This window comes from Enterococcus malodoratus ATCC 43197 (assembly GCF_000407185.1).
Lineage (GTDB): Bacteria > Bacillota > Bacilli > Lactobacillales > Enterococcaceae > Enterococcus_A > Enterococcus_A malodoratus.
Genome location: NZ_KE136484.1, coordinates 230,686 through 288,188, shown reverse-complemented (window position 1 = coordinate 288,188; position 57,503 = coordinate 230,686). Strand labels below are relative to the sequence as shown.

Sequence of the window (57,503 nt, the reverse complement as noted above, 5' to 3'; positions counted from 1 at the left end):
TCGTGTTCTTCATCGATGATGATCACGCCCAAATTTTCTAACGGAGCAAAAATTGCTGATCGAGCTCCCACAACCACATGTGCTTCTCCACGTTCTAACTTGCGCCATTCATCGTATTTTTCGCCTTGTGACAGACCACTATGCAAGACGGCCACTTCACTGCCAAAGCGCTCTTTGAAGCGTGTTGCCATTTGCGGCGTTAAAGAAATCTCAGGTACCAGCATCATGGCAGTTTGACCATTCGCCAGCACATCCTGGATAACTTGAAGATAAACTTCTGTCTTCCCGCTTCCTGTCACGCCCTCTAATAAGAAGACTTGGTGTTCATGAGCGGCACTCTTCTTGCTGATAGCTTCATAGGCCAATTTTTGTTCAGGATTTAGATCTAGTGCGGAAGTTTGTTTGATTTCTCTTTCAGCATAAGGATCACGATATTTTTCAATCGCTACAAACGCTAACCAGCCCTTTTTCTCTGCTTGATTCAAGTTGGCTAGAGAAAAATCTTCCGCCTTCATTTCTTTGACGGCGATCAGTTCTTCGTCAGAAAGTGCGGCTAAATAATCCAATAGCTGTTCTTGTTTATACGAATTTTTTCGTAAACCAGCTTTTAACTCACTTGCCTTTTCAGGAGAAAACATTCGTTTGATGTAGCGTTCTGTTTTTATTTTATTTTTGGTATGGACTTCATAGCGTAATTCAACGATGTTCTTGTCGCGAAGCACAGCCAATTCTTTCAACCAGCCTTGTGCTTCTGCTTCTTCCCAAGTAATCGACTCTGAATCTTTGAAATATTTAGCTTGAACCGCCGGATCCTCGGCAACGAGATACAATCGTTTTTGATAATCAGCCTTCATAACACTTGGCAGCATCGTTTGCAGACAAGTGACTTTAAAGGCAAACGTCGTCTCTTTCATATAGTCCGCTAAAGCTAATAACTCTTGATTTAAGACAGGAGCTAAATCCAACACACGAATAATCGGTTTCAAATTATCCGGCAAAGGTTCTGGAGCTGTTTCAAAACCAACCACAAATCCTTGGACATGTCGCGGACCAAAACCAACCTCCACACGCATCCCGACTTCTACCGCTAATTGAGGCGGGATTAAGTAACTAAATGGCTGATCCGTCTGCATCGCCGGCACATCTACAATCACCTGTGCTAATTTCATTTTTCCGCCTCCATTCCTAATTATTGTACTCGATTTTATCTGAGATCGCTTAAATTAAAGATACTATGTAAGAAAAGCTTCGTAAAATTACGCCTAGGCATAATTATTTATGTTAAAAATGCGAGTCTCTTAGACCACAAAAAGAAGGGACTGCGCCAAAAGTATTGGTACAATCCCATTTTACATCAGCAAAAAAATTCCTGTGCTTAGTTTTGTTCGTTGCGAATGCGTGCTTCTAAATCACGTTGATCACGTTCACGTTGTAAGTGACGTTCTTCTTCTTCCATTTTCAAACGTTCACGTTTGATTTCTGGATGTGGATCATTAATCACAGCACCTGCGTCGATTTCTTCTAACGCTTGGCCAACACTTTTTACAGAATCAAATGAATCCAGCGTTGGTTGTGCACCTGCATCTAATTCGTGGGCACGTTTACTGGCTAAGATTACTAAAGAATATTTTGAATTCACATGGTCTAACAACGTATCAATTGAAGGTTTTAACATCATAAGCTTATATCTCCTTTAACATTTTTATATATTTACCAATTACTCGGTCAACTCGGTAGTGTTCACTGACGATAATATCTTTTATACGATCAACAGCTTTAGGTACTTGATCATTGACGACAGCGTAATCATAGAGCGCCATCATTTCGATCTCTTGGCGTGCAACGAGCATGCGTTTTTCGATCACTTCAAGGCTATCGGTCCCCCGTCCAACGATCCGCGCTTTTAATTCCGCAAGATCTGGCGGTGTAAGAAAAATAAACACACCATCTGGCACTTTTTCTTTCACTTGTTGCGCACCTTGGACTTCGATCTCTAAAAAGACATCTTTCCCCTCGTCTAACGTTTTGTTTACATAAGTTAGCGGTGTTCCATAATAGTTTCCAACATACTCGGCATATTCCAACATATCGCCTGCTTCGATCATTGCTTCGAACTCTTCTTTCGTACGGAAATAATAATCGACGCCGTCAACTTCACCTTCTCGCATCGGACGAGTGGTCATTGAGACAGAGTATTGGAACTCATTATCGTCTCTTTCAAAAATGGCTTTTCTGACCGTTCCTTTTCCAACTCCGGAAGGTCCCGACAATACAATCAACAGTCCTCGTTCAGACATACTAACGCCCTTTCATGCTCTTTTTAGCTAACGCCTATTGTGCACTTTTTTTGTGAATATTTCAAGAGGCATCCGTAAGCTATCTGCTATTTATTATGGAAATTCACCTAACTATTCAACATTTTGGATCTGTTCACGAATTTTTTCTAAAATTGTTTTTAGTTGGACAACGATGTCTTTGATCTGAATTGGACTTGATTTTGATCCAATCGTATTGACTTCACGATTCATTTCCTGCAGTAAAAAATCCAACTCGCGGCCAACAGGTTCCGTCGTTTGCAAAAGTTTTCCTAATTTTTCTAAATGGATACTCAAACGGTCAAGCTCCTCATGGATATCACCGCGCTCCAATAGAATCGCCAATTCAGTCAGTAAGCGATCTTGGTCAACAGTATTTCCTAGATACTCTTCCAGCTTTGCTTGATACCGTTGTTGGAAATCAGCCTCATATTCAGTCACAAATCCCTGCAACTCATTTACTAGGTCTTGGACTTTTTCACTGTATTCAAGCATCACTTTTTGAATACCTATTCCCTCATGTTCACGACTGGCTGCTAACTGTGTAAAGGCCGCATCCGCAACCACTTGAACTAACTCCTCCAAGGTGTCTTCATCGGAGGGCTGATCAACCAGCGTTACAAAATCAGATTGCTCCATTGCTTTGACCAGCACTTGTTCTGCTGGAAAATCCACAATACCGAAATGTTCCTTTCCGCCATTTTGCAGTTCAGAAACTAGTTGCTGCAGCAGCTCCCAATCAACGGAAACTTTTTTATTGCCGCTTTTTAACGGTGTTAGATTAATAAAGACATCCACTCGTCCTCGTTGAATTTTTTCTTTCGCAATCTTACGGATCAGAGCTTCAAAAGGATTCAATTCTTTAGGCATGCGAATCTGCAAGTCTAAGAAACGATTGTTGACGCTTTTTAATTCAATGTTCAACTCGTAAGCTTCATTGGTTTGCGCCGCTTGGCCATAACCGGTCATACTTTTCATTTGATTTGTTCCCTTCTTTTATTAAATCGTGGACTACATATTGCTTAAAGCCTCTTTTAAAGCAGCAAATTCTTCATTACTCAACGTAACGCCTTTACCCATCTTCTCATGTTCTGGCGCCCAGTCCCGCAAATCAAATTTTGGTGGTCGCTCATTCCAGCTTACTAAGTTCAATTCTTTCCGCCAGCCTTTCGGATTTTCCGATAAAACAGCGATTTCTTCTACGATTTCATAATTAAATTCTGCCACGATACTTCCTCCTAGTTGCTCTTACTTTTGGTTAACTTCCAATAGTAAGATTGATATTTCGAATGTATTTAAAAAAGAGTGCCAGCAGCGTTGGAATCGGCCAACGTCGATAAAAGGTTTCTAGAGACCCTTCCTGCTGATAAATTTGCAAGACCTGATAATAATCAGAAAAAACATTATGGCTTTCAATAAAATCGCCAATTTGCTCTTGCACCGAAAATGTTGCGCTTAATTTGATCGGCATTTCAAACTGCCGCAAAATCGTTTCAATAAATTCCTGCGGTGTATACACTTGTACTGGTGAGACATTTACCCAGTAGGCAAAAAATTCCAAAAAGGCTAGGCTGAGCATTTCTGTCGGTACGTGTGCTCCAAAAAACTTTTGCAGTTCGGGATACAACGCTTCTTTTTTGAGAGTGATCTCTGTTTTTGCATAGCGTAAGAAATCTTTTGTGATCATTTCAAAATTAGAGTGGCAACTGAAAAAGTAGCGATAGCCTTGAAGTTCATCAAATGCCCGTTTTGTCTCTAAGTAGCCTAGATCGATATTTTCTGACGAGCGAGCACTTTGAAACAGCAGCAAATCACCCAATCCCCAAGGACTCGCCAACGCTAATTCAGCAACATTATCTGGTAAGCGATATTTTTTATCCAAACCAGGACCATGAACATCTACCACGATCAGTTCGGTGATCGGTTTTTGCAAGGCGATATCGACCGGCAAATTGTTGCGGTAGCCGCCATCTACATAATATTCATCCTTAATTTTTGCCATCGCCATCATTGGGAAAAAAGCAGCAGAGGCTAACAGCCAATCGATAATTTCTTCCGCCGGACATTCATTGAGTGAGACAATCACTTCTTGGAAAGCCGGTACTTTCGTCGTGACAACGTAAAAAGGACAGCCCGTTTGAATTTTTGGTTCATCTAATCGTTCTTCCAATAACCCTCTAAGCGGCTCTGAAGAAACACCCCGTTGCTGCAAAGAGACTTTAATAAACGTACGCAGTTGATCCACTTGAGCTGAAAAATCCAGCTCTTCCACTTCTTTGAAGGTGATATCCAAGACTTTATCGGTCTCGATTTCTTCCCACAATGCCCAGGCTTGATTGTAATCACCTTGTGCGATCAACGCGCCATTTAACCCGCCAACTGAGGTTCCTGTGATTACCTCGAATTGAATGTTTTTCTCCAGCAAAGCCTTCCAAACACCAATTTGATAAGCACCTCGAGCACCGCCGCCGCCTAAGACCAAACCTGTGTGGTAAACCAATTCTTTTTGCCAAAGTCCATCTAAGAGTTGATAGCCTTGGTCAATTAACCATTGCTGCAGAATCAAATTAGCCTCAATTTTCAAATATAATGCTCGTTTGAATTTTTGACGAGCAGCATTTTCTAACAATAAAAAGGCTGTCTGCCAGCCAAGATTCAGTGAGATCAGCAAATTATTAATTTGCCATGTATTATCCTTATCTATTTTATCTACTAACAGCCATTGGGATTTACGTTGCAGCCAAAATCCTTCTCCACGCTTAACCGCCGCTAAAAACTCTGAGCGAGCCTGTCCATGAGATGGATAGAAAGGAAACAGCAACTGTGTCTGTTGAAATTTTTTCCAAGACGCCAGCAAATCCGAGACAAAAATTCTTTTTAACTCCATCGCTTCCTCCCTTGATTTGTCCTCTATCAAATAAATTCAGCATGTTTGTTCCAGTATAGCAGAAATTTTCCCGCAACAAAAAACTCCAAGGCAGGCCTTGAAGTTTTTTGAGTAAAAGCAGGGCAGAAATGACTCGCCTCTGTCACCGCTAAAATTAATATGTTCGCTGTTCCATTTCAAAAGCCTTGCGCATAGTGTCTGTCGCGTTGTTGACAGAGGTCATAGCAACTAAATCCCCTTGCACGATAATCCGCGTCACACCTTCGATCTCGCCGCAAGTTATCAGAGTGACTTGCTGTTTGTCCGGATGGACATCTAAATACTTCACTTCTGTCGGTTGAACCCGAACCTTTAGCGTTGTTTTGTACGTATAGATATTATGCAGATCGGTCAGATAGATCAAATCGCCTTCTTTTACCCCTTCAAGCGGAGTAAATAAAAGTCCTGGACGATCGGCACGGTGACTTGCCAGAGCATAATTGCCTTCACCCATTTTTTGGTCTGGCGCCAAAGTGCCCGCACCATATAGAAGAACCTCATTAGATAGCCCTTTAAAAATCGGTAAATTTACTTCTACAGACGGAATCGCGATCCCGCCAATTACAGGTAAGCGTTTATTGTCTAACTGTGCTTGTAAAACTGCTTCCGTACTAGCCGGCTGCACCGCATCAAAATCAAAAGATGCGTCTTTTTGCAGATTTTTATCGATCTCCGTGCGATCCATTTTCGCTACGGCGTAACGATCACCATTATACTGCATCAAAAAATATTTGATTTGATTGTTAAAAATCAAAGCTAACCCTACTAATAGTAATAAGAAAAGAAAAATATTTATCAGCCAATTTCTTTTTTTCTTCATCCTAAACCTCCTGCGCTCTCGCATCAATCATATCATACTCTTTTCTATTAAGTGACACTACATTCACTTAATAGAAAAAAATTAAAAAAAGAAATAAATGCATTAAGAAGTCGTTATTTATTAAAATGATTTTAAATGTTAAAAAGGGCCTTCAATGTTGCAGTTTTTAAGGCATTTGTAATCTAATTTTAAAATAAAAGATACGAGCTTTTTTTTTATTATTGAGTTAAAATGATTGTGACGACTATTAGAAAGGGTGAAAATTTGTGCCAGATACGTTATTTGCATATATCGATTCCACAAGTAATGCGGTACTCTCAAAAGGTTTTTCACCCAACGATTTTGTTGACGGAATTGTCCATCACCCTAAACATTTGTTATTGCTAGACCCTGTCGCAGAAGCTGGAGAATATGAACCGCATACCGGCTTAAAGGTCGTAAATAGTCCTGAACAAGTCCAACAATTTTTTAACAACAAAGTCTTCACTCAGTCAAAAGGAACAAAGTGGATCGACTTTAATGATCTCGCGATGTTGAAAGAGTTAACACCATTAGAAATATCAGAATTGCTTTATTTTGGGCATATGCGGACGCATCTGCATTCTCCCTTTTTCTATAAATTACAAAACAACTTTGTCTATTTCAATTTAGGCAATGAAACTATGCGTGTTTATTATCGCTACTTGGATGAATTTTACCGCATCCTTGCCAGCAAGTTGACTCGCATCGTTCTGGAAAAAGTCAATGATCGCCGCTCGTTTTTCCGTAAAGGTTCTTCCGTTGCACCGCTTGACGGCGAACTGTTGAAGGAATTATATCCGATCTTGCAAGAGGGTGCAATCTTTTGCCTCGACCAGTCTGAACTAAAAAATAAAATCTACCACATCCCCATCTTTTTATCGGATGAAAAGGGATGGCGGCGCAGTCCGAAAAACTATAAGAAGGAACAACAGATCGCAGAGATCACTTACGACACATCCAAACAGCTTTGGTCTTTGGATGTGGAGAATGATGACCCTGTCTTCTCATTCCGTTAAAAAAAAGCATTTGTCCCGTTTGGGACAAATGCTTTTTCTTTATTGGTGACTTCGTTTTTGAATTAGATTGCCGTCCTTCGGCAAATACAATTGTGGTACCTTTTCAGCAACCAATACGGCGACAATCGCTGTCACAATTGCTGTTGCCAAACCGCTGGCACCGTTCATCACAAATGAAAAGATCCAAGGATTCATGCCCCACAATGCATAACTGCCCCAAAAAACGACCCCGGCGATAAAATGCCAAAAGAATTTGGCGCCCGTTCCAACAAAGGTCCCATAGACGATATTTTTTCGTGCGGCCTGCATGTCGTCGGCAAGTATTGCTTGCTGAACTTTTTTGGCATATACTCCGGCAAATCCAGCAAAGGTAAATGCGATCGGGTATTCAATCAATACTTGAATGACACTCAAAAAATAAACATCCCCCGCTGGAAAATGCAAGATTCCCCAGATAAAAGCCGATAGCAACGCTGGCTTTACTCCACGCCGCAATGCGAATAGGACCATCGGGATCATCCCTAATGATACCGTAAAGCTGCTGCCGATCGTTGTTGGGATCAATGAAAGCATGAAAGCCAATGCCGCCACGATTGTCCCTTCGATCATGATTCTTGTTTTGTTGGTTTTACTCATAAAAAAACTCCTCCTTTTGAACATACAGTCCACAAAGGAGAAGTAACTATCATTACTTCATCACAATTCCTACGCTCGAATAACCGAAACAGGTACTAGGGTTTAGAGTAATCTCAATCTCAGCCCGAGGGCTCCCCTTTGCGAAAGTATTATTCTATTTTTAGTACATTCAGAGTATACCAGATGTCTGATCACTCGTAAATGTATAAAGTACTTTTATCGTGAGATACTTTCCTGATCACCGCTTGGCGATAAGGTCGTCACCTTTTTGATCCGATCAATTGTCAACATGACCAGTTGATTTTCTTGGGTCCGAATAACGATAGAATCATTGGTCACTACTTTAGGCAGCCACCCTGAGATCGTTTGAAATTTTTCTTCATCTTTTTCGTCTTGCACTTGAATGACTACTAAACTATTTTGCAGAGCCGCCATCTTCAGTTTGAGAAAAATGTTCTCGTTAGCTTGCTCTTGGGCACGTTTTTCAGCAGAATCATTCAAAAAATCCGAGATGAAACGATACGATGAATTCGAAAACAGCTTAATTAAATTCTTTTTAGGCTTCTCGTTTTTAGTCATTCAGCTTCCTCCTATCAAGAGCATGGTTGCGTAGTTTGATTTTACTTAAATTTCTGGGAAAAAACAAGGAATCTAGTCCTTTTCCAGAAAAGTTAACCATTCGTTTAAACCTTTTTGAATTAAATCGTAGGTTTCTTCAAAATTACCGGTATACCATGGATCAGGGATACTTTCTCCCGTATGACCGGGAACAAGGTCTAAGTACAAATAGATTTTGTTCTCAGTGCCATCTGGGGCTATCGCTTGAAGATCGCTGACATTTTCTTGATCCATCCCGATGATAAAATCGGCATTATAAAAATCTTCGGTGGTCACTTGCCGGGCACGCATTCCTTTGGTCGAAATGTGATGCTGCGATAGCAGTTTCTGTGTTCCGCGATGGGGTGGATTTCCAACCTCCCAACGACTCGTGGCCGCTGAATCAACTTGAAAATTATCCTCCTGCCGCTTTTGGAAAGCATCCCGAAAAACCGCTTCGGCCATCGGTGAACGGCAAATATTTCCCATACAAACAAATAGAATCTTTTTCATGTCATTCCTCCTGTGCTATAGTCAATTTATCGAAATGAAACGAGGGATCGTAAATGAGTAGAATTTATCTTTCCGCCAAACTGCCTGAGCTTGGCACAAAATTATTAAAAGAAGCAGCGCTTGAATATAAGGTCTATGAAGGCGACGGGTTGATTTCGAAAGAAGAATTGATCGAAAACGTCGCTGATTGTGAAGTTTTAATTTGTCCGCTTTCAACCCAAGTCGATCGTGATGTCATCGATGCCGCACCAAAATTGAAACTGATCGCGAACTTCGGAGCGGGCTTCAACAATATCGATAGCGCTTATGCAAAAGATCGGAAAATCTATGTAACGAATACACCAATAGTCTCTACCAATGCGACAGCGGAATTGACCGCTGGTTTGATCATCGCCTTATCTCGCCGCATCGTTGAAGGGGATCATTTGATGCACGGCAAAGGCTTTGACGGCTGGGCTCCATTATTTTTCTTAGGTCATGAACTGAAAGATAAAACTTTGGGAATTATCGGCATGGGAAAGATCGGTCAAGCCTTGGCGCAAATGATGAACGCCTTTGGCATGAAGATCATTTACAACCAGCGTCACCCATTAACTTCTGAACTAGAAGAAAAATTACAGGCAACCTATTATTCACAGGCTGAAGTGATCCAACAAGCGGATATCTTAACGTTGCACGCACCGTTAACCGAGGACACCCATCATTTATTGACCAGCGATGCGTTTAAACAAATGAAAAACAGCGCCCTTTTAATCAACGCCGCACGCGGACCTCTAATCAATGAGAGTGATCTGCTTCAAGCCTTAAAAGACCAGCAGCTTGCCGGTGCCGCTTTGGACGTCTATGAGTTCGAACCCAAGGTTACTGAAGGGTTGAAAGAGCTGCCGAACGTCATCTTGACTCCGCATATCGGTAATGCCAGTGTAGAAGCACGCGACCAAATGGCCGCAATCGTTGTGAAAAATGCGATTGCCTTAATCAATCAACAACCAATCAAATATATCGTAAATGGACTGGACTGAGCTTAACGCTCGTTCCAGTCTTTTTCATATAAGCGATAAGCAAAAAACTCGATGTCCTTAGCAAAACGAAATAATTGTGCCGCAATTGTAATTGGCGGTTGATCCGCTCCGGCTAGTAACCAGTCGATCAAAATTCCGCCGCAGCCATGGGCCAAGAAACGGGCATAAAATTCCTTGTCAGTTTGCGAGAGCTCACCTTCTTGATCAACCTCATCAAATAGGCGTACAAATAGGCGTTTCGCCAGTTCATTAAACTCTTTCGTTAATACTTTGGGGATCGCCGTCACCGTATTCAAATAGAATTGATGACAGATCTGCATTTCCTTTAACATCTTCAGAACAGATTCTTCCCAATTCGTCAACGCCAGCTCGTCTGAAACCAAATATTGCAGGCCCCGGCGATAATAGGCGTAGTGGAGCAGATCATTTTTGTCCTTAAAGTGATAATAAAATGTCTGGCGGTTCAAGCAGGCCTTTTGACTGATATCTTGAACAGTGATTTTGTCATAATTTTTTTCTTGGCACAACGCGACTAACGCTTTGACAATTGTTTCTTTGGTCGCTTTTCCTTCCGCCATTTTTTCACCTTCTATGCTTGATAAGGGTAGTTGAAGTGTTCATAAGCCAACGGTGTCGCCATGCGCCCCCGTGGTGTCCGTTTAATAAAACCTTTTTGGATCAAGTAGGGTTCGTACATATCTTCTACGGTTTCACGTTCCTCACCGATGTTGACTGCTAATGTACTTAAGCCGATCGGTCCGCCGTGATACAGTTCGATCATCGTCTTCAATAATTTTTGGTCAATATAATCCAATCCGGCTGCGTCTACTTGCAGCAGTCCTAAAGCCTGATCTGCGACTTTCCGATCAATCACGCCATCTGACTGAACTTGAGCGAAATCACGAATTCGTTTCAACAAGCGATTGGCGATCCGCGGTGTGCCTCGTGAGCGGCGTGCGATCTCGACAGCCCCCTCCTCCACGATCTCCGTTTGGAAAATATCTGCTGAGCGTAAGACGATCTCTCGTAAATCCGTCTCTTCATAATATTCCATATGCGAAATAATCCCGAAGCGATCCCGTAATGGTGCCGACAACATCCCAGCTCGCGTCGTGGCTCCAATCAACGTGAACGGCGGCAGCGGAAAATGAACCGGATGTGCCGTCGGTCCTTGCCCCACCATGATATCCACGTAATAATCTTCCATCGCTGAATACAGGGTCTCTTCCGCCACGCGCGGCAAACGATGAATCTCATCAATAAATAGAACATCGCCTGGCTCTAACTCATTCAAAATCGCGACTAGATCGCCAGGACGTTCGATGGCCGGTCCGCTGGTAGAACGAATTTGAACATCCATTTCATTCGCGATCACCATCGCCATCGTTGTTTTCCCTAAACCGGGCGGTCCATAAAGCAGGACATGGTCCAAAGCTTCCTGCCGATTTTTCGCTGCTTCGATATAGATCGTCAATTCCTGTTTGACTTTGTCTTGTCCGATATATTGTGCAAGATAACGAGGACGTAATGTTTTTTCTAAACTTTTATCACTCTCATCTACATCGGGTGAAAGTAAACGTTCTTCATCCATTTAATCCGTCCTCCTACTTCTTCATCATTAGTTTCAAGGCAGCACGTAAGTAATCGTCAGTATTTTGCAGAGTTTCTTTCTCCAGCACTTTTTCGACTTTTTTGATTTCTTTCGGACTGTAGCCCAATGCCTGCAAGGCTTCCATCGCTTCGGCCAGAGCTGTATCATCATTGCCTTCATAGAACAAGGACATTGGATCTTCCACTAATTCGGTCAGCTTGCCTTTTAGGTCTAAGACCATTTGCTGCGCGGTTTTTTTACCGACGCCCGGGAATTTCGTCAAATAAGTTACATCGCCGGCTTCGATCGCTTGGATCAAGCCTTGATGGTCCTCATTTGCCATAATTGCCAATCCGCTTTTTGGTCCAATTCCAGAAACAGAAAGCAGACGTAAAAATAGTTCTTTTTCCGCCAGAGTCTCAAAACCGTATAATAAATGAGCATCTTCGCGAATGATCTGCTGTACATAGATCGTCACGGACTGCTCCATTTTGCTGCTGTAACGATAGGGATTCCCTAACGCGATTTGATAGCCGATACCATTCACATCCAGCACCACATAGCTAGGGCTGATAAAGGTCAAACGACCTGTAATATATTCGTACATGATTGATCCTTTCTTGATATGTAATATGTCCGCATTTTTAGTTTGCTTTCCAAGCAACGGCACAATAAAAAACGCGAAAAGCCGTGCTGGCAAACTGCACATATGTTCTCATTATTCTAGCACAAAAAGCGGCGGTTAAAAACTCTTACCGCCGAATCCTTGCAATAACTGTAATAAGGCAAAATAATCGGACATCTGCAACTCCTGCGTGATCGCTAGCGTTGGCACATCTTCATCATCATCAAGCAGACTAGTCGTCAGACAGAGATCGCTATTTTCTAAAATTTCTGTAAAGACAACTTGAAAATCATTTGCTAAAAATTGCCGCAAGTCTTCTTTTAAAATCGTTTCTTCAAACTCCGGCAGATCCGTTTGTAAAAAAATTCGCAGCACAGGCTGCACCGTCAGTTCCGGCAAGCGGCGCAGTACAGACAGGTAGCGGCCAAATAAAATTGATTCGCTTCCTCCCTGATCTGCTAAGATCTCAGTAACAAAAGCAACGAGTTTGGGCTGCTGCTGTGTAATCGTCGTCCAAAAAGCTTTGCCGTTGATGTTAAAGCGGATCATTGGAAATAAACGATGATACAGATGCCCGCTGATCAAATAATTTTCAGCCTGCAGGGCTTGAAATTTTTTCCAAGTTGCACGATTATTGATTTTCTTTTCTAAAAGCTGATTCATCGCCTCAACTTCAGCCATCACCGAGAGCGGTTCCTTCGCTAATAAACAATGGATTTTCTCTGTAATAGCGGGAACGTGATAGTATTCTTCCCGCGTTAATAAATTCAAAAATAGATTTCCTAAAGAGACGCGTTTATGAAAATAAGCTGGCATGGCTGGTTTCAATTGGCGATAGAAATCATTAAAGAGCGGATCGTTAGCCAGCATTTTCTGACTTTCTAATTCTTCATCTAAAGAATAGTGTTGGACCTCACGTAATAAATGAGCCGCCACCAGATATTCTAAGCGCTGCTCTTTGATCGGATTTAAATCCACTTGAAAGAAGCGCTGAATGATTCGACTGATCGTGCCGACTAGCTCGTGTTGCAATGGAGCAAACGGCCAGTCCTTTCCTCGGAATAACCGCCAATAATAGACGGACAAATACATTCGTACGACAGGCTCGGGGGCTTGAAAAAGGACCTCCCCGCGTTCAATCGTTAGCTGCAGCGGCCGCAATTCTTTATGCAGTTCCTTCAATTTTCGGCGGATCGTGGACTCGCTGCGAAACAACAAATCGCTCAATTCCTTAATCGTCCGTGCTTTGCCGGCAATCAATAGACTTAGTAACCGATAGGCCAAGGAATGGCGAATCAAATCAACCAAAAACTGATTCTGTTCCATTGTTTGGTTAGCGATCAGCAAGCGGTAGCTATTGCCTGTTTTTTCAAATAATGGCAAATCCGCTTCAGTAAAGCGACGATAATTCTTACTCAATTCCTCCAGCAAGCGCTGAACACTGCGCGTATCTAACGCCACTGCTTCAGCTAGATCGCCTTTTTTGTGCGCCTGTCCATCGTCCATCAGTTCCAGTAAACGCACACCAAAATAAATATCTTTTTCGTAATTTTGCAATTCCACCGCTTTGATATACATAAAAAAACCCCTTCACGCTTTATTTTAGCAAAAGAGCGCAAGGAGTAGTTACTAAAGACCTTCGAACAAACGAAACAAAATCGGCAACAAGGCCACGGTTGCTATCCCGTTGATACAAATACACAAGCCCGCCAAAATTCCTTCCAGCTCACCAAGTTCAATCGCGCGGCCAGTACCGATCGCATGAGAAGTACTGCCTAAAGCGATACCCTTCGCAACGGGACTCTTAATGTTAAAAATTTGGAAGACCTTCGTTCCTACCAAAGCACCGAAAATCCCAGTAGAAACCACGATTGCCAATGTCACGGGTGAAATCCCGCCCATCTGACTAGACAGATCAACAGAAATCGCAGTCGTCACAGATTTTGGCAAAAGAGAAACTACGATTCCGCGGTTCAATGAAAACAGCCGGCCGATCCCAACGCTCAATAAACAATTGAGCACCACTCCGACCAATGTTCCTAAAACTACAGGCAAAAAATATTTTTTGAGCTTATCAAAATTTTGATACAGCGGCAAAGCCAGCGCCACCGTTGCAGGCGTGATCATCATCGTAAATAGATTACCGCCGATATTGTAATCCTTATAGCTGATTCCGCTGAATTTTAACAAGACGATGATAATGACCACACTTGCGATCAATGGATTGATAAAAGGAATATTGACCTTACTCAAAAGTTTTTCCATTAGGATATAGATCAGCAATGTAAGTGCTAATCCAAAAAGCGGGTTATTCGCCAGCGCTGATATCATCCGCGTCACCTCGTATCTTCTCAACTTTTTCAACTAAACGTGCTTTTTCTTCGCGACTCTTCATGCCGATTTTTTCAACTAACTCCGCTGTTTTTCCGACAGCAACAAGTGAAACTAGAGAACACACAACAACAGTGCCCAATAAAATTGGCCAAGTATATTTAATGGCGCCATAGTATTGCATCAAACCGACACCAGCCGGTACAAATAAAATCGTCAAATGATTCAATAAAAAGTTTGCTGTGTCTTCGATCGCCGACGGTTTTAAAATTTTGGTTTGGAAAGAAATAAATAAGAGCAAAATACCGATAATACTTCCCGGAACCGGCAAATGGAAAAACATCCGCAACCCTTCCCCAATGATGGAATATAGTAATAACAAACTTAATTCTTTAAACATTTTCATAGATATCGCCTTTTCTAAAAATAGGATGTTTCTAGTATAGCGAAAAAAAGAACCGTCTCGCTCCAAGTTTTGTCAGAATTTCATACATTTTCTGAAAGCTGACTTATTTTAATGAAATGCAGAGAGTAAAGATAGAGCCGTTTCGTGTGAGGGGGATTGTGTATGTGATTCTATTGAACAACCTGATTGTTAATGGAGATAAAAAACTATGGGGCATGTTCGAACTCGATAAATCGCGGAAAACTAATCTGCAGCTAATTCGGTTTAGGGGAGGAACTTTTTCAAAGAACGAAAAAGTTTTTTTTTCTCATCACGCATACGATTCTGCTAAACTGCTTGGTTGTTCTATGGATAAGAACTATAATTTGCGCTCAAGCTAGATAAACTGCAAATAACAAAACTCGCAGCTAATTCGGTTTGAGGGAGGAACTTTTTCAAAGGACGAAAAAGTTTTTTATTCTCATCACGCATACGATTCTGCTAAACTGCTTGGTTTTTATATGGATAAGGACTATAATTTGCGCCCAAGCTAGATATACTGCGAAAAGCAGAACTCGCAAAAAAGATGCGCCGGCGAAGCGGCACATCTTACTTTACGAGCTCTTTATATTCGCCGTAACCGGCTTCTTCCATTTCTTCGTATGGAACAAAGCGTAATGCTGCGGAGTTGATGCAATAGCGTAAGCCGCCTTGATCTTGCGGGCCGTCGTTAAATACGTGTCCGAGATGGGAATCGGCTTCTTTACTCCGAACTTCTACTCGGTGCATCCCGTGAGAGAAATCAGCTTTTTCAGCGACCCCGCGTTTTTCAATCGGACGACTAAAAGCAGGCCAGCCGCAGCCAGCATCATATTTAGCGCTAGAAGAAAATAACGGTTCGCCACTGACTACATCCACATAGATGCCTTTTTGATAAAAATCATCATATTTGCCAGAAAACGGACGCTCGGTCGCATTTTCTTGAGTCACCGCGTATTCCATTGATGAAAGTTTCTGTTTCAATTCTTCTTGATCCATCATTTTTCCCCACTTTCAAGATTTCTTTGAACAGCTTAAGCATACGCCCGATGGGGAAAAGAAACGAAGATTTTGCTCACAGGATGCTTAGCTCTTTTTCACGGCTTGCACTCAAATATGGGATTGTACGTACTCAAAAATTTCGTTAATTCTGATATTGGATGACCTGTTATGCCCAAGTGATGAAAACCTTTAAGTCTTTGGCTTGTTCAAACTCTAAGCGCAATCTTATGCGCCCTGCCTCAAATGCGTTCATATCTATTTTATTGTTAAATTCCTTTGAAATTTCAATCTTTTTTTCTATATCACCTTGTATTAGTATCAGAAAAATCTCTCCTCCGATGTTGGAACTGTTTACACGAAAATTAGCAAGATCAGTTGAAGTAAATTTCTTATCAACTCTACAGTATCCATTGATTTTACTCGCGTGTGTTGACCACATATCATTCTTCACATAGGACATTCCATTCGAAATTGCACCACTTTTAATTACTGCCCCTTCTCGAGTAAAAGTGATTGCCAACACTATAATTGCAATTACAAGTATGATGAGTAACCCGACGATAATAAATTTCATTTTAAATCCTCCCGCTTTAGAAATCGAAATAGCACAAACTACAGTGCTAACTATTAAATAGTAAACGACTGCGCTCCCCCTGTGCGCGTTCTTGCGCGAAAGTTCAATTTTCGTTTGAAAGTACGGTTTTATACCCGCGTAACATGATTGTTGACTTGAACCAGTGATCTCCATACGAATATTTGAGAACACCATCATACTTTTCAACAACGTTTGCAATGCTGCGCATACCGATAGAATGACTATTTTTATCCTTCTTGTGTGTTACAAAGTAACCCTTTTCTAAAATGGGAGCTATCGCATAGCCATTTTCTATTACTAATATCAAAAGATTCCCTTTACGTCTTATAACCAGTTTAACTTGTCGCAAAGTCGCCGTTTCTGCTTGCATGGCAGCTTCAAGAGCGTTATCCAACAAGTTTCCCAACAATGAACATAAATCCAGTTTGCTTATAAGCAGATCATCATGAAACACTCCGTCAGTTTGAAAAGTCACCTTCGTTTGGTTAGCCTCCCATTTTTTCTGATTAATAATAGCATTTGCGTTTTCATTTTCGACATTGATCAGCAGAGAAGAAGACAACTGTTCCTCATATTCCGAAATATCCTGAAGTGCGTCTCCTTTTCCTTTCTCTTCGGCAAGTAAGCGCCACTGGATAAGACTATGCTTTAAGTCATGACTTAATACTTTAATCCGTTCATCCGCTGCTTGTTTTCTCAACATATACCGTTCAATCATCTCGTTTTGAATAAGCAATGTGTTTGTCTCGATAATCTTAGAGTAATATCGACAAATAAAATAGAAAATAAAGTAGGACAGCAGCCAAATAACTAAAAGTCCGATCGAGAATATCGTTAGATAAACACGAATCATTCTGGAATTCTCCATTCTATTGAAATATTGAATGACTGATAATCCCAAAAAAATGCCAGAAAAACCGACAATCAAGCCTGTCCAATGTTGACGAGATATGTAGCGTCTACCTTCTGTTTTCAAGTGAGCAATAGCTAATGCCAACACGCCGTATATAATAAACAGCAACGCACAAGGCAATAGCGTTCTCCATGATATTTCCGATGCACTCTGCACCAATCCTTCTGGAAATAATATATTATTAGTTAACAGTATTGAAATCATAATTATTACTAAATTTACAATTCCAAAGAAGAGACGTTCCCTAAAGTTACCACTCATAAAAAATACAGGGTACAAAATGACTACACCTAAAAACAAAAGACTTAGCCAAAGCGCGATATTCATTGCCGCCAACTGCAATGCAGTCTCGAAAATGGCAATGAATAAAACAGCAAGAGCTAGCCGCACTCCTCTCCAATTCTGACTTAATCCGAGTACTCTAGAGTAAAAAAACGTTTGCAAACAAGTGGTCAGGAATAAAAATAGAAATTCGATAGCTCCACTAAATAATATATTCATAGATCAAATACGCTCCTCTAGAAACTTTAAATACTTTTCCATTGACGCATTTCTCGCCTCGCGCTTGATACCCAAGGGAACCGTCAAACCTCCGGTAAGTATGAATGAACCGGCTTCAATGGCCTCTACGTGGTTAAAATTCAAAAGATAGCTACGCATAATGGGAACGAACACTGATGGATCAAGTAGTTCGGCATATTCTGATAAAGGCTTGACTAACAATTCGTATTCCGAATATGTCGTTTTCAAGGTGACCCGTCTCGTTTTTTCTGTCTGGAGGAAAACAATATCTGTTTTCTTCATTGTCACATTTTCAAGAACGCCTGAAGTTCTGCATTTTAAGGTGATCTCTTCTTGATTATCAGTCCAATTATCTAATTTACTTATGATACTTGCTACCGCCTCGCTGATTTCAGCCTCAAGATTATTCTTAAAAACATAACGAAATGCCCCATAAAGATAGCCCTCCCGCGATTGATTCTCAATATATGTCGTGAATACTAAGATAAATGGTGGGCTCACTTCACGCAGTCTTTGAGCGACTATAAAACCGTGCACTCCCGGCATTTCAACATCTAAAAATATGATATCGAAGATTTGATTTTCCTTTTCCACTTTTTTAATTAGGCTTTTTCCCTCAGTGAATTTTGAAATCATCGGCTGCTGTCCCACGTTCGCAAATGATCTAGTTAGCAGACGTTCAAAACTGTCTAAGAAGCTTAAATCGTCATCGCATATGGCAATTCTAATCAATAGTCCCTCTCCTGTCGTTTATTCGTATCGATTTAGTTCCTTTGGTTCACCATGATTATGATAATTTCTATATTATACTTTGAGATTTCGCATAATACAATTTGACATTTTCATACTCGTTTCCGCTTGAATAATAATCGGAACAGGAACATTAACATCATTTCAACGCTATAAGGTTCTAAACTTTACAATAGAATAAAAGAAAAGTGATCAAAAGATGGATTTCCAACTTTTGATCACTTGAAATGTAGACTCTTTTTATGACTATGAAATAACTAGCTAATGTTCGACATTTAATAGTCAAAATCTTTCAGCATCTGATTCACTGCACCTACCGGAAATCCGACGATGCTGTAGTAGTCGCCTTCGATTTTTTCAACGAAGACACCTGCACCGTTTTGAATACCGTAAGCCCCGGCTTTATCTTTGTAATCATCGCTGTCGAGGTAGCGATTAATTTCGGCATCGGTCAGCGGATAAAACGTGACTTTGGCAGAGGTTAACTTCTCAGCAACCTGCTCTTCTTGGCAGATCACAACAGACGTATAAACCAAATGACTGCCGCCGCTCATGCTCTTCAGCATGCCGAATGCTTCTTCGCGGCTTTTGGGTTTGCCTAGGATTTGTTCTTCTAGCACCACTACGGTGTCGCTAGCGATCACCAAGTCTTCAGGATATTCATCTGCAATGGCGGCCGCTTTTTGCCGCGCCATCTCCATCACATAATCTGTCGGCATGTATTGATCTTTGACTTCTTCGTCAATGTCAGCGGGCTGAACAACAAAATCAGTAATCAGCCAGCGCAGTAATTCTTGGCGTCGAGGGGATTGTGAAGCTAAAATAACTGTCATAACTCTGCTCCTATCTCACTAATGTGGATCTTGGATTCGTTTGAACATGTGCTCCATGTCGCTGTTGCTGAAATGAATCAGCACAGGTCGGCCGTGGGGACAATTAAATGGATTTTCGCACTTGGCGAGATCCGCTAATAAGACCCTTGCCTGCGCTTCATTCAAATGATGATTGGCTTTGATCGACCGTTTGCAGCTCATCATGATCGCCGTCGCTTCACGGAACTTTTTGACACTGACAGAACCGGTGATCAGCAGCATATCGATCATCTCCCGAATGATACTTTCCTCCTGTCCAGCCGGATACCACGTTGGGTGTGCCCGCACAATGAAACTATTCGGTCCGAATTCTTCTAAATAGATCCCAACTTCATGCAATAATTCCATCTGTTCTTTCAACTTGATGGCATCGTTGCTGGGGTAGTCCAACACGAAAGGCACCAATAATTCTTGCAAATCGTCAGAAACGTCCCCGATTTTTTCCCGGAAGTATTCATACTTGATCCGTTCTTGCGCCGCGTGCTGGTCGACGATGTATAACCCGTCTTTACTTTGAGCAAACAGATATGTCCCATGCATTTGACCAAAATACTCCAACATTGGAAACCGTTCTTTCGGCTGCTCCTGCTCCAGTTTCGTGATAGCTTTCTCGATCACCTTTTCACCGGATGCCGTACTTAGATCAAACTCAGGATGATCGGAACTAGCAGGTTCTTCAAAGACCTCGTCTTCAACCGTTTCAACTGCGGGAGGTTCTTCTGGCAGCGGTTCGGGTGTTTCTTCTACGACCGAAACCTGCTCCTGCTCGGTTTCCAGCGGGACAGACATCGTTTTGACGGTTTCTTCCTTCAAAGGTACCTGCGTTTCGATGACCTCTGATTCTTTCGGCTCAACGTAAAAAATGCCGGTCTTCGGATCATAATTTAAATCGCTTTTTTTCTTTGGCTGTTCTTCTAGCGGCAAATCCAATTGCTCGGTTTGAATTTTTTCGACTTTTCGTTTAAAGCTTGGATTTTCACCCACATCCGGAATCAAGTTGATTTGACGCAGGCTTTCCGCGATTCCTCGACTGATCAGATCCATCAATTCTTTTTCTTTTGATAAACGAACTTCCTGCTTGGTTGGATGCACGTTCACATCCACCAATAAGGGGTCCATCGTGATTTCAAGCACCGCGATCGGATAGCGGCCAACCATTAGTTTTGATTGGTAGCCCTGAACGATTGCCTTGTTTAAGGCGTAATTTTTAATATAGCGGCCGTTGATGATCACGGACACATAATTACGACTCGCCCGCGTTACCTCTGGCAGCGAGACATAGCCATTTAGCGTAAAGTCCAAATCTTTGGCTTCGACCTTCAGCATTTTTTTCGCTGTCGCGACTCCATAGATGCCGGCAAGCGTTTGTTTCATATCACCGCTGCCGCTGGTGCTCAGCATCTTATGTCCGTCATGAACGAGACGAAAGGCGATCTGCGGATGACTCAAGGCCATTCGGTTCACGATATCCCCGATATTCGACAATTCGGTTTGAAGTGTTTTGACGTATTTCAGACGGGCAGGCGTATTGAAGAACAAGTTCTCCACCGTGATTTTCGTCCCTGTCCGCAAAGAAGTAGGACGCTGTTCTTCGATCTTGCCGCCTTTTAAAAAGAGGTAAGATCCTTGCGACTCATCAGCGGTGGCCGTTTCCAAAGTCATTTCAGAAACAGAGGCGATCGACGGCAATGCTTCGCCGCGGAAACCTAGCGTCCGAATTCGGAACAAGTCATCTCGGTTATGGATCTTACTAGTCGCATGACGTTTAAACGCGTTTTCCACGTCGTCTTGACCGATCCCCTCGCCATTATCTACGATCTGAATTTTTTTCAATCCGGCCTCTTCAATTAAAATATCGATTTGAGTAGCTTTTGCATCGATCGCATTCTCGACTAATTCTTTGACTACCGATGCTGGGCGCTCAACAACTTCGCCGGCCGCGATCTGATTGGCTAAGCGTTCGGATAATTCTTGGATTTTCCCCATCGTATCCGTCCTTTCTTAAAGTTAAATCCGTTTTTGTAATTCGTATAGGAAGTTTAATGCTTCCATAGGATTCATTTCAAGTAAATCAGCTTTCTTGATGCTGTCCACGACACCGAGTTCGGCCGTTGAAACTTCACTGAATAAAGAAAGCTGCTCATTTTCTTCAACAACCTCAACATTTTTTTGAGCAGGCGTATCCGCTTCTAAAGCAGATAAAATAGTTGCCGCCCGTGATAATAGATCGGTTGGCATCCCTGCGATTTTGGCTACGTGGATTCCGTAGCTTTTATCGGCGGGACCATCCATCAATTTGTGCAGGAAGACGACTTCGCCGTTTTGTTCCACTGCACCAACGTGAACATTTTTTAATTGCGGCAGACTTTCTTCTAATACCGTCAACTCATGGTAGTGCGTCGAGAACAGTGTTTTAGCTTTAACATTTTTATGGATATATTCAATGATCGCTTGCGCTAACGCCATCCCATCATAAGTGGCCGTTCCGCGGCCCAGCTCGTCAAATAGAATCAAGCTGTTAGGTGTCGCGTGACGCAGCGCTTGATTGGCTTCCATCATTTCCACCATGAATGTGGATTGACCAGCAATCAAGTCGTCGCTGGCACCGATTCGGGTAAAGATTTGATCGAAAATCGGCAGCTCCGCACTTTCTGCAGGGACAAAACAGCCCATTTGCGCCATGATCACCGTCAAAGCAAGCTGACGCATATACGTACTTTTACCGGACATATTCGGTCCTGTGATCAGCAGCAGCATTTCATCAGGACTCATATGCACACTGTTGGGAATATATTCTTGATGACCAAGAACTTTTTCTACCACCGGGTGACGTCCTTCAGTAATCTGCAAATTGTGGGTACCGACTTCCATCGATGGCTGCACATATTGATAGCGTTCGCTGACTGTCGCGAAGCTTTGCAGCACATCTGTGGCACTCAAACTTTTCGCTAGTTTTTGCAGGCGGGTAATCGCCTTTTTGACTTCATTTCGGACTTCTAAGAAAAGCGTGTATTCTAACGCGACTGATTTTTCCTCGGCCTCTAAAATCAATGTTTCCAACTTTTTCAGTTCTGGCGTAATGAAGCGTTCTGCGTTGGCTAGGGTTTGCTTGCGTTCATATTTGCCTTCTTCCAAATTAGCCAAGTTGGACTTCGTAATCTCGATATAGTAGCCGAATACGCGATTGTAGCCCACTTTTAAGGTTCTGATCCCGGTGGCTTCCCGTTCTCGTGCTTCCAATTCCGCCAGCCAGGTCTTGCCGTTTCTCATTGCTTCTCGATATTGATCTAATTGCTCATTGTAGCCGTCTTTGATGACATTTCCTTCGGTGATTTGCAGCGGCGCTTCATCATTGATCGCTTTTTCGATCAAAGTGACTAAATCATCCATTGGTTCCATATCCACCAAAAGATCGTTCCATTCACCTTGATTGATGCCGGTCAATAATTGCCGAATTTGCGGTACTTGCATCAAAGAAGTTTTCAATTGGATCAGATCCCGGCCATTGACATTGCCGAAAGCGACTCGTCCCGCCAAGCGTTCCAAGTCATAGACCTTAGTCAAGGTTTCGTTCAAATCCATCCGCTCAAAATAAGCGTTCAACAATGAAGATACCATCGCTTGGCGGGCACTGATCTGACGTTTTTGGATCAGCGGACGATCGATCCATTGTTTTAATAGACGTCCGCCCATTGCTGTTTTTGTTTCGTCTAAAAGCCATAAAAGTGTTCCTTGTTTTTTCCCAGTCCGGATCGAACGAGTCAATTCCAAGTTGGTTTTAGAGAAATAATCTAATTTCAAGAAATGCTCCGGCTGATACTCTTCCGCTTTTTGAATATGGCCTAAGCTGCGCTTTTGCGTAACGGATAGGTACGTCAATAGCTTGCCGGTCGCTTCTTTTTCCAGCTCATCCGTGATATCCGCCGTTAAAAAGCTGAACTCCGCATTGTCTTCGATTGTTTCTTGTTGAGAAAAGACCAATCCAAGACGTTCCGCCAGGTTTTTCTGCAAACCAGCTGGAATTTCACTGCCTAAGACGATTTCTTTTGTTTGCAGGGCCGTAGCTTCATTCATGACAGCTTCTTCATCGTGCAGCAGAGCCGTTTTCAACTCACCTGTCGAAAGATCGACATAGGCAAAGCCGAATTGATCCTTCACTTGAGTGACTGCGGTCAAAAAGTTATTGGCTTTGGCTTCGATCCCTTTGCCTTCCATCACCGTTCCTGGGGTGATCAATTGAACGACTTCACGCTTGACCATTCCTTTGGCTTGTTTCGGATCTTCCATTTGTTCGCAGATCGCGACTTTATAGCCTTGCTCAACTAAGGTATCGATATAGCCTTGCGCTGAATGATGCGGCACACCGCACATCGGGATTGGGTCATCGGCATTGCGGTTGCGGCTCGTCAATGTCAGTTCTAATAGCTGTGATACCTTGATCGCATCTTCGTTGAAGAGTTCATAAAAGTCTCCCAAACGATAAAATAGAAAGGCATCTTTATATTGTTCTTTGATCGCCAAGTATTGTTCCATCATTGGCGTATTTTTCGTTTTTTGAGGCATTACTGCGGCTCCTCCTCTTTCGTTAAATCATCATATTCTAAAGCGGTATTGACCTCTTTTTGAATCATAGCCGTCAAATGCTGCAGCAGATCATTGGCTTCATAGAGCTGTTCGCGGTAGTCGATCACTAACGGGTGCTGATTGAATTCCTTGGTTAAACGATCGGCTTCTTTTAGCGCCGCGCGCTCCGCTTCAGGTTTGCCGTAGTGGGCAAACTGAACTGCATCCTTTTGGGCAGCCTTGATCCCTTCTTCTAGTTGCTGCAGTGTGTCATTTTCCGCCACGCGTTTTTGCAGCTTTTGATAACGCGTGATCACTTCATTTTCACCTAATAATGCTGTTAAATGAGATAAAGCCGCGTCAACGGCGGCTTCTTTTTCCAGATTCATTTTATACCTCTGCTTCTATTCTCTAAATGGACGATCATCATTAATCATAATCGTTTCGATTTTTTGTCCGTGACCATTTTTATCGATGTCTATCACACAAGCCGATAACATCATGCGCCCTTCTTCGATCACTTCAAAGCGATGCGGCAAGGCCGTCATAAATTTCTCAATGATCGGTTCTTTCTTCATTCCTAAAATACCGTCATAAGGTCCCGTCATTCCAACATCTGTCAGATAAGCAGTTCCTTTTGGCAAAATGCGTGCGTCATTGGTTTGAACATGGGTATGCGTCCCGACAACTGCTGAGACACGACCATCCGCAAACCAGCCCATCGCTTGTTTTTCGCTGGTGGTTTCGCCATGAAAATCGACAAAAATATACGGTGTGCGTTTCTGTGCTTCCGCGATCAGTTGATCACCAATTCGGAAAGGATCGTCTAAGTCTGCCATAAATGACCGTCCTTGCAGATTAATGATCGCCAGTTCCAAGTCATTCACTTTCACATACAAATGCCCTCTGCCGGGAGCACCCTCTGGAAAATTCGCTGGTCGAATCATTTTCTTGGCCTCAGGAATAAACTCAAAAATCGCTTTGTTGTCCCACGTATGATTCCCCATGGTAACAACATCAACACCATCTTGTAAAAATTTCTTATAGATTTTTTCCGTAATTCCACGACCTGCTGCCGCGTTTTCCCCGTTGACGATCGTCAACTGTGGATGGTATTTCTTCTTTAGCCGCGGTAAATAATCACTCAACATTTGCCGACCTAACGAACCCACAACATCCCCAATGAATAGTAAGCGCACTTTTTTTCCCCTTCTCTAATTAAGCATCTTGCCTTATTATAGTTGTTTTTGCTTGAAAATAAAAGATTCCATTAAGCTTACTGACCGCAATTTAAGAATAAAAAAACTGCCGGCAGCAATGCACCCGCAGTTTCTTTATTTTAGACGACATCTTCGGCGCCGTTTTTATCCCAATATGCCTTTTTGACACTTTCGCCGCGATAGCTTTGAACGTGTTCCCATTTTTCCGGGTCTTGCTGATAAGTGCTGAAATCAAGCTCATCGACGAGCCATTTTTTCTGCTCCTCATCATAAAGAAAAGAGGCGATGGCATTTTGTTTATCAGAAGTCAGTGCTTCATCGATCCCCGCTTCTTCCACTAGTTTGATTGAACGCTTGAGATCAACATATAAATCTAATTGGACTTTGGTCTGTCCATTATTTACCGAAATCGAATCACAATTGATTGTGATTCGTTGGAATTCCTGATCAAAGCTTTCCATGTAAGGCTTCAGTTTGTCAAAACTGGCTTGCAGAGTCGTCTTGTATTCCTTTGAGGATACTAAACGTGAAACATTTAACCCGTCGCGAATCCCTTCATTCATTGAATCAAAGTAATTGACCGCAGAGGCCAGCAGGTGTTTTTGAAATTTCAGATTGCCTTCGTACAAACTGCTTTCCTTCACTGTCAATCGTTGGTCGGTTGCGTTGAGATCAACCTTTTCCTTGACATTCTTTGAACCAAACTTAGGATGCGCCGTTTCATAAGCCACCTGATATTCGTACGGCAGGAACGGTCCAAAGGTATATTTATTCCATTCTTCTACATATTGACCAGACAGATTTTGGGCTTCAATCGTTGCCTGAAGCTCTGTCCCCTTGGGCAATTCAATCACTAGGTAGCGCGCGCTAGGATAGATTTGAGCCGGCTTAAAAAAGGACGAGCCCTTTTCCAGCGAAAAATTGTCTTCTGTTTGCAGCAGCTTGACTACTTGATCCTTTTTCAGCCGCTTCATTTGTTTCTGAAAGGTTTTTCTGGCGGAATTCGAAATCTTTTTCTTGTTCGAATAGCTCGGCATATAGCGCTTGACCGCCGCCTGATCGCCTTCCAGCAAAGCCGTGGCGAGACGTTCCACCGTTGCTTCCTCGCTATTTTTATAACTGGAATAACTGATGAAGCCAAAAACAACCGCTGCTAACAACACTACGGTTGCCAGCATTCCAGTCTTTTTAGTCATTAAGCCCGCCTCTAAAGGTCTCTTTCATCGATTTGAAATAGTAGTTGCGGCTTTCATTCGCCGAATTGATTTCCCATTTGCCGTCCTTTTTCTCCAGCTTCACTTGGTAGCCTTCGCCATTCATATTCTCATCTGTGTTGACGGGCGTCTCATTGATTTTCGCCGGCAGTTCTTGCAGCAAGTATTTTTCCGCATCGCGGCGGACGCTCGTATAATCCGTATACTTCCCTTTGTTTTCTTCAACAAATTTTTCCGTGATGGCCTTTGTATCCACATCATCCAGCAGCACCATCTCTGGACGAACATAAATCACCGCTGATTCCGGGAAGAACTCCTTGAAGGTATAGGTGACTTTGCCTTTTTCAGCATTCGTATTTTGAATCTGGGTAATGACCTTTTCTAGCTCCGCTGTTGACGGTTCGTAATTTGAGAAGGAATCCTTTAACGCATTGATGGCCTCTTCCTTGAAGGTCTTGCTTTCCTGATCAACGTCATTAGCCAATTCCAGCTTGCCTGCGGCTTTCTTATCCTCATCCTTCACTTCGTCAGAGCCATAAAAAACCTTCGTCACATATTGACTCATCAAGGCTTGGACTGCCTTCGTTTCATCAGTGTATTTCTTCGTGTTCAGTTTTAACTCAACACCTTCGTCCTTCTCATCATCTGAATAGTACGTCGGCTTGTAATGCAGCTCATATTCGGCATCCTTCTTAACCTCAAAAACTAAAGGCTCCGTAAAACTCTTATCTTCGGATAAACTTTCACTGCTCATTACTTTAAAATTATCATTGGAATCATACACATGCTCGGAAGAAACCTTTTTTCCATCTTCATCGTACAAGGCAAAATCATTTGAAGAGACATCCAATTTGTCCTTTGATTTATTTTTGACTTTGATCTCTAACGCCAAGAAGCCTGTCTCGTCATCCACCTTTCCCCCATCAGGAATGATGAAGCTGCCTCCTTCAACACTCAAATCAACCTTGGATGTTTGTGCCGTATTTTCTTTTTTTTCTGCCTTTTTCGTCTCATTTCCGCCTGAACATCCAGTCACTGTGAATAACAAACTACTCAGTAAAACCAACCCACTAAGCACCCTAAACTTATTCATGGTTTTTCCTCCTCTATATCCTATTTTTCTATTAATAAAAAAACACTTATTACCTACATGATATACGCAAAAGAATCTCTTCGTCAACACGGTGACAGAAATTAACATCAAAATGGCGGTATTTAAAAAAACAAATATAATTAATAAATGAAAATGTTAAAAAAAGATTTTATAATATTTATATCTATTTAATTTGTCACGAGAGTGTAAAATATTTTGTGTAAATAGAAAAAAGGAAGTCCCTTCTGTAGAATAGAGTTACCACAACACATTCACAGAAAAGAGGGCTTCCATATGAACGATTTTACTACAGAAATTCTAAAGACTCTAGCGAACAAAGGCGATTTGAATGAATTATTCCGTGTCCATTTGGAAAAAGCTGTCAATACGCTTCTCAAAACGGAGTTAACGGCTTTCCTCGATTACGAAAAGTACGATCGCATTGGTTTTAACACGGGTAATTCTCGTAACGGCTCCTATGACCGTACGGTCAAGACCGAGTACGGGGAACTTCATCTCCAGATTCCGCGCGACCGCAACGGCGAGTTCAAGCAACAGACTGTTCCTGCTTATAGACGGACGAATGATACCTTAGAGGAGACCGTCATTCACCTCTTCCGAAAAGGTATTACCATGTCGGAAATCGCAGACTTGATTGAGAAAATGTATGGGCATCACTACACGCCCCAAACCATGTCCAATATGACTAAATCATTTACGGAAGAAGTCACTTCATTTAAGGAACGTGAGCTTCATGACCGTTATGCCGCTATTTATATGGACGCAACCTATATCCCTTTAAAGCGGAAAACCGTCGCCAAGGAAGCCATTCATATCGCAGTTGGCATTCGCCCGGACGGTTCAAAGGAAGTGTTGAGCTATGCGATTGCACCAACTGAATCTATCACGATTTGGGAAGAGATTTTAATAGACCTCCAGGAACGTGGCGTGAAAAACGTCCTCCTTTTCATCACGGATGGCTTAAAGGGGATGGCAGGGGCCGTGCAGCGGTTCTACCCCAAAGCCCGTTTTCAACATTGCTGTGTGCACGTTTCCCGTAATATCAGTCACAAAGTGCGTGTCGATGATCGTAAGGAAGTCTGTGATGATTTTAAAATGGTGTATCAAGCGTCATCTAAAAAGGCGGCATTGGAAGCACGTGGTGCTTTTGCGGAAAAATGGAAAACCAGCTATCCAAAAATGGTGGAATCGATCCTTTCGAACGATTACCTGCTCACTTTCTATGATTTCCCATTAGCCATACGCAAGACTATTTACTCTACGAACTTGATTGAATCCTTTAATAAGCAAATCAAGAAATACAGCCACCGCAAGGAACAGTTCCAAAATGAAGAGTCGATGGAACGTTTCTTAGTCTCGTCTTTTGATACTCACAACCAAAAATTCCTAGGTCGCAGTCATAAAGGTTTCCAACAGGCCGAAGGCGAGCTCGAACAAATGCTGAGTCAACCGATGGAGAATTAGAAACAATCTACAGTAGGGAAGAACCATTTACACAAAATTATTGACGCTCCCTTTGTCACTTTCTCCATCCATATCCGGTAAATAAATAAGCGGATCATCTGCTTTTGCTTAATTGTTCTCCTATCGATGGAGGTTCTCTCGACCTTTCTTCAAAATTCATTTTTTCCTTGTGGAAAATGAATTTAATTTCGCTGAAATATCCGGCCGAAGACAAAAAAAAAGAACCGGGAATACTTCCCGATTCTTCCGAACAGCTTTATTAATAAACCAATTCTAATTTTCGTAATGCTTTGTAGATGCCGTCGCGATCATTTGTATCAGTCACGAGATTGGCCGCTTCTTTAACATGCGAAGCCGCATTCCCCATCGCAACACCTGTTCCGGCTAAGTTGAGCATTTCTATGTCGTTATTGCCGTCACCGAAAGTAACAATATTTTCTGGCTTGATCCCAACCTTTTTCGCCAACGCCAAAATCGTTTGCGCTTTTGACCCAGGATTAGGAATAATATCGACACTGTTTTCATGCCAACGAACTAAACGAAATTCTGGAAAGGCTGCTTGAAATTCTTCATCCATCGACTGATCATAAAAAGCACAGCCTTGGTAAACTTCGTGTTGAGAGAAATAATCCGCTTCATACTCAGGCGCTTTTTGACCGAAAGAAGTCATTGCGTCATTTACTTTTGGCGAGTCAAAGTCGGTTACACAGGCAATGGAATCTAAACCGAAAAGCATGATATCGATGTTCCGTTCACTGGCAAAGTCGATCATTCGACTCAACGCTTCACGATCAAGCGTATGCTTGTAAACTTGCTCATGATCTAAAAATCCTGCTGATCCATTACAAATGATGTAATTCGTACAACCTAGTTGGTGAATCACATCGCCGGCCAAAAGGCGGGAGCGTCCCGTCGCAATAGTCACTAAATGCCCGACTTCACGTAAAGCCTTCAATGCCTTAACAGTACTGTCCAAAGGTTCTCTTTGACTGCTCAACAAGGTACCGTCAATGTCTAGTGCGATTAATTTTCTTTCCAAAATTTATCTCTCCATTTATATGTATTTGCTGCCCTCACGTAGGGCTAACTTACTTAATGAATGCTGCTGCATAAATTCCTTTACCCACTCAGGATTCACCTTGCTATAATCTCGCAATGCCCAGCCGATCGCCTTCTGGATAAAAAATTCATCCGTCGTCAAATCCGCCAAGATCGCTTGCGCTAATAATTCTGGATCAGTTTGTTCCTTAAACATCAACTGCAAGTTGATCGCGACACGCCGATACCAAAAGTTCTCGTGCTGATAGAAAAAATGGTAGACCTGTTTGATCTCCACCGGGTGCGCCAAGACCCACGTAGAAAAAACTTTGCGCCATGCATCGATACTGTCCCACCAGCTTTTTTCCGCCAACAAGGGCAATAACGCGGCTAGATCCTCCAACGAAAAACGCTGAATGTTCCTTTGCGCCAAATCGATCGCATAATACTGGTATTCCCGCTCCGCTTTATTGTAGTTGCGAAAAATCTCCTGCAATAACGCCGGCATTGGCAAATTCAGACTTTCCTTTAAAAAAGGCCGCTCCAACAGAGCACGTTGAGGCTTTTTGACTCCGCAAAAGGGAAAATGGTCTTTCATGTAGTGAGCCATTGGTTCTGCAAGCTCCGTTTGGTACGGAAAAATCAAAGATTTCACCGATTCACCCCTTTTACACTTATTATTGTAGAGAAGTTTCAGAGAATTTGCAAAAAGTTCTTACGTAATTCCCATTCAATATTTTCGCTGTCTTTGAAAAAAAGTAATCGTTTTTTGTCAGCACCCAACAATTAACACATTTTTTTCAAAAATGCAACACCTGAACTTGACTCGGCTTGCGCTTTTCAGTTATACTGACATTTGTGTAAAATAATGCAGCAGAAGAATAATAGCCCGTCCCCAGTTCGTTGCCTATATTGGTTCAATTGTGTAACCGCGGCTGCGAAGGTGAAGATTGAAGAACGAACTACACGGATATGAATTTTTCAACGGATTATTTTACTCCAAATATAATTTATTGGAGGAATTTTTAAATGTCTCGTTATACAGGACCATCATGGAAACAATCTCGTCGTCTTGGTATCTCATTATCAGGAACAGGTAAAGAATTAGCACGCCGTCCATACGCTCCAGGTCAACATGGACCAAACAGCCGTGGAAAGAAATCTGAATATGGCTTGCAAATGTCAGAAAAACAAAAATTACGTTTCATCTACGGATTAAACGAACGTCAATTCCGTAACATGTTCGTACGCGCTAGCAAAATCAAAGAAGGTAAACACGGTGTTAACTTCATGATCTTACTAGAACGTCGTTTAGATAACGTAGTTTACCGTCTAGGTTTAGCTTCAACTCGTCGTCAAGCTCGTCAATTAGTAAACCATGGTCACGTAACTGTCGATGGCAAACGTGTTGATATCGCTTCTTACGAAGTAGAAGTTGGCCAAGTAATTGGTATCCGCGAAAAATCTAAAAACATGGTTACTGTTAAAGAAGCAGTTGAATCAGCTGTAGGCCGTCCTGCTTTCGTAAGCTTCGACGCTGAAAAATTAGAAGGTTCATTATCTCGTTTACCAGAACGTGATGAAATCAACCCAGAAATCGACGAATCACTAGTCGTTGAATTCTACAACAAATTAATGTAAGACTTCTTACAGACACTCAAGTCCTTGGCAGCAGGGATTTGGGTGTTTTTTTGTTGAATGAAATGTACTTATAGAAACTCTTATCTTCCTTCAAATCCCTTATTACACTCTTTTGCAAAAATGCTTAACTCTATTGGCCAGCTTACATCAAGAACAACTTAATGAAGAAAATCAGCAATATAATTAAAAAGCAAAATAGAAAAAAAGGAGTGGATTTCTCCACCCCATAAAAGTCTTCCACCGATGTCAGATAAACTATGATTCAATCTAGCCAAGACATCCTCTGCCTATGAAATAGTTTATATTTCACTGTTTTTATTCCTAGAGTATCCCTGCCATTCTTAAGACAAAATAAATTGTGATGAGAACTAAATAAACTGTGATGATTTTACTTTCACCATTGAGAAGTTTTTTTCTGAATGTCAGAATTAGAAGGCTGGCTAAAAAGAGGATGATGCTGAGATACCTATCCAAAAAAATTGTCATATTTATTTTCTCCTATTGTTGTAAGTCATTGATTCCAGTTAATCCTAAAGTTACTAATACGGATTTCTAGTAGTGCAGACATCTTTTCTGTAATTTTAGCAATCCCCGCCGCTTTTTTACTTCCAATTCAGGAATCCTATTCCCCGATAACGCAATCGATTCGCAAATAGGCACAATGCAAAGATCCCTAAATCCACACCAAAGGATTCGAGATGCAGGATATTTTCCCCTAACTGACCAATCGCTAAACCTGGAGTTACTACTAAATTAATGTCTTGTCCGGTTTTTTCAAAATAAACGGCACGAATAATCATTTGAGCAAAATGCAAAATCAGGATCAAGCCAAAACTCATAGCCATTGAATCAAAAACGATCCTTCTTACCAGTTCATCGTTCTTTTTAAAAATTTCTCTAATTAAAAAGTATAGTGAGGAACACAAGGCGTACATAGATAGAAATGCGAAAAGCATTAAAGCAGCAAATACGTAACTATTCACTCCCGTGATACGGAAAAAACTCATTTACTAATCCTTCCCTTCATCCAAATAGAATATTTCATCAAACGGCTGATCGAAGTAGGCCGCTATTTTCAATGACAGCTCTAAACTAGGATTGTACTTTCCCTTTTCGATCGCGGTCATCGTTTGGCGTGAGACATCTAGCGCCTGCGCCATTTCTTTTTGCGGGATCTTTTTTTCTTCTCTTATTTTTCGAATATGATTTACAACACTCACTTTTTTCGCTCCTAGTAAAGATATCTTTACTAAATGATAAGCTATTGACCACGGCTAGTAAAGTGATATTCGTCTGACCGGCCGCTAGACAGAATCTTTTATCGATCGATTGTTGACGAACGTTAGCTTATCAATGATAATTATTAGATGAAATTGAATGAAAAAGGAAAAGGGTGGAAAAATGAATTATTGTCCCAATTGCGGCGCGGAATTACGGCCGGAGGCGAAGTTTTGTCCGTCATGCGGCTATGACTTAGAACAAGGAACACTATCCGAAGAAGAGTATGGTGAGCAACATGGCACCGAACCCTTCGTTCAAGTAAATACCAATGATCACTTTGAATTGGAATTAGAAAAAGCCGAGGGGCTGAATGTGACGCGGGCGGAAATCAAAAAGCTGGCGCAAGAAAAATTATCTGGCAGATATGGTGAATGGTGCAAGACGATCATTCTATTGATCGGTGCGAATATCGTCGCGAGCTTTATTTTTCAATTCGCGTATGTCCGCTTCTTTACCAACAGTTTCTTGAATTTATTTAATCCTTATGGCTATTACACTTATGACTATGGGTATGGCTACAATCGGCCGTTTTCCGGTATTTCGATGTTTATGTGGTTCTTGGTGATGATGGCTGCCCTTGTCTTGATTTTTTTGATCGCTGCTTTGACTACTGCTGTGCTGCAATGGTGTGCGATCCACACTCTAAGAGGCAACCGCGCAGACGGATTACAGATTTTTGCTTATTTCATCAAAGCACAAAAAAATCGCGTATTAAAAGCCAATGTCTTGATCGCGATCTATACCTTCTTTTGGTCGCTGCTGTTCGTCATTCCGGGAATTATAAAAAGTGCTTCCTATGCGATGACCAACTATTTATTGGAAAAAGACGACAGCTTGAGCGCTTCTGACGCGATCTTGTTGAGCCGTCAAATGATGGACGGCTACAAACTAGAATTCTTGATTTTACGATATTCTTTCTTCTTCTGGAATTTGCTTGCGGTCTTCCAACTGACAAATTTCTATATCATGCCTTATCAAAATGTGACCGAGATCAAATTTTTAGATATGCTGTATGAGCATTACGTTGAAGAAAACAGCCCCATCGAAGCATAAAGAAAAGCGTCAGCTAAAAAAATTTTAGCTGGCGCCTTTTTTATTTATTCGTCTTTGTTTGTCTGCCTTGATAAATTTGTTTGAAAACATAGACCGCGATAAAGAGCGCAAACATACTCATCAAACCAAACACGATCGTTTTTGTATTCCCGGTCAGATTACTGCCGACATAAGAATACACGATCGTCGCTGGTAACTGCCCGATCCCCGTCGCAATCAGAAACGGAATCGGTTTGATCGCTGTTAATCCCGCCGCATAGCTGATGAAATCAAAAGAGATAAACGGCAGCAGGCGACAAATCAAAATCGTATGTTTCCCATAGCGGTCAAAGTACTCATCCAACGTTTCTAATGAAAAATTCTTGTTCATTCTTTCCACGATATCGCGTCCCGCGATCCGTGCAATGTAGAAACAGACCAACGCTCCGGCCATCGCACTCGTCCACGAAAGCAAGGCTCCTTGCCACCAGCCGAAAACCGCCGCATTCGCGAAGGTAATCAAGAAGGCCGGCAATGGCGCGATGATCGATTGAAACATCATCAACAGGAAGGAAATGACGACTGCCCAGACCCCGAAGGAGCGTAAATAGCCAACAATACTTTCTACACTCATGGAACGGAACAGCACCAGCACCTGTGTGATCTTCGAACGAATCCCCGGAACGAAGTAAAAACCAACGACTGCCAGCAATATGACCAGAACCAGCAGGATTCGAGCGAATTTGTGTTTATTTTTTTTCGACATTATTTTTCTACATCCTCGACTTTTGCCCAACGATAGTATGAGCCATCATAATTTTTTACTTGCTTAAAGCCGCACATCTCCATTACTAACTCCATGTAGGCCGAACGAATCCCTGCCGTACAATAAGTAACGATCTTGTCATTCTTGGCCAAGCCCGCATCTTCAAAAAGCTTCGTTAACTCAGCTTTGCTCTTCAACATCCCTTTGCTGTTGAACAAATCGGTAAAGCGAACCTGGATCGCCTCTGGCAAATGACCGCCTTTGGCTTCCCCGTATAGGACCTCGCCTTTATATTCTTTGTCATCTCGAACATCGACGATTTTATAGTCGTCATACTCCTTTTTCAATTCATCGGTACGAATAATATGCTTCTGATCAATCGAGTCGATTTTGACAGTGACTGGCTCTAACTTGGTACTTTCTACCTCAGTTTTAAGTCCAGCCTTCTTCAACGCCGCAAAACCGCCATCCACCATTTTGACATCTTTGTAGCCGGTAGCTAATAGTTCCCAAGCGATCCGTCCATCATCGCCCCAGCCCTTTTGCGCCCCAGCGAACAGCACCACTACTTTATCCTTTGCGATACCTTTTTCACCTAAACGCTTCGCTAATTCGACTGGTTCCAGAACCAAGCCCCATTTTTCATCACCTGAGGCTCCTTCTTCAACCGCCGCTAAATTTTGCCAACCGATTGCTGTCGCACCTTTGACGGTTCCTTTATTCGCTTCTTCTTCGCCTCGCGCATCTACCAAAATAATCTCATCCAAGTTTTTCTTCACGTAGTCCGCGTTCACGATGTACTCGCCTGTAAAAGCTGTCGTTTCTTTTTTGGCTGTTTTTGCTGAATCGGCCGAATCGGTTTTATCACCGCCGCCACCGCAACCCACTAACCCTAACGTAACCAACGCCAACAGTCCAATAATTGTTTTTTTCATCTTCTTCTCCATTCGTTTTTTGACTCCCGTGTTCTAACAAAATCCAGGAATCTCCATCTTTTTTACGCAGCTGGTCTCACTGAGCGCACAAAAAAGAAACATACCCCCGTATGTTCTCAAACGACTTCTTAGGTAAAAGAAGGATCGTTGGAGAGGAGAATTTTAATTTCACATTCTTAGAGACTCTAAGGCAGAGTATGACTCTTAATCATTGTTGGAAATTCAAAATGCTCCCTCCCCTCGTTCTCGATCTTGCCCCTTAGTTAAAGTATATAAAACGCTTTATCTTTTTACAACACGGCATTCATCAATCTCACGCAAAACAACTTGCGGCTGTGCCTCCAAATTGTCTTCATCCAAATCCTCCGACGCTGTAAAACGAAAATTTTTTAATCGTGTTCCAGCCGAATGTTGTGCAAAAAGCCGATCGACCTTTTCTGTTAAAGTCCGCGTCTCTGCATCTGCCGGCAGTAAGAGCCGTTCGATCGCTTGGATCGACTCATCAAAATCCTCCTCTTCTTCTGCCTTGTCCGTTTCGCTTTCCATTCCAAAAATCACCGTCTCGACGGTTTGGACAAACTTCCCGTCAATAACCGTTTTAAAGATCTCGATCCCGTCCGCATCAAAAAGATTGGCCGTCGTCAAACGCTCCAACGTTCTGCAGATTTCCTTGGCTGATTGCTTTTGCTCCACCTCGCTGAAGGACCAGCTGTGGGTTTTATTCTCGCCATTCTTAAAGGTTGCTACTAAACTCATCGTCATTTTTTATTCCTCTTTCCCATTATCTTGGCTAATCGCCGTCTAAACCGCCTATCGTTGCGCTCCGACTCTATTTGTTCTTCACTTTTTCCAAACTCGTTTTTAGTACTCTTTCCGCTTCCAACCGTTGATTGCTTCGGCTTTTGGCTGCTGACCTGCTGGCTTTTTTGCGACGAGTCAGAATCGTTAAACGTATCCTCCGTTTTCGGATCAGGGTCAGGTAAAAGCCCCTCTTCTACTAACCGCTCGTTAATCAACTCTCTAACTGGTCGGTCTTTGTTCGCTTCATAGTCTGGAATTTTCGCGGTGTTTTTTTGTTTTACCTCTTCTTTGCGTGATGCTTTTTGGGCAGGCTTCGGCTGAATTTCTTGCGGCGAAGAAGCGGTTCTTTTACGTGCTGTCTTCCTGGTATTTTTTTCGACAGGCTCCTCGACGGATTCTATTTGTTCTTCCGGTTCCACCGCGTAATACGGATCCTCCGTAGTTGCAGTACGAGAAAACGCAACAAATTCAGTAAATTTCCGAACCCCATTCGTTTCAAAAATAGTCAGCATCGTCAGGATTTTTAGTGCCCCGATGATTTCTTCTTGATTCTTGGTCGGATGAGCCTTTCTCAATGTCCATGTATGTTTCCGGCCATTCGCCCCTTTGAAAATCGATTTAAGATCGAATTGATGATCCGCCAATCCATCGATTCTAGTCGGATCTTTTTCTTGTAAATACACTTTATATGAACGAGCTTCCTCGGTAGCAGCAAGATAATCTTTTTTATGTTTATACAAACGAGCAACAACGCTTTTCCATTCATCGACGGCAAAATAATCTTCGAAAAACACGCTGAAGCGACGCAACACAGCACTCGGTTCCGCAGTGAGAAATAATTCTCGGATTAACTCCTGGCAGATAAAAGAAAAATCAGTGACGGTCAAGCTGTGTCTCACAAGAATCGCAACCGCATACTCGATAACAGCCGAAACATCCCGCGTCTCACTGTACAGTTTGATGATCCTTTTTTCGAGATTCCCCCTCAGCATGTTGAACAGCTGTCTTTGACCTAATCGTTGCGTTTGCATAGTCTCTCCACTCCCTTGTTTATCGTTTGATTTTTAATGCGCTTTCATTCACGAGGTATTAAATCCTTATAAATTAAAAATAACTCTTAATTGATAAAAAGACTATACAGATTTTGAAGGTTTCTGACTCTTTTTACGTTGCTTTTTTGTAAAAAAATGAATATTTCACGTTGAAATATGGGGAATTCGAAGAGGTTTTTTCCTTACGTGGTGCGGCTTTAGCCCCGTTTTATCTGATATAATCAACATATCTAAAAATTGAGGGAGAGGATGACAGTGAAAGGACAAGAGGTAAGAATCGGCACCTGCCTGTTGGTTGGCGACATTGACAAGATGGTTCATTTTTATAGAGATACTTTAGGTTTTGATACTCCATGGAACGGCGGTGATTTTGCGGAATTCGAAACGGCGAGCGGCGAGCTGTCTCTATTTATGTACAGCAGAGAAACCTTCGTGCAGGCGATTAATGAGGGCTACATTCCGCCAAAGGGAATCAATCAAACCTTTGAGATCGCGCTTTGGCTGCCCACCTTTGCAGATGTCGACGCCGAATACGAGCGATTATCCAAGCTGGACCTGCGCTTTCCAACCGGAGAACCTACCACCTTCTCCTTTGGCATCCGCAACTTTTATGTAGCCGATCCCGAGGGAAATCTGCTTGAAATCGGCAGTACACACGAGTCATAAAACTGAATCGTTAACAAAACAGCCGCCAGATAGCCCTTTATCTGACGGCTGACTTTATATTCTACTGCCACATGTTCTCTCCGCGTTTCTTGACCGGAATCTGCATCCGAATAAACATCGTTCGATTCATCGCGTCCGTCTTGTTCTTCTCATAGACAACTTCGCAAACATAATCGCCAACGATTTGATAGTCCTTCTGCTGAAGCGCCGCTTTGAACTGACTCAAGGCCGGCAGCTCCTCCTTAAAGGAATGACAATAAAATGTCGCATACAAACCGCTCCTTAAACTTTTTGTATGTTTAAACTGCTTCGGCGTAAAAATGAACAGCTCCTGCGAGACAAACTCCTCCGTCAAAAATTGCCGCTTCGACATGATCGTTCCTACTCGATTAAAGCGTCCAATCGGAATCTTCTGCTGACTGACATGACTTTTAAACGCCCGCAGATAAAATTCATACTCTTCATTCGTCATCTCATAAATATTCTTATCGATCGAATAGGTCAGAATCGGCCGTGTCGGAAAATGTGCCACTTCGATTGTCGTCTGGCTTTGCTTTTCTTGGAAAATCAGTGCCCCAGCTTGAAAGGAATCAATGTCCTCCAATTGCTGATCCAGTAATTTTCGCTGTTCCAATAATTCTGCTTTCTTTTTCTCGACCGTCTGGCTCAACTCCGCCAAGCCTTCCGTATCATTCATAATGTGCTTGATCTCTTCCAGCGAAAAATTGAACTGCTTCAAGAATTGGATATTATCGACTGCCGCCGATTGATTGATATGATAATAGCGGTAATTGCTGCCTACATGAATAGATACAGGATGCAGCAAATCAATCTGCTCATAGTAACGTAGCGTTTGGACAGAAATGTTGTTGTATTTCGCAAAGTGACCAATTTTCATTTTGGAAAACATTTTCAAACTCTCCCTTGACTCTATAGTTACTATAGACATTATACTATTATTGTGAAATACAACACAATTAAAAAAAGGGAGGCATTTCAATGGGTTTACAAAAGATCAAAGTTGTTCAGTACGGGTGCGGCAAGATGGCCAAGGTTATCATCAATTATCTGTATAAGCATGGGGCTGAGATCGTTGGCGCGATCGATACAAATCCCGATGTAGTAGGAAAAGATATTGGTGAGTTTGCGGAGTTGGGGTATGCGACAGGTGTTAAGATTTCGGATGATGCACAAGCGGTTTTTGACAATTGCGATGCGGATGTAGCCTTAGTAACGATCTTTAGTTATATGCCTGAAATGTATGAATTCTATGAATTGTGTCTGAAAAATCAAGTCAATGTGATCACTACTTGTGAAGAAGCGATCTATCCTTGGAATACTTCTCCGGCAGAGACTAATAAATTAGATAAACTAGCGAAAGACAACGATGTAACGATCATGGGTGCCGGAATGCAGGATATTTATTGGATCAATATGCCTAGTCTGATGATGGCGGGCATGAATGACATCAAAAAAGTCAAAGGTGCTGTTAGCTACAACGTCGAAGATTATGGTTTGGCATTAGCTGAAGCCCATGGCGCAGGCTATGACCTGGCCCGTTTTGATAAAGAGATCGCTCAAGCGGAAAGTCTGCCGTCTTATATGTGGAATGCCGGCGAAGCGATCTGTTCAAAAATGAATTGGACGATCCAAAGTATTTCCCAAAAGAGCGTGCCGTTTACTCTTGATGAAGATGTTTATTCAGAAACCTTAGGTGCAACGATCAAGGCTGGCGATGCCATTGGTATGTCCGCCGTCACCACGATCAAGACTCACCAAGGAATCGAGCTGGAAGTCGAATGTATCGGTAAAGTCTATCGCGAAACGGATGGCGATATGTGTGATTGGGAGATCACCGGCGAACCGAATATGGTCTTCTCGCTAGATAAACCAGATACCGTCGCCCATACTTGTGCGACGCTCGTTAACCGCATTCCATCAGTTATCAAAGCCCCTGCTGGTTTTGTTACGGCGGAAAAAGTCGACGGTTTGAATTACATGACTTACCCGATGCATATGTATTTGTAGACAAAATAATAAGCCGATGGCAGCGTATCATTCACGCTGCCACCGGCTTTTCTATTTAAACTAACGCAACAAGGTAACTATGTCTTTTTTCGCTGCACTTTTGGCCGGCAGCCAACTGAAGACGATCCCGATCACGACGGATAAGCCAAAGGCTAGCGTCACCGTGAACAGATCTGGCCGTACCGACAACGGCGTGAACATACTGATAGCAAAGCCCAGCAGCATCGCGATCAGATACCCGATCGTCCCGCCGACTAAGGTCAACGAAATTCCTTCTAATAAGAATTGCATCATGATATTGCCTTTTGTTCCGCCCATTGCTCGGCGAACACCGATTTCCTTCGTCCGTTCAGAGACAGAGATGTAGATCATGTTCATGACCCCGATTCCTGAGATGAACAGCGAGATCCCGCCGATCACTGAGATCAGCAATGTGATACTCGTCAACAACATCCGCAGCTGATCCACTTGACCCGCTAAATCTTCGGTCTTATAACTGCCCAGCTCTCTCCAAGTCCCGTATTTTTTCAGCGTGTTTTCAGCTTCCTTCGAGACACTTTTTACGTTCGCTGTTTGGTTCATTTTGACTTGGATCATGTTGCGGTCTTCCGAATTAAAGTAGCTTTCGAAAACATTCTCCGGTAATTCCGCAACGACATAATCCTCCTGCGTTGAAACAATTGTTCCTCCGCTGCGATCCTTCATGATTCCGACTACTTCAAACAAATGACCGCCAATTTTGATACTTTGGCCGATCAACGATGCCGGCTCTTCTTTTTTAATCGCCTTGGCAGCGGTTTGATCAATCACTACAACAGGATTTTCATTGTAGTAATCACTCGGTTGAATAGACCGTCCGTGAACGACTGTACTGCCGCCATCCTTCAACAATTTAAAGCAATTCCAGCGGCCATCATTTCCGATCTCATCAAAGGTTTGATCCGCGTATTTGATCCCATTCCGGGAATTATCATAATAGCTTACCTTTTGAACTCCGGGAATGCTCTCGATCGTATTGATATCTTCTTCCGTAAAACCATTCAGACCGTTCTCACTGAAGGCATCGTCTTTAGCTGAAAAGGTATAACCGACACTGCCGTCAAACTGATCCAGTCCAATAAATTCTGACGCATAATCCTCAAAGGCACGCCCAATTGAGAAAACTGTGATTACTGCCGAGACCCCGATGATCAAACCGATCATGGTCAAGAAACTGCGGCGTTTGTTTTTGCCGATCGCCTTGAAAGAGGTTTTCCATACTTCACTAAACCGCATGTGCAACACCTTCTTCCAATATCTCGCCGTCTTTTACCGTGATGACCCGCCGACAATAAGCCGCGGCATCAGGATCGTGGGTCACCATTAAAATCGTGACCTTTTCTTCTTCGTTTAATCGTTTAAATAATTGCATGATCTCTTCCGAGGTGTGGCTGTCCAACGCCCCCGTCGGTTCATCCGCCACAATAAATTTCGGATTTCCGACAATCGCCCGGGCAATTGCCACCCGTTGCTGCTGCCCGCCGGAAAGTTGCTTCGGCAGCTTGTTGTATTTATCGGCGATCCCGACTTTTCGCAAAGCCTCCATGACTAACGGCTTGGTTTGTTTTTGCTTCATCCCGCTATACAGCAGCGGCATCGCTACATTTTCCAACACCGTATTGTTATCAATTAACTGGAAGGCTTGGAAAACAAAGCCGACCGATTTATTCCGCAGCGCCGATAGCTTCTCGTCATTGAAGCGATACGCATCTTGTCCCTCAAAACGGTACGTTCCTTCAAAATCACCATCCAAGAAGCTGATCGTATTAATCAAGGTCGACTTTCCTGAACCAGAAGGCCCCATCACCGCCACAAATTCATGCTCATCGATCGTTAGACTGATATCCTTTAAAACGTGGATGCGCTCCTGATCGGCGGTGTAAAATTTGTTGATATTTTCCATCACAATCATTCAACCGTCACATCCATCCCATCCTTCACCGATTTGGCATCTTTGATGATTTTATCGTTTTCGTTCAGACCTTCCCGCAACACATAATAGCCATTGCCTTTTTCAACTGTCACTGAACGTTTTTCAGCCTTGCCTTTAGAGACTGTATAGGCAACGTGTTCCCCATCTTTTTCTACAACACTCTTCAATGGCAGATGAATCTCATTACGCGGAATCAGTAATTCTACAGAATAGCCTACAGGGATCGCTTCATCAGGAACCGCGGTAAAGTTATAAGTCACTAAACTGGTTTTTTCTTCTTTTGCCGGATCATTGTTCATTTCTGCCAACGAAGTGATCTTGCCGTTGACTGTTTTCTCGTTATTCGCGTATTTGATCTCGATTGGTTCATTCAAAGCAACCTTCGAGCGATCATATTCTGTCACCGTTCCCTTGATGGATGATTCTTCACTCTTCAAGACCATCAACGCCTGTTGCGGATCATTTTTCGCATCTTCATTCAAAGCCGTTACGACGGAATCATTCGCCGCCCGGATGACTTCTCCCCAGCGATAGGTCACTAAAATCGTATCCTTGGTAACATGATCTCCTTCATTTACATGAATCGTCTGAACCGTTCCTTTTTCCGGATCGACTAAAACCGTTTGTTTTCTGGTTGACTGCACTTGCCCCTTTAAATGCAGCGGTGTTTGTTTGCTGACTTGGTACATTTCCACCGAGGTATCATCTTTTGCATTTGCTTGGGTGTTCTGATAGAGAAAAAAGCCTGCCCCCGCAACCACTAACACTCCGATACCAATGATAATCTTTTTCATTTTTGACTCCATTCCTTCCGTTACAAAATTGTATTCATCGCTTCTACTCCTTAAATTTTAGAGGAAAGCCGCGGTCTCTTCTTCCAACGAAAGTACAAAGTCTAGATAAGACTTTAGACCGAAGAACATTTGTCATTTTAATGGATGCACTGTTATTTACCTGCAAAAAAACGAAAGCATCATCAGAAATTCTCCCGACAATGCTTTCGTTTATTTTTCTTTATTGATTTCCTTTGCGACGCGTTCATTCATTTTGCGTTTCAATTCATTGATCCGTGTTTTAGCTTGGATCTCATGGAGCATGTTTTCCGCGAATTCACCGACATCTTCACCAACTAAGTCTAATATCGGCACCTGATTATTTGCACCCTCTTGAAAGAACGCCAGTAATTCGTACATGGGCTCCAGCATATCCATTCCTGAACCTGCTGTAAACTCCCACAAAAAATTTTGGATTTCTTTATAGACTACTTGATAGTCATGGGGCAATTTTTTCAGCTCGGCCATTTGTTCTTTGTATTCGGCCTTGTCCGCGTACATCTGCTTAAAATAATTAAAGACATTTTTATCTTTCATCGTTTTTACTCTCCTTCAGCTTGTCGATTTGACCGGAAATAAAGGCCCAGCGCTGCCAAAATAACTCCAGCTCTTGTTTTCCAGCCTCATTCAATGAATAGAACTTGCGCATTGGTCCCACCGAAGATTTTTTCTTCGTCACGACCACTAAATTTTTCTTTTCCAATCGCAACAACACGGTATAAACGGTGCCCTCGACAATATCCTCAAATCCATATTTTTGTAAATTATTGGTAATCTCGTACCCATAGGTTTCATGCTGATTGATGATCTCAAGAATCATCCCTTCAAGCACGCCCTTCAGCATCTCAGTAATCCCATTCACCGTTATCATCCTTCCCACACATTACGTTACCGTAATTTTTTCCGATAGACATATATAGATAATACTTGGAAAATCACGATTGTGCCAATACTCCAGGCAAGTGCGACCCAAATTTCTGACGGCATCTGCCCTTCTGTCAAGAGCGAACGCAAACTATTGATGATCGGCGTCATTGGCTGATGATCCGCAAAGCCTCTTAAAACCTTTGGCAATGTTTCCGTAGGGACAAAGCCAGAACTGATGAACAACAGCCCGATAAGCAGATAAGAAAAGGCAATCGCCGTTTCATTATTCTTAGCGATTAATCCGAATAGAACGGCGATCCAGGAAAGAGCATATGTCGCTACCAACAGCAGGATGATCGCCATAAGCCATTCTAAGCCATCCGCTTTTGGTCGAAATCCGATCAAAATACTGCTGAACAAAACAATCATCGCCGAAATAAAATTGAACGTAACACTGGTCATTACATGGCTGTTCAAAATGGCCGATTTGGCAATCGGCATCGAATGGAACCGCTCAAAAATTCCGTTTTGAACATCGGTATTCAATCGAAAAGCCGTATAGCCAACTCCGCTAGCAACCGTAAACAATAAGATCGCCGGAACGATAAAGCCCTTGTATGTCTCTGGGGGAATCGTCATTGCCCCGCCAAAAATATAAATAAAGGCCAGCATTAACATGATCGGCATCAGTACTACCGTCATAATGGTATCGACACTGCGGGTCATGTGCTTCATCATTCGTCCCGTCAATGTCAGCGTATCTGTAAATACAGTCATTTTACTTCCTCCGTTCGATTCTCTACGATCATGAAGAAAACATCATCCAGTGACGCCTGTTTTTGCGTGAAGGTCAATATCTCGATCTGAGCAGCCTGCAACTGATTTAAGATCCAAGTGATTTTCTGTACCTCATTATTAGTGATCACATTCAGCGTCAGCAATTCCTGATCGATCTTTCCACCGACCAGTTGCTCGGCTGCCCTCAAGGTTTCCTCATCAGCGAACGTCAATTCCAGCGTTTCCTTCGGCAAGTGCCGTTTAACCTCGGCCACACTTCCCTGCAAAGCAATTTTTCCATGGTTCAGAATCGCTACATTATCAGCGAGCTGTTCCGCCTCTTCTAAATATTGCGTTGTCAGAAAAATCGTGACCCCTGCTTTTTTCAACGTTCGAATCATTTGCCACAGCGCAGCTCGCGCCTGCGGATCTAATCCCGTCGTCGGTTCGTCTAAGAAAAGAATTTTCGGCGGATCAATCAAGCTCATGGCCAAATCTAATTTGCGCCGCATCCCGCCAGAATACGTTTGCGTCGGTCGATCGGCCGCTTCCTGCAAATCAAATTCCGTCAGCAGCTCATCGACCTTTTGCGAGTAGTTTTTCAAATGACGAAGTTTAGCGATCAATACTAAGTTCTCGCGACCAGTCAAAACTTCATCGACAGCAGCGAATTGACCCGTTAAGCTAAACTCTTTTTGAACTTCAACGGATTGTTCCAAAACATTTAATCCGGCTATTTTAACGCAGCCCTTATCCGGTTTCAGTAACGTGGTCATCATCTTGACCGTGGTTGTTTTTCCCGAACCATTGGTTCCCAATAAAGCAAAAATACTGCCGGTGGACACTTGAAAACTGATACCGTCTAACACTTTATGATCCGAAAAAGCTTTTTCCAATTCAACAACTTCGATTGCGTTTTGCATCCTGCTCACTCCTTATTATTTATGCGTTTATCCTTCAAATGGCGAATAATCAGACAGACATTTTTTTACGTTTCGAGTACTCTGTGATATTAAGTACATCTACAATGTAAAACTAAGTAGTGATTTTGTAAACTACTTTGTTCTACTAAGTACCGAAAAAATCGAATTTTTTTCTTTACATCTCGTTAACCATCCATTATACTTTCGTTAACCAAAATAAAATAATACGTTAACGAAAGAGTGAGTCTATTGAAATTAAGCAGTCGAGAAATTGTTTTAGCCGGATTATTTGCGGCAGTTATTAGTATTTTGTCTCAGTTCACTATTCCCTTTGGACCGATCCCCCTAACCTTGCAGACCTTTGCTGTCGGCTTCGTCGTAACCATCTTAGGGAAAAAGACCGGAACAATGGCCGTCGCGATCTACCTATTAATGGGCATGATCGGATTGCCCGTATTAGCTGGCGGTTCTGCCGGGATCGCGAACTACTTTGGTCCAACAGGCGGCTTCTTGGTAGGATTTATTTTCCAAGCCTACTTCACCGGATTGATTATTGAAAAAACCAGCTTCAACTATTTCTGGTCGATCTTCGCGAATATCATCGGTGCCTTTATCACTTTATTCTTCGGTTCTCTTTGGTTAAAATTTGGCGGAAGCTTGCCATGGGACGCCGCTTTCTCTGCCGGTATGATTCCGTTTATTCTGCCTGGTGTGATCAAAGCACTCGCCGCCGGTTATCTCGGTGTCCTGCTGGGCAAGAGATTATCCTTTACAAATTACGTGTACCGTTAAGTTTCCAAATTTGGAAACTTTTTTTCTTGACTTTTTAATCAGGGTACCATATCATTACAACTCGTAAGGTACCCTTAATAAAAGTTATGAAAGAAGCGAACAATAATGACGAAAGTTTTATTTTTAAATGTGACCACCCACGGACATGTCAATCCTTCCCTAGGTTTAGTTAACGAACTAACGAATCGCGGGGTTGAAGTTGTTTATTTTTCAAGTGAAGAATTCCGCGAAAAGATTGAAGCGGCCGGCGCAGTATATCGGCCGTATCACTATGATTTAAATATTTTTAAAAATGGGTTTGATGTGTTGCTGGATCATGGATTAGATATTATGCAAGATATCCTGACGCAAATCGAAGACGACTCCTTTGATGCGGTCATCCACTCGATCGCGATGCCCTTCAGTAAACAACTGGCGGAATATTTGATGATTCCAGCCGTTTCCATGTTGGCCGTCTTTATGGGAATGCAGGACTTTATGAAGCCTGACAAAACACAGCTGGCAGGGAAATTCAAAGCGTTGAATGACGCGTATCTGTTAGAAGCCAAAAAAATCGAGCAAGCACTTACTGTTCACATGCCTACCCGCTTTTTCGATTTAATTTTTAATGTCGAACCATTGAACATCGTCTTTACCTCAGACTATTTCATGCCGGAAAACGACCGAGCCTTCTTTGATGAAAAATATGTATTAGTCGGTGCGGATATTTATCAGCGACTGGAAGATACAGCGAACTTTCCGATTGAACGCCTGAAGGAAGCGAAAGAGGTTTTGTACATCTCCTTCGGCACGATTTTTGGCGGCTTCGCCAAAGATATCTATCAAAAAGTCTTTGATGCCTTCGGTGATTCTGAGTATCTAGTTGTCATGGCGGCTCATCATGTCGGTTTGGAAGAGTTGACGGTTCCTGATAATTTTATCGTTCAAGAATACATTCCGCAAAATGAAGTATTGAAATATGCTGATGTGGCGATCACCCACAATGGATTGAACAGCATGAATGATTTGATTTTGAATGAAGTGCCCTTTGTCTCATTACCGATGGGATCTGATCAGCCCGCGCTTGCGGAGCGCTTAGTCGAATTAAACGCAGGTATTCGTCTAGACTACCAACAAGTCGATAGCGATGAATTGAAAGCCGCGGTGGAAAAAGTTCAAGTTGAGCCTGACTATTTAAACAACTTAAAACAGATCAAACAATCATTTCTTGACGCTGGCGGCTATAAAAAAGCGGTCGATGCAATTGAAGCTTATATCTAAAAAAAGCACCTATTTCTCGTGGGAAATAGGTGTTCTTTGTATATACCTTACCAGTTCTGTATTCTCAATATTGAAGCCCAAAAACTCTGACATAGTCTTTCCATTAAAATAGTTATCGACTACCCGACTCACAGCATTGTGGCAGACTAATAAAGGTAGCTCTTTTTCCTGGCCAGTCAGTTCTGCCAGCAATGGGTAGATTCTGCCTGCCACGTCTAAAATAGATTCACCTTGCTCAAAAGGCAATGAAAACTCATTTCTCCGGTTTTGAAATTCCTCTGTTTGAATAGGCAGACCATCGTATAGTCCAAAGTCCATTTCGATCAATCGTTCATCTACTATAATTGGCAAGCCAAGCTGAATTGCGACAACTTGAGCCGTTTCTTTCGCTCTGATTAAAGGTGAACAAATTATTTGAGTAATCGGATCGGTTAGCGTTTTGGCTTGTTCAGCTAACAATTCTGCTTGTTTATAGCCTTCTTCTGTTAATGGAATATCCGCACGGCCGCAAATTCTTTTTTCAACATTCCACTGTGTTTGACCGTGACGCGCCAGGTAAATCATATCTTACCTTCCTTCATCTATTTCTTCCCCGATAACTAAACGATCCTGCAGATTCATCTCTTCAAAATAGGCAATCAATTCTTCCTTTGAGGTATCAAAGGTCAATGACAGGCGGCTATTTTTACTTTTATAGAAGGAAACAAACTGCACCTGATTCGAGAGTGCCTCGATCTGGATCTTTTTAAACTCATGAAAATCACCGGCTAAAACACCTAGCTTGATCAAATGATCCTCACTGAAGCCTTCCTTCATGAAGCCAAACATAAAGATCAGAACGGCAAAGGCAATCAATTTGATTTGATCCGCTAGATTGTCTGACCAAAAAATAGTGATCAAAGTAATGGATAAAGCCACCGATAGAATCTTTTTGACCCAGCTGCTTTTAGCGGCTAATTTTATCTTTTTTTGCTCTCTAACTTGTAAAACGATCAATAGCAATAAGAAAATCGTTATTATTACTGCCTCTGCCATCACCCTCATCTCCCCTTTACCATTCAGCTATAGTGCCGTCATAATTCTTCCATTGAGGATTTGTCCAAACCAGACCCTCTTGTGCGATTTCTTCAATCTTCGCTTCATCCATTTCAAGTCCTAAGCCCGGTTTATCAGGCAAGTCGACATAGCCGTCTTTATATTGGAAGACTTCTTTATTTTTCACAAAATCCAATAAATCAAAGCCTTTATTATAATGAATCCCCAAGCTCTGTTCTTGAATAAACACATTTGGTGTACATGAATCAACTTGCAGCGTTGCGGCTAGCGCGATTGGCCCATAAGGCGCATGAGGAGCGACCGCTACATCATAAGCTTCTGCCATCGCGGCAATTTTCTTCGTTTCCAGAATACCTCCGCACAAGGCAACATCCGGTTGAATCACATCGATTGCCCCTTGATTGAAGATATTTTTGAATTGCCAGCGTGTATACAAACGTTCACCAGTGGCCAGAGGAACTGCGACTGCGTTAGCAACTTCTTTGAAATGCTCTTCGTTTTCAGGCAGGACCACTTCTTCTAAGAACATCGGATGATACGGTTCAAGCGCTTTAGCTAAAACTTTGGCCATCGGTTTGTGTACCCGTCCATGGAAATCGACCCCAATCGACATTTTGCTGCCGAAATGATTATGGATGGATGCTACACGTTCGACTACTTCCTCGACTTTTTCATAAGAATCGATATAGTGAAGTTCCGATGTCGCATTCATCTTGATAGCCGTAAATCCGCGATCGAAACGATCCTGCGCCTGCTCCAGTACTTCATTGGGACGATCACCGCCAATCCAAGAATAAACTTTAATCTTATCCCGAGCTGCACCGCCTAGTAGTTCATAGACCGGAACACCAAAGGCTTTTCCTTTGATATCCCATAAAGCCATCTCGATACCAGAAACGATCGTTCCATTGATGGGACCGCCTCGGAAAAAGGAGCGATGCATTTCTTGAAAGAGACGCTCAATTTCAAAAGGGTTTCTTCCAATCAAACGATTGCCGATTTCATAAGCCCCGGCAACCACCGTTTCCGTTTTTGTTCCAGAGATCATTTCGCCCCAGCCGTCGATTCCATCATCCGTGCTGACTTTAATGAATATCCAACGCGGCTTCACTTTATAAACTGTTATCTTTGATATTTTCACGATCGTACTCCTTTTTTCATTTTTGGGTTTAGCTTGACACCCATTTTAGTTTGTTTGAGCTTCTTTCATATTTTCTACATTGATTTTTTTAATGCCTTCAAAGTAATACCAAGCACCGGCGAAAACGAGCAGTAAGATTGGAATACCAATGATTGGTTTAAATGTAAATGCTAAGAAAACCAAATAACTTTGGATCATTGCGGTTGCCGCGAATGACGAGATCAACAGCGAGTTGGCACCTAATTTGATTCCAACTGATTTAGCGATTGCTGTCAGAACTGGGGCTGTAGCAGTCCCACACCATAATAGTGACGCTGTCACAACTAATCCGATCACGATATTTTTAAGTAAATTCCCTCTAGTTAACGCAACCACCATCGCGACCCGGAAAGGCACAACGGCTAAATCGGCGAATGGCAGTACACGGTTTCCTGGCAATACTAATGCCATAGCGATCGTTAACGGAATAATGATCAACGCAGTAGTAATAACATCGGGATTTCCTACAACGACTGCTGCATCTAAACCGATGAATAGACGACGCCCCTTGAATTTGGCTTGCGACCATTTTTGAGCCGCGTCAGATATCGGCATCAACCCCTCCATGAACAAAGAGGTCATTTTAGGAATCAAAACAAGGACAGCAGACATGCTTACTCCTAATTGGAATATTTGTGTCACATCAAAGCCCGCTAACACACCGATTACCAACCCAATAACCAGACCCATGATCATCGAATCTCCAAAGAAGCCCAAATATTTTTGCGCATCTTTAATTGTAAAGGTTGATTTACGAAATAATGGAATACGATCCAATAGCCAGTTTAGCGGCCAAGCAATAACCAACGAGGATAAGGCCGAAACAGTTGGCAAAGAAACACCTGGAATTCCGAAGAAGCCCTCTACCATCGGTTGTGACCAATCGGAAATCTTGAAGGTAATAATCGCCATAACAACGGAAGCGCCGACACCCAGCAAAACGCTCTTAGTTACGAAATAAACCATTACGCCCACGATCGCCATGTGATGATAATTCCAAATATCCACATCCAGCGTATTAGTCCGTTTAAGAATTAGTAAGATAATATTGACAATTAAAATAGCAAAGACTAATAAAGCAATGATTGGCGAAGCCCACGTAACGGCGGCAATCGATCCCCAACCAACATCTAATGCGTCCAATTGAACGCCCGTCCGTTCAACCATGGCTTTTGCGGCCGGTCCAACATTGGTCGTCATGAAATCAAGTATCAGCTTGATCCCAGCAAAACCAATCCCCAGCGTCAAACCGGATTTAAACGCTCTGGTGATTTTCAATCCAAAGATCAAACCGATAACTGTAATAATTACCGGCAGCATAACCGTCGGTCCAGCAGCCATCAGAAAGTTAAAGACACTCATAATTACTTTCATTTTTGTCCCTCCTCAATAGGTAGATTATTTAACATAGTTCAAAATTTCTTCCATCGTTTGTTCCGCGCCCATACCAATTAGAATCGGCATGCCTTTAACTACTGGAACGTCCCCCGTCTGCCCTTCAAACTCACCTGTGGTGATTAGTAAATCATAGTCTTGCACTTTGCTTGGGACTTCCATCAATTTTGTTTGAGTTGTATCAACTTGAACGCCTTGACTGGTTAAGTATTCTTTTACCTTTGTTGCAACGACCGTTGAAGTCGCGATCCCATTTCCACATGCAATCAAAATTCTTTTCATTGTATATTCCTCCTAATTTTAAGCTACTGCTTGTTCTAAAAGTTTCAGTAATTCTTTATTCGATTTTGTTTTGATCATAGCTTTTCTCAAAGGCTCATCTTGAATGATCGAAACAATCTTTTGCAGCATTTCCACCTGACCGTGGGGCTCGCCAATCGCCATCATGATCACAATTTGAATCGGCAGCTCGGCCTGTTTCTTTTCCATATTATGAAACTCAACAGGCTGTTTCAGCGTGGCGATCGCCAACGTCGTTTTGTTGACCATTTCAAAATTCGCATGCGGAATCGCAATGCCGGGCTCTGAAGACGGCAAGCCAGTAGGATACTCTTCTTCCCTGTCTTGTATCGCTTGAATGTACTCGTGCTTTACATAGCCTTTCTCAAATAGCTTCTCCGCCAAGAAAGCCAAAACATCCTCTTTTGTTTTCGCAAAAACGTCTCTAAATACTAATTCTTCATGCAAAAATAGTTCCATCAAACACCTACTCCTTCCACCTTGGAAAGTAATTTCTGCATAGATTCCGCTAACTTATCACTATCTAAACTTTCTAAATCGCTTTTGTTAAACATGCCTGATCCAAGCCCTAAATAGCTCGCACCATTTTCAAAAAAAGCTTGTGCGTTCTCTACCGAAATCCCTCCCACACCCATCAAGGGTAATTTTCCTAACGGCGCCTGTACGTCCTTGAAGAAGCGCGGCGACACCACTGAAGCTGGGAAAATTTTAACAATGTCCGCACCTAGATCAAACATTTCATTGATTTCCGAAGGCGTCATTGCCGCTGGTACTGCAAGCACCCCATGCTGTTTAGCATAATTCAGCATTTCCTTAGTAAAAATATGCGGACCTAGTAAAAATTCAGCCCCTGCTTGAACGGCTTCTTTAACATCCTTCATTGTCCGAACAGTTCCAGCTCCAATATGAATGGTCTTTCCATATTTTTCGGTTAACTGTTTGATTTGACTCAAGACATCAGGTGTATTCAATGTCATCTCCACGGCAAAATCATTTTCTAAACTTTTCATCGCTTTTAAAATTGCATCAGCTTGTTGAAAAGTGTACCCTCGCATGATAATCGTGAAACGCGGATAATCTTTTAGTTTCATGTCAAACCTCTCTTCTCATGTAAAATGTCGAATGAATTGATAAATTGATTTTGTTTCATTTTTAGAAAATAATTCTTTTAAAAATTCCTGATTGGTACTAATATCCGCGATTTGGTTAATCGCTTTCAAATGTTTCGTTAAATCAAGAAACGATAAGGGAAAAATAATCTGAATCCCTTTTCGATTAGGAAACGCTATCGGCTTTTTACTGATTAATAAACTGATCCCTTCTCTTTGAATCCCATGTTCAACAGTTGTGTGAGGGATGCATGTCTTCTCACCAAAATAGCCGGCATAGTTGGGCTGCCTTATTTGCTGAAGGCAATCGGATAAAAAATCTTCCGTGATAATTTGATTATCCATCAGCGGCTTACACGCTAAGGCCACCGCATCTTCCCAAAGGATCTCTTCCTCAATCACCGTGATGTAATTTGGTTTCAAGTAATAGGTCAACGCAGGCAAGACCTTGGTATTTTCTAAGGGAGAATCTTGTTTTTCTTGCAGTAAAAAGTATTGCAGTTCCTCTTTTAATTCTTTAGAGCTGGAGACATCAGAATATTTCTGAATGATCCCAAGCAATCGATCAACGGATTGATCGACTTCATTGATTCCAAGTTCATTCAAAACCCGATAGCGTAAACTGATTTGCTCCTTATAGGTCATGATTGGATCAATAATAAATTGGGGCAAATCCGTTTCCAATGGAATAGTCGTAAAAACCAGATCGTAATCCACTTCAAATTGATAAAAATCACGGACAGAGAACGATGACAGAAATTGCAGCTCGGTAAAAAGTTTTTCTAAACTTTCCCGAATCACTTTTGAAACCATCACGCCGTTTGTACAAACAACAACTGCCCTTGGCTTTTGTTTTTTGATAAGATGCTGATTACTCAACTGAAAACCAAAGTAGTAAGAAAGAAGATCTAACTCATCATTAGGAAAAGCTCTTCTCAACCAATTTTCTGTTGGAACAATGAGCTCCTTCATTAAATCGCTCAAGATCGCGTGATTGCTGTCTTGGATCAAGCTGTCTAAAGAATAAACCCCTAAACTCAAGTTATACTTGATCCGGAAACAAGCGGGGCGCAGATGATTTAAAATTCGACGTTCAAAGTTTTCTCTATCTTCGATCGTTATGAATGTCTGCTGTTCAAAGTTGGTCACCATCTCATGGATCAATTCTTTCAAGCGGCGATCCGAATCAAATTCTTGAGTCGTTTTCTTTTCAAAAATATTAGATATCAAGAAAAGCAACGTCATCCATTCAAGATAGCTGCTGGAGAGCTGCCACTCAGTCTCTTTGATTAAAACATTCAAAAACCGGTATTCCGGCGTGTCTCTTACCTCACCCTCAAAAAAATCGGCTGCTCCTAGCTTACTTTCGGCAATACCTCGAGCTAAAAGTAGCGGCAACGTAGTTTTTAAGTACTCCAGGGATTCATCTGAATAGCTCAGGTGCAGCATTTGCTCCATGTTGTGAATCAGATGAATAACTTCTTCTTTTGATACCTGAATACTTAGCTGTCCAAGCATTTCCTCCCGCTTAAAGACTGGGTAACGCTTTACCAAATCTGCTAGAAGCTGTAAAACCTTGTGTTCTGATCCTTCGATTTGGTAGCCTTTTACTCGATCATATTTCAGCGATAAATAGTACTTAAGAATCAGCTGGTCGGCTCTTTTTAAGTCCTCAGCTACCGTGGTCTTCCCCACTCCGAGAAACTCGCTAAGATGATCGACACTGACGTACTCAATATTCGTAATTAGAAACATTGAGAGCAGCGCCGCTCTTTCATCATCTGAAGGGATCATCGTTTGCTTTTGTTGTGTTGCCAGCATTTGTAATACTTCTAAAGGGACATTAAAATCGCCGGCATGGTTACGTTCGATACTTGGGATTTTCTGAGTGATCAATTCAGAATTAAATTGGTTGATGGCGTAATTAATTTGCCTTCTAGTTAACCCAAGCTCTGCTGTCAGTTCGGCCATTTTTATTTCAGGCCTTTTTGTTAATATGGTCAGAATATTTCGGATCCGTTCATTCATTTTCTTTCCCTCCTGACATGTTCATTATAACGAGAATCATAAACGAGCTGGTTTGGTTTTCAAACCTAATTTTGTCACAGCCGCAAATAGCCTTTGTCACAGTACAAAAAAAGCAACCGCAGTCCTTCATTAAGAAAGACTGCGGTTGCTTTAATATTCTCGTTCTCTTTGTGCTAACAGCAGTGCACCGATCAAGCCACTCTCATTCGGCAACCCCCAGCGAACAATATAGTCCTCGGCTTTCGGTGTTTCCATATAACCGGCCATCAATTCGCTGAATTGCTGCTGAATCTTTTTAAGCAGGTGATCTTGATTCATTACACCACCACCTAAAATGATTATTTCTGGTGCCAAAATCAAGGTATAAGACATTAGAGCCTGCGCCAGATAATTCGCCTGCAAGTCCCAGATTGGATGATCTAACGGCAGCTCCTCACCCTTGATCCCCGTTCGTGCTTCTAGTGAAGGCCCCGCGGCTAATCCTTCCAAACAATCTTTATGGTAAGGACAGGTTCCTTGGTAGGTATCTTCCGCTGCCCGTTTGATATATAGATGCCCTATCTCAGGATGACTGATTCCTTCAAAAACCTCATCGTTGATCACGACACCGCCGCCGATCCCCGTACCAATCGTCAGATAGATACAACTATGTCTTCCTTTCGCCGCTCCACGTTTGATCTCGCCAAACGCCGCCGCATTTACATCCGTTGTCCAAGCTGTTGGAACCTTATATCGTTGTTTCATTTGTCCTAAGAAATCCACACCTGCCCAGCCTTCTTTAGGAGTCGCTAAAATATGTCCGTAATTTTCTTGATCTGGTTGAATCCCGATTGGTCCAAAAGACCCGATCCCCAGCGCCTCGATTGGGTATCGATCAAAGAAAGCAAAGACCTGCTTGAAGGTCGTTTGCGGATCGGTTGTCGCGATACTGATTTTTTCTTTTATTTGTAACTTTTCGTCGGCTACGGCACAAACAAATTTTGTTCCGCCAGCTTCAATCCCGCCATATAGCATGATTTCCTCCTAAAAACAGCCAAGGGAATCTCCCTTGGCTGCTCCGATTAATTTTGTTCTTGTCTCCAAGGTTGGACGTTTTCTTTACGATAAACGGCTGCTTGACCGATCGAGTTGAACAGTTCCATTTTTTGTTTTACGACAGCTTTCGCTGCATCGATACATTCTGGATAGATCGCATTTGGGTCCCACAATTCCGTTGTCGCAAGAATTTCACGGCATTTTTTATAGAAGGCATATTTGTAATCAGAAGAAATATTGACCTTTTGAATCCCGATTTGAACGGCCTTCGCGATTTCTTCATCTGGATTGGCTGATCCGCCGTGTAATACCAACGGAATCTCGACCTTGCTCTTAATTTCTTCCAGTACATCCATCTTCAATTCTGGCTTCACATCTTTTGGATAAATTCCGTGGGCCGTACCGATTGCTACTGCTAAAGTATCGATCCCAGTTTTTTCAATGAATTCGTCCGCATCCTCTGGTCTCGTGTAGATAACCTCTGACACACCGCCTTCAACAGACGTTCCCGTATTACCGATCGTTCCTAACTCACCCTCGACTGAAACGCCGATTTTATGACAAACATCCACGACTTCTTTCGTAATCGCGATATTTTCTTCAAACGGAAGGAGCGAACCATCGATCATGACCGAGCTGAAGCCGCAGTGGACAGCGCGCATGATACTTGCCAAGCTATCCCCATGGTCCATGTGAATAACAAATGGTACAGAACTATTTTTTGCGCGAGAGACTGCATATTGGAAAAATTCATCTTTTGTAAAGTCTAACTCGGTTGGATGAACCGCAATGATTGCCGGCGCATCATTTTCTTCAGCTGCTTCTATCACTACTCGTAAGAAATTACTGTCTGCGACATTGAACGCTCCTACGGCGAATTTGTTTTCCTTGGCGATTTCCAACATTTGCTTCATATTAATTAACATTTGACTTTGTCTCCATTCTCATCATTATGATTTATTTTTAGAACCCGAAAGTTCGATGTACCGTTTGACTACTTCTTTTCCCGCCGCCATCGTTTGATGGATCAGCGTCGGATAATCCACTTCTGGATTTTCGCTTAATTGCTTTTCAATTTCGGTCTTTTGCGCCTTCATAAAATCTGAACCGACATTGATTTTGTTGATTCCTAATTCGATCGAGCGGAAAATATTTTTCTCCCCTGCCCCTGATCCACCGTGTAGCACTAATGGCAAATTCGTCGCGGCTTTAATTTTCTCCACGATATCGAAACGGAAATCCGGCACATACCCCTCTGGATAATCCCCATGGCTGGAGCCATAAGACAATGCCAAACAGTCCACGCCAGTTTCTTGGATAAATCGAATCGCGTCATCTGGGTCCGTGTACATCTCATCATTCGTAAAATGATCGCCTGCCACAGCACCCATGTCGCCAACCTCGGCCTCCACACTGGCATTATAAATTTGCGCCAGCTCCACCATCGCTTTGGTGATGCGGATATTTTCCTCCAGCGGGTACATCGAAGCATCCATCATGACACTGGAAAACCCTTCATGCAGACACTGCTTAACAAACGCGGCGTCTTGTCCATGATCCAAGTTGATCGCCACCTCGACTTTGGCATTGTTCGCCATTCGAATAATTGGCTGGGTCAAATAGCGAATATCCAAGTGCTCCTTCAAATGATCCTGCAGCAAATCAACAAT

Annotated in this window: 63 protein-coding genes and 1 riboswitch (2 of these 64 only partly in view); of the genes, 9 read left to right on the top strand and 54 right to left on the bottom strand. The window is 42.4% G+C overall.

Annotated elements, in window-relative coordinates; translation table 11 throughout:
• From priA to I585_RS22170, 7 genes are all read right to left on the bottom strand, one after another.
• A protein-coding gene (gene priA / locus I585_RS22200) for a primosomal protein N' (protein ID WP_010741115.1) crosses the window boundary here: on the bottom strand, positions 1–1,169 show its 5' end (the start). Its footprint begins 1,234 nt before the window's first position; only the first 1,169 of its 2,403 coding nucleotides appear in the window; its start codon is at positions 1,167–1,169; its stop codon lies off the left edge, out of view.
• Between the two features lie 206 nt (positions 1,170–1,375).
• Complete coding sequence (gene rpoZ, locus I585_RS22195) at positions 1,376–1,678, bottom strand: DNA-directed RNA polymerase subunit omega (RefSeq protein ID WP_010741116.1); 303 nt, start codon at positions 1,676–1,678, stop codon at positions 1,376–1,378.
• Between the two features lie 4 nt (positions 1,679–1,682).
• The gene (gene gmk, locus I585_RS22190; RefSeq protein ID WP_010741117.1) at positions 1,683–2,297 is read right to left on the bottom strand and encodes a guanylate kinase; all 615 of its coding nucleotides are present in this window, start codon (positions 2,295–2,297) and stop codon (positions 1,683–1,685) included.
• Between the two features lie 111 nt (positions 2,298–2,408).
• Positions 2,409–3,293, bottom strand: a complete 885-nt coding sequence (locus tag I585_RS22185; RefSeq protein WP_010741118.1) for a YicC/YloC family endoribonuclease — start codon at positions 3,291–3,293, stop codon at positions 2,409–2,411.
• A gap of 33 nt (positions 3,294–3,326) precedes the next feature.
• The gene (locus tag I585_RS22180) at positions 3,327–3,542 is read right to left on the bottom strand and encodes a YdbC family protein (RefSeq protein WP_010741119.1); all 216 of its coding nucleotides are present in this window, start codon (positions 3,540–3,542) and stop codon (positions 3,327–3,329) included.
• 31 nt (positions 3,543–3,573) lie between these two features.
• The gene (locus tag I585_RS22175; RefSeq protein ID WP_010741120.1) at positions 3,574–5,202 is read right to left on the bottom strand and encodes a patatin-like phospholipase family protein; all 1,629 of its coding nucleotides are present in this window, start codon (positions 5,200–5,202) and stop codon (positions 3,574–3,576) included.
• Positions 5,203–5,356: 154 nt separating this feature from the next.
• Positions 5,357–6,061: a class A sortase gene (locus I585_RS22170; RefSeq protein ID WP_010741121.1), complete on the bottom strand. Its 705-nt coding sequence runs from the start codon at positions 6,059–6,061 to the stop codon at positions 5,357–5,359.
• A 266-nt stretch (positions 6,062–6,327) separates the two neighbouring features.
• On the opposite strand from I585_RS22170, the gene I585_RS22165 reads away from it, so the two are divergent.
• The gene (locus I585_RS22165; protein ID WP_010741122.1) at positions 6,328–7,098 is read left to right on the top strand and encodes a hypothetical protein; all 771 of its coding nucleotides are present in this window, start codon (positions 6,328–6,330) and stop codon (positions 7,096–7,098) included.
• A 39-nt stretch (positions 7,099–7,137) separates the two neighbouring features.
• Here I585_RS22165 and thiT read toward each other — a convergent pair whose 3' ends face one another.
• From thiT to I585_RS22150, 3 genes are all read right to left on the bottom strand, one after another.
• Positions 7,138–7,734: an energy-coupled thiamine transporter ThiT gene (gene thiT / locus I585_RS22160; protein WP_010741123.1), complete on the bottom strand. Its 597-nt coding sequence runs from the start codon at positions 7,732–7,734 to the stop codon at positions 7,138–7,140.
• A 49-nt stretch (positions 7,735–7,783) separates the two neighbouring features.
• A riboswitch (TPP riboswitch) is annotated at positions 7,784–7,882 on the bottom strand.
• Between the two features lie 68 nt (positions 7,883–7,950).
• A complete protein-coding gene (locus I585_RS22155; RefSeq protein WP_010741124.1) occupies positions 7,951–8,313 on the bottom strand; it encodes a hypothetical protein in 363 nt (120 codons plus the stop codon).
• 72 nt (positions 8,314–8,385) lie between these two features.
• Positions 8,386–8,844, bottom strand: a complete 459-nt coding sequence (locus I585_RS22150) for a low molecular weight protein-tyrosine-phosphatase (protein ID WP_010741125.1) — start codon at positions 8,842–8,844, stop codon at positions 8,386–8,388.
• Between the two features lie 53 nt (positions 8,845–8,897).
• On the opposite strand from I585_RS22150, the gene I585_RS22145 reads away from it, so the two are divergent.
• Positions 8,898–9,866, top strand: coding sequence for a 2-hydroxyacid dehydrogenase family protein (locus tag I585_RS22145; RefSeq protein ID WP_010741126.1), 969 nt, complete (start codon positions 8,898–8,900; stop codon positions 9,864–9,866).
• A gap of 2 nt (positions 9,867–9,868) precedes the next feature.
• Here the strand turns inward: I585_RS22145 and I585_RS22140 are convergent, their stop codons facing one another.
• The 17 genes from I585_RS22140 to I585_RS22055 form a co-directional block, all read right to left on the bottom strand.
• The gene (locus tag I585_RS22140) at positions 9,869–10,444 is read right to left on the bottom strand and encodes a TetR/AcrR family transcriptional regulator C-terminal domain-containing protein (RefSeq protein ID WP_010741127.1); all 576 of its coding nucleotides are present in this window, start codon (positions 10,442–10,444) and stop codon (positions 9,869–9,871) included.
• 11 nt (positions 10,445–10,455) lie between these two features.
• Entirely contained in the window at positions 10,456–11,457 is a 1,002-nt protein-coding gene (gene ruvB / locus I585_RS22135) for a Holliday junction branch migration DNA helicase RuvB (RefSeq protein WP_010741128.1), read from the bottom strand.
• 13 nt (positions 11,458–11,470) lie between these two features.
• Complete coding sequence (gene ruvA / locus I585_RS22130) at positions 11,471–12,064, bottom strand: Holliday junction branch migration protein RuvA (RefSeq protein ID WP_010741129.1); 594 nt, start codon at positions 12,062–12,064, stop codon at positions 11,471–11,473.
• Positions 12,065–12,199: 135 nt separating this feature from the next.
• Positions 12,200–13,660 carry a helix-turn-helix domain-containing protein gene (locus I585_RS22125; protein WP_010741130.1) on the bottom strand — a complete coding sequence of 487 codons (1,461 nt, stop codon included), beginning with the start codon at positions 13,658–13,660 and terminating at the stop codon, positions 12,200–12,202.
• A gap of 51 nt (positions 13,661–13,711) precedes the next feature.
• Entirely contained in the window at positions 13,712–14,410 is a 699-nt protein-coding gene (locus I585_RS22120; RefSeq protein WP_371198720.1) for an LrgB family protein, read from the bottom strand.
• Positions 14,391–14,819, bottom strand: a complete 429-nt coding sequence (locus I585_RS22115; protein ID WP_010741132.1) for a CidA/LrgA family protein — start codon at positions 14,817–14,819, stop codon at positions 14,391–14,393. Before I585_RS22115 ends, I585_RS22120 begins: the two co-directional genes overlap by 20 nt.
• Before the next feature lie 588 nt (positions 14,820–15,407).
• Positions 15,408–15,836, bottom strand: a complete 429-nt coding sequence (gene msrB / locus I585_RS22105; protein ID WP_010741133.1) for a peptide-methionine (R)-S-oxide reductase MsrB — start codon at positions 15,834–15,836, stop codon at positions 15,408–15,410.
• Between the two features lie 169 nt (positions 15,837–16,005).
• On the bottom strand, positions 16,006–16,413 hold the full coding sequence (locus I585_RS22100; RefSeq protein WP_010741134.1) for a hypothetical protein: 408 nt from the start codon (positions 16,411–16,413) through the stop codon (positions 16,006–16,008).
• Between the two features lie 103 nt (positions 16,414–16,516).
• Positions 16,517–17,848, bottom strand: a complete 1,332-nt coding sequence (locus I585_RS22095; RefSeq protein ID WP_010741135.1) for a sensor histidine kinase — start codon at positions 17,846–17,848, stop codon at positions 16,517–16,519.
• A 3-nt stretch (positions 17,849–17,851) separates the two neighbouring features.
• Complete coding sequence (locus I585_RS22090; protein ID WP_010741136.1) at positions 17,852–18,601, bottom strand: LytR/AlgR family response regulator transcription factor; 750 nt, start codon at positions 18,599–18,601, stop codon at positions 17,852–17,854.
• A gap of 293 nt (positions 18,602–18,894) precedes the next feature.
• On the bottom strand, positions 18,895–19,452 hold the full coding sequence (locus tag I585_RS22085) for a Maf family protein (RefSeq protein ID WP_010741137.1): 558 nt from the start codon (positions 19,450–19,452) through the stop codon (positions 18,895–18,897).
• An 18-nt stretch (positions 19,453–19,470) separates the two neighbouring features.
• Positions 19,471–21,477, bottom strand: a complete 2,007-nt coding sequence (gene mutL / locus I585_RS22080) for a DNA mismatch repair endonuclease MutL (RefSeq protein ID WP_010741138.1) — start codon at positions 21,475–21,477, stop codon at positions 19,471–19,473.
• 21 nt (positions 21,478–21,498) lie between these two features.
• Positions 21,499–24,054 carry a DNA mismatch repair protein MutS gene (gene mutS, locus I585_RS22075; protein WP_010741139.1) on the bottom strand — a complete coding sequence of 852 codons (2,556 nt, stop codon included), beginning with the start codon at positions 24,052–24,054 and terminating at the stop codon, positions 21,499–21,501.
• Positions 24,054–24,443, bottom strand: a complete 390-nt coding sequence (locus tag I585_RS22070; RefSeq protein ID WP_010741140.1) for a YlbF family regulator — start codon at positions 24,441–24,443, stop codon at positions 24,054–24,056. The genes mutS and I585_RS22070 overlap by 1 nt, the downstream gene beginning before the upstream one ends.
• 15 nt (positions 24,444–24,458) lie before the next feature.
• On the bottom strand, positions 24,459–25,253 hold the full coding sequence (locus tag I585_RS22065) for a TIGR00282 family metallophosphoesterase (RefSeq protein WP_010741141.1): 795 nt from the start codon (positions 25,251–25,253) through the stop codon (positions 24,459–24,461).
• A gap of 140 nt (positions 25,254–25,393) precedes the next feature.
• Entirely contained in the window at positions 25,394–26,470 is a 1,077-nt protein-coding gene (locus tag I585_RS22060; RefSeq protein ID WP_010741142.1) for a hypothetical protein, read from the bottom strand.
• Positions 26,463–27,581: a DUF4352 domain-containing protein gene (locus tag I585_RS22055; RefSeq protein ID WP_010741143.1), complete on the bottom strand. Its 1,119-nt coding sequence runs from the start codon at positions 27,579–27,581 to the stop codon at positions 26,463–26,465. The genes I585_RS22060 and I585_RS22055 overlap by 8 nt, the downstream gene beginning before the upstream one ends.
• A gap of 294 nt (positions 27,582–27,875) precedes the next feature.
• Here I585_RS22055 and I585_RS22050 point away from each other — a divergent pair, with 294 nt between their 5' ends.
• Positions 27,876–29,066, top strand: a complete 1,191-nt coding sequence (locus I585_RS22050) for an IS256 family transposase (RefSeq protein WP_010739124.1) — start codon at positions 27,876–27,878, stop codon at positions 29,064–29,066.
• Positions 29,067–29,325: 259 nt separating this feature from the next.
• On the opposite strand, the gene I585_RS22045 is transcribed toward I585_RS22050, so the two are convergent.
• The gene (locus tag I585_RS22045; RefSeq protein ID WP_010741144.1) at positions 29,326–30,105 is read right to left on the bottom strand and encodes a Cof-type HAD-IIB family hydrolase; all 780 of its coding nucleotides are present in this window, start codon (positions 30,103–30,105) and stop codon (positions 29,326–29,328) included.
• Positions 30,106–30,120: 15 nt separating this feature from the next.
• Complete coding sequence (locus tag I585_RS22040) at positions 30,121–30,759, bottom strand: DNA alkylation repair protein (protein WP_034709656.1); 639 nt, start codon at positions 30,757–30,759, stop codon at positions 30,121–30,123.
• Between the two features lie 374 nt (positions 30,760–31,133).
• Between I585_RS22040 and rpsD the strand changes: the two genes are divergently transcribed.
• On the top strand, positions 31,134–31,745 hold the full coding sequence (rpsD, locus tag I585_RS22035) for a 30S ribosomal protein S4 (protein ID WP_010741146.1): 612 nt from the start codon (positions 31,134–31,136) through the stop codon (positions 31,743–31,745).
• Positions 31,746–32,347: 602 nt separating this feature from the next.
• On the opposite strand, the gene I585_RS22030 is transcribed toward rpsD, so the two are convergent.
• Positions 32,348–32,752, bottom strand: coding sequence for a hypothetical protein (locus tag I585_RS22030; RefSeq protein WP_010741148.1), 405 nt, complete (start codon positions 32,750–32,752; stop codon positions 32,348–32,350).
• Positions 32,753–32,755: 3 nt separating this feature from the next.
• Positions 32,756–32,965 (bottom strand): helix-turn-helix transcriptional regulator, encoded by a 210-nt coding sequence (locus I585_RS22025; protein WP_010741149.1) that lies wholly within the window; start codon positions 32,963–32,965, stop codon positions 32,756–32,758.
• Positions 32,966–33,146: 181 nt separating this feature from the next.
• Here I585_RS22025 and I585_RS22020 point away from each other — a divergent pair, with 181 nt between their 5' ends.
• Complete coding sequence (locus I585_RS22020; RefSeq protein ID WP_010741150.1) at positions 33,147–34,079, top strand: DUF975 family protein; 933 nt, start codon at positions 33,147–33,149, stop codon at positions 34,077–34,079.
• Between the two features lie 40 nt (positions 34,080–34,119).
• Here I585_RS22020 and I585_RS22015 read toward each other — a convergent pair whose 3' ends face one another.
• The 4 genes from I585_RS22015 to I585_RS22000 form a co-directional block, all read right to left on the bottom strand.
• The gene (locus I585_RS22015) at positions 34,120–34,824 is read right to left on the bottom strand and encodes a TVP38/TMEM64 family protein (RefSeq protein WP_010741151.1); all 705 of its coding nucleotides are present in this window, start codon (positions 34,822–34,824) and stop codon (positions 34,120–34,122) included.
• Positions 34,824–35,759, bottom strand: a complete 936-nt coding sequence (locus I585_RS22010) for a sulfurtransferase (RefSeq protein WP_010741152.1) — start codon at positions 35,757–35,759, stop codon at positions 34,824–34,826. Before I585_RS22010 ends, I585_RS22015 begins: the two co-directional genes overlap by 1 nt.
• A 282-nt stretch (positions 35,760–36,041) precedes the next feature.
• Positions 36,042–36,521: a DUF2922 family protein gene (locus tag I585_RS22790; RefSeq protein WP_010741153.1), complete on the bottom strand. Its 480-nt coding sequence runs from the start codon at positions 36,519–36,521 to the stop codon at positions 36,042–36,044.
• Positions 36,518–37,591 (bottom strand): hypothetical protein, encoded by a 1,074-nt coding sequence (locus tag I585_RS22000; protein ID WP_010741154.1) that lies wholly within the window; start codon positions 37,589–37,591, stop codon positions 36,518–36,520. The genes I585_RS22790 and I585_RS22000 overlap by 4 nt, the downstream gene beginning before the upstream one ends.
• 270 nt (positions 37,592–37,861) lie before the next feature.
• Here I585_RS22000 and I585_RS21995 point away from each other — a divergent pair, with 270 nt between their 5' ends.
• A complete protein-coding gene (locus tag I585_RS21995; RefSeq protein WP_010741155.1) occupies positions 37,862–38,278 on the top strand; it encodes a VOC family protein in 417 nt (138 codons plus the stop codon).
• A gap of 61 nt (positions 38,279–38,339) precedes the next feature.
• Here I585_RS21995 and I585_RS21990 read toward each other — a convergent pair whose 3' ends face one another.
• Positions 38,340–39,188, bottom strand: coding sequence for a MerR family transcriptional regulator (locus tag I585_RS21990; protein ID WP_010741156.1), 849 nt, complete (start codon positions 39,186–39,188; stop codon positions 38,340–38,342).
• An 89-nt stretch (positions 39,189–39,277) separates the two neighbouring features.
• On the opposite strand from I585_RS21990, the gene I585_RS21985 reads away from it, so the two are divergent.
• The gene (locus tag I585_RS21985; RefSeq protein WP_010741157.1) at positions 39,278–40,306 is read left to right on the top strand and encodes an NAD(P)H-dependent amine dehydrogenase family protein; all 1,029 of its coding nucleotides are present in this window, start codon (positions 39,278–39,280) and stop codon (positions 40,304–40,306) included.
• Positions 40,307–40,366: 60 nt separating this feature from the next.
• On the opposite strand, the gene I585_RS21980 is transcribed toward I585_RS21985, so the two are convergent.
• The 7 genes from I585_RS21980 to I585_RS21950 all read right to left on the bottom strand — a co-directional run bounded on the left by I585_RS21980 (position 40,367) and on the right by I585_RS21950 (position 45,678).
• On the bottom strand, positions 40,367–41,581 hold the full coding sequence (locus I585_RS21980) for an ABC transporter permease (RefSeq protein WP_010741158.1): 1,215 nt from the start codon (positions 41,579–41,581) through the stop codon (positions 40,367–40,369).
• Entirely contained in the window at positions 41,571–42,257 is a 687-nt protein-coding gene (locus tag I585_RS21975; RefSeq protein ID WP_010741159.1) for an ABC transporter ATP-binding protein, read from the bottom strand. Before I585_RS21975 ends, I585_RS21980 begins: the two co-directional genes overlap by 11 nt.
• Positions 42,254–43,072, bottom strand: coding sequence for an efflux RND transporter periplasmic adaptor subunit (locus I585_RS21970; RefSeq protein ID WP_010741160.1), 819 nt, complete (start codon positions 43,070–43,072; stop codon positions 42,254–42,256). The genes I585_RS21975 and I585_RS21970 overlap by 4 nt, the downstream gene beginning before the upstream one ends.
• A 210-nt stretch (positions 43,073–43,282) precedes the next feature.
• On the bottom strand, positions 43,283–43,648 hold the full coding sequence (locus I585_RS21965; RefSeq protein WP_010741161.1) for a DUF1048 domain-containing protein: 366 nt from the start codon (positions 43,646–43,648) through the stop codon (positions 43,283–43,285).
• Positions 43,638–43,973 carry a PadR family transcriptional regulator gene (locus tag I585_RS21960; protein WP_010741162.1) on the bottom strand — a complete coding sequence of 112 codons (336 nt, stop codon included), beginning with the start codon at positions 43,971–43,973 and terminating at the stop codon, positions 43,638–43,640. Before I585_RS21960 ends, I585_RS21965 begins: the two co-directional genes overlap by 11 nt.
• A gap of 26 nt (positions 43,974–43,999) precedes the next feature.
• Complete coding sequence (locus I585_RS21955; RefSeq protein ID WP_010741163.1) at positions 44,000–44,755, bottom strand: ABC transporter permease; 756 nt, start codon at positions 44,753–44,755, stop codon at positions 44,000–44,002.
• Complete coding sequence (locus I585_RS21950; protein WP_010741164.1) at positions 44,752–45,678, bottom strand: ATP-binding cassette domain-containing protein; 927 nt, start codon at positions 45,676–45,678, stop codon at positions 44,752–44,754. The genes I585_RS21955 and I585_RS21950 overlap by 4 nt, the downstream gene beginning before the upstream one ends.
• 249 nt (positions 45,679–45,927) lie before the next feature.
• Between I585_RS21950 and I585_RS21945 the strand changes: the two genes are divergently transcribed.
• Positions 45,928–46,470: a biotin transporter BioY gene (locus tag I585_RS21945; RefSeq protein WP_010741165.1), complete on the top strand. Its 543-nt coding sequence runs from the start codon at positions 45,928–45,930 to the stop codon at positions 46,468–46,470.
• A gap of 105 nt (positions 46,471–46,575) precedes the next feature.
• Positions 46,576–47,730, top strand: a complete 1,155-nt coding sequence (locus I585_RS21940) for a macrolide family glycosyltransferase (protein ID WP_010741166.1) — start codon at positions 46,576–46,578, stop codon at positions 47,728–47,730.
• A gap of 9 nt (positions 47,731–47,739) precedes the next feature.
• Here the strand turns inward: I585_RS21940 and I585_RS21935 are convergent, their stop codons facing one another.
• The 11 genes from I585_RS21935 to I585_RS21885 form a co-directional block, all read right to left on the bottom strand.
• Entirely contained in the window at positions 47,740–48,294 is a 555-nt protein-coding gene (locus tag I585_RS21935; protein WP_010741167.1) for a histidine phosphatase family protein, read from the bottom strand.
• A gap of 3 nt (positions 48,295–48,297) precedes the next feature.
• Complete coding sequence (locus tag I585_RS21930; protein WP_010741168.1) at positions 48,298–48,765, bottom strand: hypothetical protein; 468 nt, start codon at positions 48,763–48,765, stop codon at positions 48,298–48,300.
• Between the two features lie 16 nt (positions 48,766–48,781).
• A complete protein-coding gene (gene dgoD, locus I585_RS21925; protein WP_010741169.1) occupies positions 48,782–49,927 on the bottom strand; it encodes a galactonate dehydratase in 1,146 nt (381 codons plus the stop codon).
• Between the two features lie 45 nt (positions 49,928–49,972).
• Entirely contained in the window at positions 49,973–51,340 is a 1,368-nt protein-coding gene (locus tag I585_RS21920) for a PTS galactitol transporter subunit IIC (RefSeq protein WP_010741170.1), read from the bottom strand.
• A 24-nt stretch (positions 51,341–51,364) separates the two neighbouring features.
• Entirely contained in the window at positions 51,365–51,643 is a 279-nt protein-coding gene (locus I585_RS21915; RefSeq protein ID WP_010741171.1) for a PTS sugar transporter subunit IIB, read from the bottom strand.
• Between the two features lie 18 nt (positions 51,644–51,661).
• Positions 51,662–52,120: a PTS sugar transporter subunit IIA gene (locus I585_RS21910; RefSeq protein ID WP_010741172.1), complete on the bottom strand. Its 459-nt coding sequence runs from the start codon at positions 52,118–52,120 to the stop codon at positions 51,662–51,664.
• A complete protein-coding gene (locus I585_RS21905) occupies positions 52,120–52,752 on the bottom strand; it encodes a bifunctional 4-hydroxy-2-oxoglutarate aldolase/2-dehydro-3-deoxy-phosphogluconate aldolase (RefSeq protein ID WP_010741173.1) in 633 nt (210 codons plus the stop codon). Before I585_RS21905 ends, I585_RS21910 begins: the two co-directional genes overlap by 1 nt.
• 15 nt (positions 52,753–52,767) lie before the next feature.
• Positions 52,768–54,798 carry a BglG family transcription antiterminator gene (locus I585_RS21900; RefSeq protein WP_010741174.1) on the bottom strand — a complete coding sequence of 677 codons (2,031 nt, stop codon included), beginning with the start codon at positions 54,796–54,798 and terminating at the stop codon, positions 52,768–52,770.
• A 150-nt stretch (positions 54,799–54,948) separates the two neighbouring features.
• Entirely contained in the window at positions 54,949–55,812 is an 864-nt protein-coding gene (locus I585_RS21895; RefSeq protein WP_010741175.1) for an ROK family protein, read from the bottom strand.
• 47 nt (positions 55,813–55,859) lie between these two features.
• Complete coding sequence (locus I585_RS21890; protein ID WP_010741176.1) at positions 55,860–56,759, bottom strand: ketose-bisphosphate aldolase; 900 nt, start codon at positions 56,757–56,759, stop codon at positions 55,860–55,862.
• A 24-nt stretch (positions 56,760–56,783) separates the two neighbouring features.
• On the bottom strand, positions 56,784–57,503 hold the 3' portion of the coding sequence (locus tag I585_RS21885) for a class II fructose-bisphosphate aldolase (protein ID WP_010741177.1). It continues 132 nt past the right edge of the window; the window shows 720 of its 852 coding nt (coding positions 133–852); the start codon falls outside the window, past its right edge; its stop codon occupies positions 56,784–56,786.

Excerpts from the sequence above, each read along its gene's own strand:
- rpoZ (WP_010741116.1), bottom strand. The coding sequence starts at position 1,678 with ATGATGTTAAAACCTTCAATTGATACGTTGTTAGACCATGTGAATTCA.
- gmk (WP_010741117.1), bottom strand. The coding sequence starts at position 2,297 with ATGTCTGAACGAGGACTGTTGATTGTATTGTCGGGACCTTCCGGAGTT.
- I585_RS22185 (WP_010741118.1), bottom strand. The coding sequence starts at position 3,293 with ATGAAAAGTATGACCGGTTATGGCCAAGCGGCGCAAACCAATGAAGCT.
- I585_RS22175 (WP_010741120.1), bottom strand. The coding sequence starts at position 5,202 with ATGGAGTTAAAAAGAATTTTTGTCTCGGATTTGCTGGCGTCTTGGAAA.
- I585_RS22170 (WP_010741121.1), bottom strand. The coding sequence starts at position 6,061 with ATGAAGAAAAAAAGAAATTGGCTGATAAATATTTTTCTTTTCTTATTA.
- thiT (WP_010741123.1), bottom strand. The coding sequence starts at position 7,734 with ATGAGTAAAACCAACAAAACAAGAATCATGATCGAAGGGACAATCGTG.
- I585_RS22155 (WP_010741124.1), bottom strand. The coding sequence starts at position 8,313 with ATGACTAAAAACGAGAAGCCTAAAAAGAATTTAATTAAGCTGTTTTCG.
- I585_RS22150 (WP_010741125.1), bottom strand. The coding sequence starts at position 8,844 with ATGAAAAAGATTCTATTTGTTTGTATGGGAAATATTTGCCGTTCACCG.
- I585_RS22145 (WP_010741126.1), top strand. The coding sequence starts at position 8,898 with ATGAGTAGAATTTATCTTTCCGCCAAACTGCCTGAGCTTGGCACAAAA.
- I585_RS22140 (WP_010741127.1), bottom strand. The coding sequence starts at position 10,444 with ATGGCGGAAGGAAAAGCGACCAAAGAAACAATTGTCAAAGCGTTAGTC.
- ruvB (WP_010741128.1), bottom strand. The coding sequence starts at position 11,457 with ATGGATGAAGAACGTTTACTTTCACCCGATGTAGATGAGAGTGATAAA.
- ruvA (WP_010741129.1), bottom strand. The coding sequence starts at position 12,064 with ATGTACGAATATATTACAGGTCGTTTGACCTTTATCAGCCCTAGCTAT.
- I585_RS22125 (WP_010741130.1), bottom strand. The coding sequence starts at position 13,660 with ATGTATATCAAAGCGGTGGAATTGCAAAATTACGAAAAAGATATTTAT.
- I585_RS22115 (WP_010741132.1), bottom strand. The coding sequence starts at position 14,819 with ATGAAAATGTTTAAAGAATTAAGTTTGTTATTACTATATTCCATCATT.
- msrB (WP_010741133.1), bottom strand. The coding sequence starts at position 15,836 with ATGGATCAAGAAGAATTGAAACAGAAACTTTCATCAATGGAATACGCG.
- I585_RS22100 (WP_010741134.1), bottom strand. The coding sequence starts at position 16,413 with ATGAAATTTATTATCGTCGGGTTACTCATCATACTTGTAATTGCAATT.
- I585_RS22095 (WP_010741135.1), bottom strand. The coding sequence starts at position 17,848 with ATGAATATATTATTTAGTGGAGCTATCGAATTTCTATTTTTATTCCTG.
- I585_RS22085 (WP_010741137.1), bottom strand. The coding sequence starts at position 19,452 with ATGACAGTTATTTTAGCTTCACAATCCCCTCGACGCCAAGAATTACTG.
- mutL (WP_010741138.1), bottom strand. The coding sequence starts at position 21,477 with ATGGGGAAAATCCAAGAATTATCCGAACGCTTAGCCAATCAGATCGCG.
- mutS (WP_010741139.1), bottom strand. The coding sequence starts at position 24,054 with ATGCCTCAAAAAACGAAAAATACGCCAATGATGGAACAATACTTGGCG.
- I585_RS22070 (WP_010741140.1), bottom strand. The coding sequence starts at position 24,443 with ATGAATCTGGAAAAAGAAGCCGCCGTTGACGCGGCTTTATCTCATTTA.
- I585_RS22060 (WP_010741142.1), bottom strand. The coding sequence starts at position 26,470 with ATGACTAAAAAGACTGGAATGCTGGCAACCGTAGTGTTGTTAGCAGCG.
- I585_RS22055 (WP_010741143.1), bottom strand. The coding sequence starts at position 27,581 with ATGAATAAGTTTAGGGTGCTTAGTGGGTTGGTTTTACTGAGTAGTTTG.
- I585_RS22050 (WP_010739124.1), top strand. The coding sequence starts at position 27,876 with ATGAACGATTTTACTACAGAAATTCTAAAGACTCTAGCGAACAAAGGC.
- rpsD (WP_010741146.1), top strand. The coding sequence starts at position 31,134 with ATGTCTCGTTATACAGGACCATCATGGAAACAATCTCGTCGTCTTGGT.
- I585_RS22030 (WP_010741148.1), bottom strand. The coding sequence starts at position 32,752 with ATGAGTTTTTTCCGTATCACGGGAGTGAATAGTTACGTATTTGCTGCT.
- I585_RS22020 (WP_010741150.1), top strand. The coding sequence starts at position 33,147 with ATGAATTATTGTCCCAATTGCGGCGCGGAATTACGGCCGGAGGCGAAG.
- I585_RS22015 (WP_010741151.1), bottom strand. The coding sequence starts at position 34,824 with ATGTCGAAAAAAAATAAACACAAATTCGCTCGAATCCTGCTGGTTCTG.
- I585_RS22010 (WP_010741152.1), bottom strand. The coding sequence starts at position 35,759 with ATGAAAAAAACAATTATTGGACTGTTGGCGTTGGTTACGTTAGGGTTA.
- I585_RS22790 (WP_010741153.1), bottom strand. The coding sequence starts at position 36,521 with ATGACGATGAGTTTAGTAGCAACCTTTAAGAATGGCGAGAATAAAACC.
- I585_RS22000 (WP_010741154.1), bottom strand. The coding sequence starts at position 37,591 with ATGCAAACGCAACGATTAGGTCAAAGACAGCTGTTCAACATGCTGAGG.
- I585_RS21995 (WP_010741155.1), top strand. The coding sequence starts at position 37,862 with ATGACAGTGAAAGGACAAGAGGTAAGAATCGGCACCTGCCTGTTGGTT.
- I585_RS21990 (WP_010741156.1), bottom strand. The coding sequence starts at position 39,188 with ATGTTTTCCAAAATGAAAATTGGTCACTTTGCGAAATACAACAACATT.
- I585_RS21985 (WP_010741157.1), top strand. The coding sequence starts at position 39,278 with ATGGGTTTACAAAAGATCAAAGTTGTTCAGTACGGGTGCGGCAAGATG.
- I585_RS21980 (WP_010741158.1), bottom strand. The coding sequence starts at position 41,581 with ATGCGGTTTAGTGAAGTATGGAAAACCTCTTTCAAGGCGATCGGCAAA.
- I585_RS21975 (WP_010741159.1), bottom strand. The coding sequence starts at position 42,257 with ATGATTGTGATGGAAAATATCAACAAATTTTACACCGCCGATCAGGAG.
- I585_RS21970 (WP_010741160.1), bottom strand. The coding sequence starts at position 43,072 with ATGAAAAAGATTATCATTGGTATCGGAGTGTTAGTGGTTGCGGGGGCA.
- I585_RS21965 (WP_010741161.1), bottom strand. The coding sequence starts at position 43,648 with ATGAAAGATAAAAATGTCTTTAATTATTTTAAGCAGATGTACGCGGAC.
- I585_RS21955 (WP_010741163.1), bottom strand. The coding sequence starts at position 44,755 with ATGACTGTATTTACAGATACGCTGACATTGACGGGACGAATGATGAAG.
- I585_RS21950 (WP_010741164.1), bottom strand. The coding sequence starts at position 45,678 with ATGCAAAACGCAATCGAAGTTGTTGAATTGGAAAAAGCTTTTTCGGAT.
- I585_RS21940 (WP_010741166.1), top strand. The coding sequence starts at position 46,576 with ATGACGAAAGTTTTATTTTTAAATGTGACCACCCACGGACATGTCAAT.
- I585_RS21935 (WP_010741167.1), bottom strand. The coding sequence starts at position 48,294 with ATGATTTACCTGGCGCGTCACGGTCAAACACAGTGGAATGTTGAAAAA.
- I585_RS21930 (WP_010741168.1), bottom strand. The coding sequence starts at position 48,765 with ATGGCAGAGGCAGTAATAATAACGATTTTCTTATTGCTATTGATCGTT.
- I585_RS21920 (WP_010741170.1), bottom strand. The coding sequence starts at position 51,340 with ATGAAAGTAATTATGAGTGTCTTTAACTTTCTGATGGCTGCTGGACCG.
- I585_RS21915 (WP_010741171.1), bottom strand. The coding sequence starts at position 51,643 with ATGAAAAGAATTTTGATTGCATGTGGAAATGGGATCGCGACTTCAACG.
- I585_RS21910 (WP_010741172.1), bottom strand. The coding sequence starts at position 52,120 with ATGGAACTATTTTTGCATGAAGAATTAGTATTTAGAGACGTTTTTGCG.
- I585_RS21905 (WP_010741173.1), bottom strand. The coding sequence starts at position 52,752 with ATGAAACTAAAAGATTATCCGCGTTTCACGATTATCATGCGAGGGTAC.
- I585_RS21900 (WP_010741174.1), bottom strand. The coding sequence starts at position 54,798 with ATGAATGAACGGATCCGAAATATTCTGACCATATTAACAAAAAGGCCT.
- I585_RS21895 (WP_010741175.1), bottom strand. The coding sequence starts at position 55,812 with ATGCTATATGGCGGGATTGAAGCTGGCGGAACAAAATTTGTTTGTGCC.
- I585_RS21890 (WP_010741176.1), bottom strand. The coding sequence starts at position 56,759 with ATGTTAATTAATATGAAGCAAATGTTGGAAATCGCCAAGGAAAACAAA.